55 protein-coding genes and 1 tRNA gene are annotated in these 56743 nt (G+C 72.8%); 45 read left to right on the plus strand and 11 right to left on the minus strand.

Annotated elements, in window-relative coordinates; translation table 11 throughout:
- The 3 genes from ACZ51D_RS09440 to ACZ51D_RS09450 all read left to right on the plus strand — a co-directional run.
- Positions 1-90, plus strand: a 90-nt coding sequence (locus tag ACZ51D_RS09440; RefSeq protein WP_144385854.1) for an acyl-CoA dehydrogenase family protein, incomplete at its 5' end; no start/stop codon positions are given.
- Between the two features lie 88 nt (positions 91-178).
- Positions 179-919, plus strand: coding sequence for a TetR family transcriptional regulator (locus tag ACZ51D_RS09445; RefSeq protein WP_360498194.1), 741 nt, complete (start codon positions 179-181; stop codon positions 917-919).
- A gap of 74 nt (positions 920-993) precedes the next feature.
- Positions 994-1308: a hypothetical protein gene (locus tag ACZ51D_RS09450; protein ID WP_465661768.1), complete on the plus strand. Its 315-nt coding sequence runs from the start codon at positions 994-996 to the stop codon at positions 1306-1308.
- Here the strand turns inward: ACZ51D_RS09450 and ACZ51D_RS09455 are convergent.
- On the minus strand, positions 1301-1549 hold the full coding sequence (locus ACZ51D_RS09455; protein WP_465661770.1) for a hypothetical protein: 249 nt from the start codon (positions 1547-1549) through the stop codon (positions 1301-1303). The genes ACZ51D_RS09450 and ACZ51D_RS09455 overlap by 8 nt on opposite strands.
- Positions 1550-1724: 175 nt before the next feature.
- Between ACZ51D_RS09455 and ACZ51D_RS09460 the strand changes: the two genes are divergently transcribed.
- On the plus strand, positions 1725-2441 hold the full coding sequence (locus tag ACZ51D_RS09460; RefSeq protein ID WP_465661772.1) for a DUF2278 family protein: 717 nt from the start codon (positions 1725-1727) through the stop codon (positions 2439-2441).
- 118 nt (positions 2442-2559) lie between these two features.
- Here the strand turns inward: ACZ51D_RS09460 and ACZ51D_RS09465 are convergent.
- A tRNA-Leu gene (locus ACZ51D_RS09465) sits at positions 2560-2647 on the minus strand.
- Positions 2648-2893: 246 nt separating this feature from the next.
- On the opposite strand from ACZ51D_RS09465, the gene ACZ51D_RS09470 reads away from it, so the two are divergent.
- From ACZ51D_RS09470 to ACZ51D_RS09480, 3 genes are all read left to right on the plus strand, one after another.
- Positions 2894-4270 carry a M20/M25/M40 family metallo-hydrolase gene (locus ACZ51D_RS09470; protein ID WP_465625588.1) on the plus strand — a complete coding sequence of 459 codons (1377 nt, stop codon included), beginning with the start codon at positions 2894-2896 and terminating at the stop codon, positions 4268-4270.
- A gap of 277 nt (positions 4271-4547) precedes the next feature.
- On the plus strand, positions 4548-4784 hold the full coding sequence (locus ACZ51D_RS09475; RefSeq protein WP_465625543.1) for a chaplin: 237 nt from the start codon (positions 4548-4550) through the stop codon (positions 4782-4784).
- 298 nt (positions 4785-5082) lie between these two features.
- Positions 5083-5928, plus strand: a complete 846-nt coding sequence (locus ACZ51D_RS09480) for a chaplin (protein ID WP_465625544.1) — start codon at positions 5083-5085, stop codon at positions 5926-5928.
- Positions 5929-6142: 214 nt separating this feature from the next.
- Here the strand turns inward: ACZ51D_RS09480 and ACZ51D_RS09485 are convergent, their stop codons facing one another.
- Entirely contained in the window at positions 6143-6349 is a 207-nt protein-coding gene (locus ACZ51D_RS09485; RefSeq protein WP_360498519.1) for a DUF5703 family protein, read from the minus strand.
- A 366-nt stretch (positions 6350-6715) separates the two neighbouring features.
- On the opposite strand from ACZ51D_RS09485, the gene ACZ51D_RS09490 reads away from it, so the two are divergent.
- A complete protein-coding gene (locus ACZ51D_RS09490) occupies positions 6716-7321 on the plus strand; it encodes a hypothetical protein (protein WP_465625545.1) in 606 nt (201 codons plus the stop codon).
- Positions 7322-7462: 141 nt separating this feature from the next.
- Here ACZ51D_RS09490 and ACZ51D_RS09495 read toward each other — a convergent pair whose 3' ends face one another.
- Both ACZ51D_RS09495 and ACZ51D_RS09500 read right to left on the minus strand, forming a co-directional pair.
- Entirely contained in the window at positions 7463-9574 is a 2112-nt protein-coding gene (locus ACZ51D_RS09495; RefSeq protein ID WP_465661773.1) for a helix-hairpin-helix domain-containing protein, read from the minus strand.
- 59 nt (positions 9575-9633) lie between these two features.
- Positions 9634-10614: an aldo/keto reductase gene (locus ACZ51D_RS09500; protein WP_465661775.1), complete on the minus strand. Its 981-nt coding sequence runs from the start codon at positions 10612-10614 to the stop codon at positions 9634-9636.
- A 252-nt stretch (positions 10615-10866) separates the two neighbouring features.
- Here ACZ51D_RS09500 and ACZ51D_RS09505 point away from each other — a divergent pair, with 252 nt between their 5' ends.
- Positions 10867-11913: an LLM class F420-dependent oxidoreductase gene (locus ACZ51D_RS09505; RefSeq protein ID WP_360498212.1), complete on the plus strand. Its 1047-nt coding sequence runs from the start codon at positions 10867-10869 to the stop codon at positions 11911-11913.
- Between the two features lie 23 nt (positions 11914-11936).
- Here ACZ51D_RS09505 and ACZ51D_RS09510 read toward each other — a convergent pair whose 3' ends face one another.
- A complete protein-coding gene (locus ACZ51D_RS09510; RefSeq protein WP_465625548.1) occupies positions 11937-12917 on the minus strand; it encodes a magnesium and cobalt transport protein CorA in 981 nt (326 codons plus the stop codon).
- Positions 12918-13109: 192 nt separating this feature from the next.
- On the opposite strand from ACZ51D_RS09510, the gene ACZ51D_RS09515 reads away from it, so the two are divergent.
- The 6 genes from ACZ51D_RS09515 (at position 13110) to mshC (ending at position 18474) form a co-directional block, all read left to right on the plus strand.
- Positions 13110-13802, plus strand: coding sequence for a histidine phosphatase family protein (locus ACZ51D_RS09515; protein ID WP_465625549.1), 693 nt, complete (start codon positions 13110-13112; stop codon positions 13800-13802).
- A 271-nt stretch (positions 13803-14073) separates the two neighbouring features.
- Positions 14074-14646 (plus strand): DUF3090 family protein, encoded by a 573-nt coding sequence (locus ACZ51D_RS09520; protein ID WP_360498218.1) that lies wholly within the window; start codon positions 14074-14076, stop codon positions 14644-14646.
- Between the two features lie 44 nt (positions 14647-14690).
- Positions 14691-15488 carry an SCO1664 family protein gene (locus ACZ51D_RS09525; protein WP_360498521.1) on the plus strand — a complete coding sequence of 266 codons (798 nt, stop codon included), beginning with the start codon at positions 14691-14693 and terminating at the stop codon, positions 15486-15488.
- Positions 15489-15605: 117 nt separating this feature from the next.
- Positions 15606-16091, plus strand: a complete 486-nt coding sequence (locus ACZ51D_RS09530; protein ID WP_465661777.1) for a helix-turn-helix transcriptional regulator — start codon at positions 15606-15608, stop codon at positions 16089-16091.
- 164 nt (positions 16092-16255) lie between these two features.
- Complete coding sequence (locus ACZ51D_RS09535) at positions 16256-17017, plus strand: dioxygenase family protein (RefSeq protein WP_465625551.1); 762 nt, start codon at positions 16256-16258, stop codon at positions 17015-17017.
- A gap of 227 nt (positions 17018-17244) precedes the next feature.
- The gene (gene mshC / locus ACZ51D_RS09540; protein WP_465625553.1) at positions 17245-18474 is read left to right on the plus strand and encodes a cysteine--1-D-myo-inosityl 2-amino-2-deoxy-alpha-D-glucopyranoside ligase; all 1230 of its coding nucleotides are present in this window, start codon (positions 17245-17247) and stop codon (positions 18472-18474) included.
- Positions 18475-18586: 112 nt separating this feature from the next.
- Here the strand turns inward: mshC and ACZ51D_RS09545 are convergent, their stop codons facing one another.
- Positions 18587-19540 carry a PAC2 family protein gene (locus ACZ51D_RS09545; RefSeq protein WP_360498226.1) on the minus strand — a complete coding sequence of 318 codons (954 nt, stop codon included), beginning with the start codon at positions 19538-19540 and terminating at the stop codon, positions 18587-18589.
- Positions 19541-19912: 372 nt separating this feature from the next.
- On the opposite strand from ACZ51D_RS09545, the gene ACZ51D_RS09550 reads away from it, so the two are divergent.
- Complete coding sequence (locus ACZ51D_RS09550; protein ID WP_465625554.1) at positions 19913-20434, plus strand: SRPBCC family protein; 522 nt, start codon at positions 19913-19915, stop codon at positions 20432-20434.
- Positions 20435-20444: 10 nt separating this feature from the next.
- Here the strand turns inward: ACZ51D_RS09550 and ACZ51D_RS09555 are convergent, their stop codons facing one another.
- A complete protein-coding gene (locus tag ACZ51D_RS09555) occupies positions 20445-21539 on the minus strand; it encodes a glycoside hydrolase family 18 protein (protein ID WP_465661778.1) in 1095 nt (364 codons plus the stop codon).
- 143 nt (positions 21540-21682) lie between these two features.
- On the opposite strand from ACZ51D_RS09555, the gene metH reads away from it, so the two are divergent.
- The 3 genes from metH to ACZ51D_RS09570 all read left to right on the plus strand — a co-directional run bounded on the left by metH (position 21683) and on the right by ACZ51D_RS09570 (position 27882).
- Positions 21683-25195: a methionine synthase gene (metH, locus tag ACZ51D_RS09560; protein WP_465625556.1), complete on the plus strand. Its 3513-nt coding sequence runs from the start codon at positions 21683-21685 to the stop codon at positions 25193-25195.
- A gap of 139 nt (positions 25196-25334) precedes the next feature.
- A complete protein-coding gene (locus ACZ51D_RS09565; RefSeq protein ID WP_465625557.1) occupies positions 25335-26039 on the plus strand; it encodes an HAD family hydrolase in 705 nt (234 codons plus the stop codon).
- A gap of 244 nt (positions 26040-26283) precedes the next feature.
- A complete protein-coding gene (locus ACZ51D_RS09570; RefSeq protein WP_360498236.1) occupies positions 26284-27882 on the plus strand; it encodes an ABC transporter substrate-binding protein in 1599 nt (532 codons plus the stop codon).
- Between the two features lie 114 nt (positions 27883-27996).
- On the opposite strand, the gene ACZ51D_RS09575 is transcribed toward ACZ51D_RS09570, so the two are convergent.
- Both ACZ51D_RS09575 and ACZ51D_RS09580 read right to left on the minus strand, forming a co-directional pair.
- Positions 27997-28668, minus strand: coding sequence for a response regulator (locus ACZ51D_RS09575; RefSeq protein ID WP_465625559.1), 672 nt, complete (start codon positions 28666-28668; stop codon positions 27997-27999).
- Positions 28668-29576: a RecB family exonuclease gene (locus tag ACZ51D_RS09580; protein WP_465661779.1), complete on the minus strand. Its 909-nt coding sequence runs from the start codon at positions 29574-29576 to the stop codon at positions 28668-28670. Before ACZ51D_RS09580 ends, ACZ51D_RS09575 begins: the two co-directional genes overlap by 1 nt.
- A 177-nt stretch (positions 29577-29753) precedes the next feature.
- On the opposite strand from ACZ51D_RS09580, the gene ACZ51D_RS09585 reads away from it, so the two are divergent.
- The 3 genes from ACZ51D_RS09585 to ACZ51D_RS09595 all read left to right on the plus strand — a co-directional run bounded on the left by ACZ51D_RS09585 (position 29754) and on the right by ACZ51D_RS09595 (position 32704).
- A complete protein-coding gene (locus tag ACZ51D_RS09585; protein WP_360498242.1) occupies positions 29754-30965 on the plus strand; it encodes a site-2 protease family protein in 1212 nt (403 codons plus the stop codon).
- 46 nt (positions 30966-31011) lie between these two features.
- Positions 31012-31968: a tRNA (adenine-N1)-methyltransferase gene (locus ACZ51D_RS09590; protein ID WP_360498244.1), complete on the plus strand. Its 957-nt coding sequence runs from the start codon at positions 31012-31014 to the stop codon at positions 31966-31968.
- Between the two features lie 76 nt (positions 31969-32044).
- Positions 32045-32704: a hypothetical protein gene (locus ACZ51D_RS09595; protein WP_360498246.1), complete on the plus strand. Its 660-nt coding sequence runs from the start codon at positions 32045-32047 to the stop codon at positions 32702-32704.
- 199 nt (positions 32705-32903) lie between these two features.
- Here the strand turns inward: ACZ51D_RS09595 and ACZ51D_RS09600 are convergent, their stop codons facing one another.
- On the minus strand, positions 32904-33209 hold the full coding sequence (locus ACZ51D_RS09600; protein ID WP_360498248.1) for a ferredoxin: 306 nt from the start codon (positions 33207-33209) through the stop codon (positions 32904-32906).
- A 284-nt stretch (positions 33210-33493) separates the two neighbouring features.
- On the opposite strand from ACZ51D_RS09600, the gene arc reads away from it, so the two are divergent.
- The 23 genes from arc (at position 33494) to ACZ51D_RS09715 (ending at position 56633) form a co-directional block, all read left to right on the plus strand.
- Positions 33494-35260 carry a proteasome ATPase gene (arc, locus tag ACZ51D_RS09605; protein WP_360498250.1) on the plus strand — a complete coding sequence of 589 codons (1767 nt, stop codon included), beginning with the start codon at positions 33494-33496 and terminating at the stop codon, positions 35258-35260.
- Positions 35261-35488: 228 nt separating this feature from the next.
- Positions 35489-37000, plus strand: coding sequence for a depupylase/deamidase Dop (gene dop, locus ACZ51D_RS09610; RefSeq protein WP_465661781.1), 1512 nt, complete (start codon positions 35489-35491; stop codon positions 36998-37000).
- Between the two features lie 184 nt (positions 37001-37184).
- Positions 37185-37403: a ubiquitin-like protein Pup gene (locus ACZ51D_RS09615; protein WP_280681804.1), complete on the plus strand. Its 219-nt coding sequence runs from the start codon at positions 37185-37187 to the stop codon at positions 37401-37403.
- A gap of 160 nt (positions 37404-37563) precedes the next feature.
- A complete protein-coding gene (gene prcB / locus ACZ51D_RS09620; RefSeq protein ID WP_465625562.1) occupies positions 37564-38406 on the plus strand; it encodes a proteasome subunit beta in 843 nt (280 codons plus the stop codon).
- A gap of 31 nt (positions 38407-38437) precedes the next feature.
- Positions 38438-39193 carry a proteasome subunit alpha gene (prcA, locus tag ACZ51D_RS09625; protein ID WP_360498256.1) on the plus strand — a complete coding sequence of 252 codons (756 nt, stop codon included), beginning with the start codon at positions 38438-38440 and terminating at the stop codon, positions 39191-39193.
- 120 nt (positions 39194-39313) lie between these two features.
- A complete protein-coding gene (gene pafA, locus ACZ51D_RS09630; protein WP_360498258.1) occupies positions 39314-40675 on the plus strand; it encodes a Pup--protein ligase in 1362 nt (453 codons plus the stop codon).
- A gap of 135 nt (positions 40676-40810) precedes the next feature.
- Positions 40811-41800 (plus strand): FKBP-type peptidyl-prolyl cis-trans isomerase, encoded by a 990-nt coding sequence (locus tag ACZ51D_RS09635; RefSeq protein ID WP_465625563.1) that lies wholly within the window; start codon positions 40811-40813, stop codon positions 41798-41800.
- 202 nt (positions 41801-42002) lie between these two features.
- Positions 42003-43316: an FKBP-type peptidyl-prolyl cis-trans isomerase gene (locus ACZ51D_RS09640; protein WP_360498262.1), complete on the plus strand. Its 1314-nt coding sequence runs from the start codon at positions 42003-42005 to the stop codon at positions 43314-43316.
- Positions 43317-43389: 73 nt separating this feature from the next.
- Complete coding sequence (locus tag ACZ51D_RS09645; RefSeq protein ID WP_360498264.1) at positions 43390-43773, plus strand: FKBP-type peptidyl-prolyl cis-trans isomerase; 384 nt, start codon at positions 43390-43392, stop codon at positions 43771-43773.
- Between the two features lie 199 nt (positions 43774-43972).
- Positions 43973-44944 carry a helix-turn-helix transcriptional regulator gene (locus ACZ51D_RS09650; protein WP_465625564.1) on the plus strand — a complete coding sequence of 324 codons (972 nt, stop codon included), beginning with the start codon at positions 43973-43975 and terminating at the stop codon, positions 44942-44944.
- On the plus strand, positions 44941-45897 hold the full coding sequence (locus tag ACZ51D_RS09655) for a helix-turn-helix transcriptional regulator (protein WP_465625565.1): 957 nt from the start codon (positions 44941-44943) through the stop codon (positions 45895-45897). Before ACZ51D_RS09650 ends, ACZ51D_RS09655 begins: the two co-directional genes overlap by 4 nt.
- Before the next feature lie 3 nt (positions 45898-45900).
- Positions 45901-46131, plus strand: coding sequence for a hypothetical protein (locus ACZ51D_RS09660; protein WP_360498270.1), 231 nt, complete (start codon positions 45901-45903; stop codon positions 46129-46131).
- A 21-nt stretch (positions 46132-46152) separates the two neighbouring features.
- On the plus strand, positions 46153-46332 hold the full coding sequence (locus ACZ51D_RS09665) for a hypothetical protein (RefSeq protein WP_360498272.1): 180 nt from the start codon (positions 46153-46155) through the stop codon (positions 46330-46332).
- Between the two features lie 208 nt (positions 46333-46540).
- Entirely contained in the window at positions 46541-46849 is a 309-nt protein-coding gene (gene tatA / locus ACZ51D_RS09670; protein WP_465625566.1) for a Sec-independent protein translocase subunit TatA, read from the plus strand.
- Between the two features lie 149 nt (positions 46850-46998).
- Positions 46999-47892: a twin-arginine translocase subunit TatC gene (tatC, locus tag ACZ51D_RS09675; protein WP_465625590.1), complete on the plus strand. Its 894-nt coding sequence runs from the start codon at positions 46999-47001 to the stop codon at positions 47890-47892.
- A gap of 166 nt (positions 47893-48058) precedes the next feature.
- Entirely contained in the window at positions 48059-49219 is a 1161-nt protein-coding gene (locus tag ACZ51D_RS09680; protein WP_465625568.1) for an NAD(P)/FAD-dependent oxidoreductase, read from the plus strand.
- Between the two features lie 97 nt (positions 49220-49316).
- Entirely contained in the window at positions 49317-49667 is a 351-nt protein-coding gene (locus ACZ51D_RS09685) for a (2Fe-2S)-binding protein (RefSeq protein ID WP_465625570.1), read from the plus strand.
- Positions 49648-51084, plus strand: a complete 1437-nt coding sequence (locus ACZ51D_RS09690; protein ID WP_465625571.1) for an FAD/NAD(P)-dependent oxidoreductase — start codon at positions 49648-49650, stop codon at positions 51082-51084. The genes ACZ51D_RS09685 and ACZ51D_RS09690 overlap by 20 nt, the downstream gene beginning before the upstream one ends.
- 62 nt (positions 51085-51146) lie before the next feature.
- On the plus strand, positions 51147-52082 hold the full coding sequence (locus tag ACZ51D_RS09695) for a dihydrodipicolinate synthase family protein (RefSeq protein ID WP_465625572.1): 936 nt from the start codon (positions 51147-51149) through the stop codon (positions 52080-52082).
- A gap of 132 nt (positions 52083-52214) precedes the next feature.
- The gene (locus tag ACZ51D_RS09700) at positions 52215-53219 is read left to right on the plus strand and encodes a proline racemase family protein (RefSeq protein WP_465625574.1); all 1005 of its coding nucleotides are present in this window, start codon (positions 52215-52217) and stop codon (positions 53217-53219) included.
- Positions 53220-53281: 62 nt separating this feature from the next.
- On the plus strand, positions 53282-54646 hold the full coding sequence (locus tag ACZ51D_RS09705; RefSeq protein ID WP_360498284.1) for an aldehyde dehydrogenase family protein: 1365 nt from the start codon (positions 53282-53284) through the stop codon (positions 54644-54646).
- Positions 54646-55689: a proline racemase family protein gene (locus tag ACZ51D_RS09710; RefSeq protein WP_465661782.1), complete on the plus strand. Its 1044-nt coding sequence runs from the start codon at positions 54646-54648 to the stop codon at positions 55687-55689. Before ACZ51D_RS09705 ends, ACZ51D_RS09710 begins: the two co-directional genes overlap by 1 nt.
- 29 nt (positions 55690-55718) lie before the next feature.
- Positions 55719-56633, plus strand: coding sequence for an ornithine cyclodeaminase family protein (locus tag ACZ51D_RS09715; protein WP_465625579.1), 915 nt, complete (start codon positions 55719-55721; stop codon positions 56631-56633).
- Positions 56634-56743: the final 110 nt, after the last annotated feature.

The raw sequence follows: 56743 nt of genomic DNA on the forward strand, positions 1-56743 counted from the left end.
GAGCGGATGATGCGGGACGCGAAGATCACGCAGATCTACGAGGGCACCAACCAGGTCCAGCGCATCGTCATGGCCCGCAACCTCCCGTAATCCGGGCCTGACCTGCACCGACGGCCGGACCGCAGCGCGGCCCGGCCGTCGGCGCCCACGGCGGTGCGCCGATGCTAGGTTCCGGAGAATGAGCGAGAAGGAAGAGCAGGACCTGCCCATGAACGACGGGCCCGCCAAGCCCGCGATGCGCGAGGCGCTGGTCGCCGCGGCCTTCGAGCTCTTCCTGGAGCGCGGCTTCGAGCAGACCACCGTCGACGACATCGTCTCGCTGGCCGGCGTCGGCCGGCGCTCCTTCTTCCGCTACTTCCCGGCGAAGGAGGACGTGGTCTTCCCCGACCACGAGCGCAGCCTCGCCGAGATGACCGAGTTCCTGGACTCCGGCAGCGGCGAGGAGGACCCGGTCAAGCACGCCTGCGACGCCGCCCGTCTGGTCCTGCGGATGTACGCCGAGCAGCCCTCCTTCTCCGTGCAGCGCTACCGGCTGACCCGCAAGGTGCCCGGCCTGCGGGCGTACGAGCTGTCCGTGGTCTGGCGCTACGAGCACACCCTCGCCGCCTACCTCCGCGACCGCTACGCCGACCGCCCGGACGGCCCACTGCGCGCGGACGTGATCGCCGCCGCGGTCGTCGCCGCGCACAACCACGCCCTGCGCACCTGGCTGCGGTCGGGCGGGGAGAGCGACTGGGTGGCAGAGGTGGACGCGGCGATGGCCTTCGTCACCGGCACCTGGAGCGACCGGCCGTCCGAGACCGCCGGCGAGGGCGAGTCCGACGAGGTCGTGGTCCTGGTCGCCAGTCGGCGGGCCCCGCTGTGGCGCATGGTCCAGGGCATCGAGAGCGCCCTCGGCGGCGACACCCGGCAGGCCTGACCGGCAGGCCTGACCGTCGAGGCCTGACCGACGTGGCCTTACCGGGCACGCCTGACCGGCGGGCTCGACGGGCCGTGCCTCGGCTCACCCGTACGCCGCAACTGCGCTCGGGCCGGGCCCGGTTGACGGCCCGCGCGCATCGCCTGCGCGCCGCTGCCCGGCTTCGGCACCGCACCCGCCCTCGCCGTCGGGCCGGCGGCCTCCGCCGCCGCCTGCCGGTCACCAGCGCCGTCCTCGCCACCGCCCTGTTCGGCGGCGAGGCGGCGAACGCGATGCCGCTGCTGATCGTCGCCACGGTGACGGCGTTCATCACCGGCGAGGCGCTCCGGAGCCGGCCGAGACGTGACACCGCCCCGGACGACCGTACGGCGGCGGCCGGGGTCAGCTGACCTCCGAGCCTTCGGGGGCCGACCCGAGGTGGCGCTCGATCTGCTGCTGGTTCTCCACCAACCGCAGGCAGAGGTGGCGCAGTTGGGCCAGCTCGTCCGGGTCGAAGCCACGGAAGACGGCGGCCATCGCACGCTCGGTCGGCACCCGGAAGGCATCCAGCCAGGCCAGGTCCTCAGGGGTGGCGCGGACCAGGACGGGCCGGGCCCTCCCGTTCCAGGGTGTCCACCAGGCCGGTGACATTGCGCGAACCACCCCGCCGGCCCGCGCCAACACGTTCGGTGCGCTGGAAACCCCTGCGGGGGACAGGAAGTGAACATCCGTCGATTCGTGGGTGGCCGCGCCGCCGCATGCGCCATAACGGAGGGGTCCCTGCCCCATCCCTGCCCCACCGGCTCCGACTCCGAGGACCCCACCCATGCCGATCAGCAACTACGGCGTGCTCGCCGCCACCGCCGTCGACCGGCGCCGCGAAGGCGGCACCGACACCCCGCACTACCAGATCCACCTGCGCGACGGGCAGGGCACCGACTACCGCGCGGCGGTCAACGTCCTCTCCCAGCAGGCCCCTTCGGACCTGCTCTACATCGTCGCCGAGAACTTCCGGCACCCCGTCACCGAACTCCTCCCGCCGGCCGGCAGCGGCTGGAACCCGCTGCCCTCCCGGCCCGGCACGGCGAGCCTGGACTTCGTCCGCGGGCACCTCTTCGACCCCGCCGCGATGCGCGTCCTGCCGCCCGACACCCCGGGCGCGGACAACGACCTCGCCGACCTGCTCGACCACCACGTCCAGCAGGCCACCGCCGACCCGGCCGCCACCCTCTACGTCTTCGGCCAGCGCTTCGGCCCCGAACCGGCCGTTCCCGACAAGGTGTTCGGCTTCCTCCCCGGCAACGGCGTCCACGACATCCACCTGAACCAGGGCAACAGCGGCCGCTTCACGAGCGACGACGGCGTCTACCAGGACGGCGGCCTGCTCATCCACCTGCCCGCCCTGGACCGCTGGACCGCGATCTTCCTCGCCTTCCAGTCCCAGTCCTGGCACACCGACGACCGCACCGGCCACACCATCCCCACCCGCACCCCCGTCCCGCACCCCACCCGGCACCACCAGCCCGCCGACCGGCAACACTGAGGCCGACCCCGCCGCCGCCCGGCCCGGTGATCGGGCCGGGCGGCGGCGGGGCGTTCCGGGATTCTTCGGGATTCCCCGGGAAACGCAAAAGAACCCCAGAAGATTCTGGGGTTCCTGCTGGTGTCCGAGGGGGGACTTGAACCCCCACGCCCGATAAAGGGCACTAGCACCTCAAGCTAGCGCGTCTGCCATTCCGCCACCCGGACTAGGTGTCGCCCTCGCGGCTTCCGATCTCTCGTCCGTCGCGCTGACAGATGTAACTGTAGCAAAGATCGGCTTGGGCTCCCAAAACGGTTCCGGACCGGGGTACGGGGCGGGTGGCGGGAACAAGGGGTCGCGTGTGGCGGGGGCGTGACCAGGGGGTTTCGAGGACGTACGGGGGGTGGATCCGGGTCGGGGGCTGGGGGAGGATGGACGGACGTGCTCGTACGGCCCGGGTGCAGGTCCTGGGGATGGCGCGCTGGTGCGTCGGTGCGGGCCAGAGACGAGGAGTGACCGTGAGCGAGCGGAGCGAGTCGGCGGCGCCGAAGGTGACGGCTGAGTCGGAAGTCGCCGGGATCTGTCGCGATCTGATCCGGATCGACACCAGCAACTACGGCGACGGCTCCGGCCCGGGCGAGCGCAAGGCGGCCGAGTACGTGGCCGAGCAGCTCGCCGAGTTCGGGATCGAGCCGAAGATCTTCGAGTCGGCCAAGGGCCGCGCCTCGACGGTGGTCCGGATCGAGGGCGAGGACCGTTCCCGCCCGGGCCTGCTGATCCACGGCCACACCGACGTGGTGCCGGCCAATGCGGCGGACTGGACGTACGACCCGTTCGGCGGCGAGATCGCCGACGGCTGCGTCTGGGGCCGCGGCGCGGTCGACATGAAGGACATGGACGCGATGACCCTGGCGGTCATCCGGGACCGGCTGCGCACCGGGCGCAAGCCCCCGCGTGACATCGTGCTGGCCTTCCTCGCCGACGAGGAGGCCGGCGGTACGTACGGGGCGCGCTACCTGGTGGACAAGCACCCGGGGCTGTTCGAGGGTGTGACCGAGGCGATCGGCGAGGTCGGCGGCTTCTCCTTCACGGTCAACGACCAGGTCCGCCTCTACCTGGTGGAGACGGCCGAGAAGGGCATGCACTGGATGCGCCTGACGGTCGAGGGCCGGGCCGGCCACGGCTCGATGGAGAACGACGACAACGCGATCACCGAGCTGTGCGAGGCGGTCGCCCGGCTCGGCCGGCACCAGTTCCCGTTGCGGATCACCAAGACCGTCCGGGCCTTCCTGGACGAGCTGTCGGACGCGCTCGGGGTCGAGCTGGACCCGGAGAACATGGACGAGACGCTGCGCGTCCTCGGCGGCATCGCCAAGATGATCGGCACCACGCTGCGCAACACCGCCCAGCCGACCATGCTCGGCGCCGGGTACAAGGTGAACGTGATCCCCGGTCAGGCCACCGCGCACGTGGACGGGCGCTTCCTGCCCGGCTACGAGGAGGAGTTCCTGGCCGAGCTGGACAGCGTGCTCGGCCCGCGGGTGAAGCGCGAGAGCCTGCACTCGGACAAGGCGATCGAGACCGGCTTCGACGGGGCGCTGGTCGAGGCGATGCAGACCGCGCTGCGGGCCGAGGACCCGATCGCCCGCGCGGTGCCGTACTGCCTGTCGGGCGGAACGGACGCCAAGTCCTTCCAGGACCTGGGGATCCGCTGCTTCGGCTTCGCGCCGCTGCAGCTGCCGCCGGAGCTGGACTTCGCGGGGATGTTCCACGGCGTGGACGAGCGGGTGCCGGTGGACGGCCTGAAGTTCGGTGTCCGGGTGCTCGACCGGTTCATCGACGCCTGCTGATCGCGCCCACCGCGTCGCGCCTGCTGATCAGACGACTGGGTCGGCCCGCTCCCGGGGTGCCGGGGGCGGGCCGACCGCATTGTCGGAGCTGATGATTGTGGGACGGGTTCGGGGAGATCGACAGAAACGATTCTGCCGAGAAATGCTTGCCGATCATGTGTGCGAGACCTCACCGTTGCGAGTGAATGGGAAATCTGTTCCGTACCCCGTTTGCCGCAGCGTCGTTCATCCCTGTGCAGCCCGCCGAACGGGTTGCGCTGTCCATACAGGAGGAATGATGAAGGTCAAGAAGATCGCCGCTGTCGCCGCCGCCACCGGTGGCCTGGTGCTCGCCGCCGCCGGTGTCGCATCCGCTCACGCGGGTGCCGAGGGTGTGGCCGCCGGTTCCCCGGGTGTCGCCTCGGGCAACCAGATCCAGGTTCCGGTGCACATCCCGGTGAACGTCTGTGGCAACACCGTCAGCGTGATCGGCGTGCTGAACCCGGCGTTCGGCAACCACTGCGCCAACATCTGAGCCGACGTCCGGGCCGCTGAGGCCTGTTGAGTGGACTCGACCCGGCCCCCGGGCGGCGGACGCGCCGCACCGGGGGCGTTCGCGTGCGCGGGGGCCGTGATACACGACCGACGACATGATCGCTCGATCGAGTGAAGCCACAGCGTTCGGCTCAACCTCGTCGTTCGCCTGTCGTTAACTCCTGTGCAGTCGAAGACCTTGCGTGATTTATGGATAGACCAAAATTCCGACTTTCATAAGGTTCACGTCAACGTCGACGCGTCGTCTCGAAAACGTCCCGAAAACGTCAGGGGAAAACATGAGGAATGTAGCCAAGAAGGGGATCCTCACGGCCGTGGCCACCGGCAGTGTGCTGGCCTCGACCGCCGGCTACGCCTACGCGGGCGCCGAGGCACAGGGGGGTGCCGTCGGGTCACCCGGCGTCGCCTCGGGCAACTCGGTGCAGGTGCCGGTCGAGGTGCCGATCAACGCCTGTGGCAACACGGTCGACGTGATCGGTGCGCTGAACCCGTCGTTCGGCAACCGCTGCGCCAATGCCGGCAGCGGCCGTCACGCGGCGCCCCAGGGCGGTCAGCCCGGTCAGTCCGGCGGCGGCACCGCGAGCTCCGGCACCGGCGGGAACCGGGGCACCACCGCCTCGGGCTCCTCCGCCTCCGGCACCGCCGCGGGATCGCCCGGCGTCGCCTCCGGCAACAGCATCCAGGCCCCCGTGCACGTCCCGGTCAACGCCTGCGGCAACTCCGTCAACGTGGCCGGCGTCGGCAACCCGGCCTTCGGCAACGACTGCGGCAACGTGGCGAAGCCCGCCCCGGCCCCCGCCCCGAAGCCGAGCGACGACTGCTCCGAGAGCAGCCACCCGGCCCCGCCGCAGCCCGGGGGCGAGACCCCCCCGGGCAACCCGCGCAACGGCGGCTCGTCCACCACGACCCCCGCCGCGCCCACCGCCAACGGCGGCCCGAGCGTCCAGGCCGTCCCGGCCGCCGCCCGTACGTCGGCCCCGGCCGCCACCGCGCCCGGCGCCCCCGTCGACAGCCAGCTGGCCTCCACCGGCGCCGGCGGCGTCGAGATGCTCGGCGCGGCCGGGCTGGCGCTGCTGCTCGGCGGTGGCGTGCTCTACCGCCGCGCCCGCGCCGGGGCCCGCTGAACCGGTAGTCCGCGGCCCCGGTAGGCCGTGGAGCCGGTAAGTCCTCGGGCCCGGTAGGCCGTGGACCCGGTGGATCGCGGACCCGGGCCTCCTCACGCGCGGCTGCGCGCACCCGCCGCGGAAACGACGCACCCGCGGTCGCCGGATGATCCGGCGACCGCGGGTGCGCGAAGGTTTCGTGCCGGCTCCCGCCCGGGGCAAGGCGACCCGCCCGTCACCAGTTCCGGACCTGGCGGATGATCCTCCGCTTGAGCCGGACCGTCCGGCTGCCGTCGGGGAACAGCCTCAGCCGGTCGAGCTCCCAGTGCCCGTACTCGGCATGCTCGGTGAGCAGTTGGCGTGCCGCGTTCCGCGTGGTGCCACGCGGCATGCGCAGCGACTGGTACTCGTACTCCGGCTGCCGGACCGGCTTGCTTGGGATCAAAACGCTCCTCCTGGGGATCACCTGCGGGCAAGCCTACGGCCTGCCCCGGACAGTCGGCCCGGGTATTTCCGGCCGTCCTCCGGTGCGAAAGCGGCGGCCCGAGGGCTCGCGGCCTGAACGGTCGACTGACAGTGCATCAGTTCTGTTGCACCTGTGGAGGGGATACCCCGATCCCGGCGCGGGAAGCGAGGCCAGGGCGGCCCCGCCCGACCCGCCGCGCGCCCTCTGCGCCCGTCCCACGCCGGTACCACGGGGGGACGTACCTGTGCAGATCGGACATCAGGGCGGAAGTTGCGGTGAAATCGCGGGTGTAGGTGACAACCGCTGTGCGTACCGACACCGCGGGGAGATAGCGTCTGCACCATGTCTGATGCCGCGCAGCCAACCATTGCCGAGGTACGCGCCGCCGCTGAGGCGGTCAAGGCCGCCATCGACCGTCATCTGGAAGCGGTGTCAAGCCCCAACGCAGCGGATGATCCCGCCGTGTCCGCCGCCTACGAGCAGCTCGCGACGGCGGCCATCGCCTACGACCAACTCCTGTACGAGGCCTACGACGAGGTCACGCCCTTCGAGATCCCCGGGGACGAGGGGCCCGGCGGGTACCACGGCCCCGAACAGCCCGAGGCGATCAGCGTGCTGATCCGCCGTGACTACCACGTCGTCGACCCGAAGCGGTTGCGCGCCCAGGCCGAGCGCCTGGACGAGTCGCTGACCCCGGGCGGTGCCGGTGCGGGCGGGGTGAACGCCGCGATCGGCGTGCTGTTCGGCGAGTACGAGCCGGACGAGATCGCCGCCCGCAGCGAGGAGTTCGGCCTGGAGGAGGGGGACTCGACGCTCTGGGTCGCGGCGGCCGAGCCGACCGAGCCGGGGGAGTGGCTGCCGGAGCCCTTCGAGCACGCCGACCCGCAGCTGCTGATCTGCCGGTTCGACGTGAGCGAGGTCTACGACGACGAGGACCCGGACGACTGACTCCGTCCGGGACGGACGACGGGCGGGCCCCCACCACCGGGGGCCCGCCCGTCGCGCTTCTGCGGCTGAGCCTGTCCGCGCCTAGGCGCACCGGGTTCCAGCGCACCGGGTTCCAGCGCACCGAGTCTCAGTGCATCGGCCTCAGGCCTCCGGGGCGGCGTTCTCGGCGAGGACCGCCCGCAGCCGGGTGGTACGCGGCTGCGCCGGGCGCTCGGCGACGGCCTGGGCGAGGGCCGGGCCCGCCGCGTGCACCACGGACAGGTGCCGCTCGGCCCGGCCGAAGGCGGTGTAGACCCACTGCCGGGTGAGCGCCGGAGCGGCGTCCTCCGGGAGCACGACCACCGCGCCCGGCCAGCGACGGCCGAGCGCCTGGTGGACCGTCAGCGCCCAGCCGTGCCGCAGCCGGGCGGCCTCGGCGGGCGGGACGGTCCGGCGCGAGCCGTCCGCGTACTCCAGGTGCAGGCCGGTCGCGTCGCCGTCCAGCACCCGGGCCGGGCGGGTGATACCGGGTGCGGGGGAGTCGACCACCCGGTCGCCCGGGTCGAAGCCGCCGAACCGGCCGGGGCCGGGGTTGAGCCGCGCCTTGGCGGCGGCGTTCAGCGCCCGGGTGCCGGCCGCACCGCCGTGGCCGGGGGTGAGCAGCACCACCTGCTCGGCGGGGATGCCGAGGGCGCGCGGGATGGAGTCGGTGAGCAGCTGGATGGCTCGGTGGACGGCCTCGCCGGCGTCCTTGGCGGTCAGGATGACCACCTCCTTGTCCGGCGCCTCGACCGGCTGGAGTTCGCCGATGCCGATGCCGGAGACCAGCTCGCCGATCGGGCCGAAGTCCGGGGTGCGGGAGGCGACCGCCGGGCAGACCTTGGCGGCCAGCAGGTCGGCGAAGAAGCGGCCGGGGCCGGCCGACCAGAGCTGGCCCGGGTCGCCGCTGAGCACCAGCCGGGTGCCGTCGGCGAGCGACTCCAGGACGGTCGCGGCCAGTTCGACGTCCAGCAGCGGGGCGTCCAGGACGACCAGCAGGTCCAGGGCGAGCGTGCCGTCCGGGGCGCGGCCGGGGCCGGCCGCGCCGGAGAGCAGGTCGGCGAGGGTGACCACGGGGAGTCCGGCCGCCCCGCTCCCCGCGAGCGCGAGGAAGGAGTCCCGGCCCTGGTCGGTCCAGGTGGCGGCCCAGGCCCGCAGCCCGAGACCCCGGGCGGCGGCGATCAGCGCCACCGGTTCGGCGCGGGCCGCCTCGCCGCCGGTGTGCAGCACCAGGGCGCTGTCGGCGACGGCGCGGATGAGGGCGGTCGCGGAAGAGGAGGGCGCGGCCTCGGCCGCCGCTTCCCAGGCGGCCGGGCCGGGGGCAGCTCCGGTCTCCGCGTCGGCCTCGGTCTCCGTGTCGGTCTCGGCCTCATCCTCCGTCTCGGCCTCGGCCTCGGCCTCCGCGTCGGGCTCGGCGGTGTCCTCGCCGGGCACGAAGGTGGCCATCAGCTGGAGCAGCTTCTCCGCGAGGCTGACCTCCGCCATCGCCGGCCCCTCCAGCGCGAGCAGCGTCCGGGTCGGCGGCTCGTCGTCCTCGCCGCCCGCCGCGTGCGCCTCGGCCCCGGTGAGCTCCTCCTGGGAGGGCAGCACCCGCCCGTCCTCGACGGCGGCCTGGACCGCGGCGACCGGGTCCGGCATCCGGAGCCGGTCGAGCCCGGCGGTCACCTCGGCCAGTTCCAGGGCCGAGTGCCCGCGCAGCGCCGCCTGCTCCAGCAGCCACTGCACCAGTGCCTGGGCGCGGCGAGGGTCGCCCGGCTCGGCGTCGGGGCCGAGCAGTCCGCGGGCGAAGCCGTCCGCCTGCTCGGGACGGACACCGGGCAGGCCCAGCACCGCCCACGGGTCCTCGCGCAGCCGCTCGGCGGCGTCGTCGCCGAGCTCGGCCACGGCGGCGGCCGCCAGTTCGGCCGGGGCGCCGCCGGCGGTCAGCACTGCGGCGGTGGCGCCGAGCGCGTCACCGGGATGAAGGCCGGGCACCACCGCGGCCACCGCAGCCGGGGCAGCCGGGGCAGCGGGAGCGGCCGGACCGCTCCCGCCCGCAGCGTCCGCAACGGGAGCCTTGGGCCCCGACGGCGGCTGCCGGACCGGTTCCTGCGGAGCCGAGGCTCGGGGCGCCGACCCCTGCGCGGCGATCTCCCGCATCCGCTGCGCCAGTTCCGCGACCTTCGCCGCCTTCTCCTCGGGGGTCAGCTGGGCCCCGGCCGTCGCCTCCGGAGCGCCGTTCCCCGTGTCACTCATCGTCGTCCGCTCCAAAGGTCACTCCACTACACGTTCCACTCGACGATCCGGCCCGGGCGTCACAGCTCGGTCCACCCCTGGTCCGGGTAGCGGTGCACGGGCGACGAGATGTCGTCCAGCGCGCTGCGGATCTCACCCGGAAGCGTAAGCGCCTCCACCGACAACGCCGCCTGCAGCTGTGCCACGGTCCGCGCCCCGACCAGCGCGCTCGCGACTCCGGGCCGGTCCCGGACCCAGGCGAGTGCGACCTCCAGCGGGCTGCTGGCGAGCCCGTCGGCGGCGGTGGCGAGGGCGTCCACGATCCGCCGCGAGCGCTCCCCGAGGTACGGCTGGACGAAGCCGGTCAGGTACGGCGAGGCGCCGCGCGAGTCCTGCGGGACGCCGTGCCGGTACTTGCCGGTGAGCACCCCGCGGCCGAGCGGCGAGCCGGCCAGCACGCCGATCCCGGAGTCCAGGGCGGCGGGCAGGGCCTCGCGTTCGATCCCGCGCTGCAGCAGCGAGTACTCCAGCTGTGCCCCGGCCAGCGCCCCCCGTCCGTGGTGGGCGTGCTGCCAGGTGGCGGCCTTGGCAAGCTGCCAGCCGCTGAAGTCGCAGACCCCGACGTAGCGGGCGCGCCCGGAGGAGACGGCGATGTCGAGGGCGCTGAGGGTCTCCTCGACCGGGGTCGTCGGGTCGAAGGAGTGCACCTGCCACAGGTCGACGTAGTCGGTGCCGAGGCGGTGCAGCGAGGCGTCCAGGGCGGCGAGCAGGTGGCCGCGCGAGCCGTCGAAGCGGCGGGCGCTCTCGGGGACGCTGCCGGCCTTGGTGGCGATGACGAGTTCGGAGCGGGGGATGAGGTTGTCGGTGAGCCGGGAGATCAGGTATTCGGCGCCGCCGTCGGCGTACACGTCGGCGGTGTCGACCAGGTTGCCGCCGGCGTCGACGAACTCCTTGAGCTGCTCGGCGGCCTCGTGCTCGTCGGTGTCGCGGCCCCAGGTCATGGTGCCGAGGCCGAGCCGGGAGACCTGTAGGCCGGTACGGCCCAGGTGACGCTGTTCCATCGGACGGGCCTTTCACTGGCCGGTGGCCCCGGGCGGTTCCGGTAGCCGTGTAAACGCGCAGGTGGGGCGTGCGCTCCCCACGTCGGCTGAGCGTAGCGGCCGGTGCCCGGGCGGGGGCGAAGACCCGCAGGACGTCGACGGCCGGTGCGGCCGGGGCGCGTGTGACCCAGACCACCACTACTCGTCAGTAGCATGTCCGGCGCGGGCGCGGTTACCCTCGGCCCGACCCCAACCCACTGGAAGGTGCGGCAGATGCGACTCGGTATCAACCTCGGCTACTGGGGACTCGGCATGGACGCCGACAACATCGCCGTGGCCCAGGAGGCGGACCGGCTCGGCTACGCGGTCTGCTGGGCGGCGGAGGCGTACGGCTCGGACGCCGCGACGGTGCTCAGCTACGTCGCCGCGAAGACCGAGCGGATCGACGTCGGTTCGGCCATCTTCCAGATCCCGGCCCGCACGCCGGCGATGACGGCGATGACCGCCGCGACCCTGGACACCCTCTCCGGCGGCCGGTTCCGCCTGGGCCTCGGCGTCTCCGGCCCGCAGGTCTCCGAGGGCTGGTACGGCGTGAAGTTCGACAAGCCGCTGGCCCGCACCCGCGAGTACGTGGAGATCATCCGCAAGGCGATGTCCCGCGAGCGCCTGGTCCACGAGGGCGCGAACTGGACGCTGCCGCTGCCCGGTGGCCCGGGCAAGCCGATCAAGCTCACCGTGCACCCGGTGCGCGAGCACATCCCGCTGTACATCGCCGCGATCGGCCCGAAGAACCTGGAGCTGACCGGCGAGATCGCCGACGGCTGGCTCGGCATCTTCTTCTCGCCCGAGCACGCCGCGATGTCCCTCGACCCGCTGACGGCCGGCCGCGCCAAGGCCGGGAAGACGCTGGACGGCTTCGACCTCTGCCCGACCGTGAACCTGGCGGTCGGCGAGGACATCAAGGCCGGGGTCGACGGCCTGCGCTCGTACGCCGCGCTCTACATCGGCGGCATGGGCAGCAAGGAGAAGAACTTCTACAACCAGCTGACCCGGCGGATGGGCTTCGAGCAGGCCGCCGACGAGATCCAGGAGAAGTACCTGGCCAGGGACTACGCGGGCGCCGCGGCCGCCGTCCCGCACGACCTGATCGACGCCACCTCGCTGATCGGCGACACCGCCCGGATCGCCGACCGGATGCAGGCCTACGCCGACGCGGGCGTCACCACGCTCACCCTGGCGCCCTCCGGCTTCACCCTGGACGAGCGGATCCGGGCGCTGCGCACGGGCGTCGAGGCACTGGAGCGCGCCGGCCTGGCTTAGGACGCGCCGGGGAACGGGCGGCACTACAGCCAGTCGTGCCGCTTGAACACCCGGTGCAGGGCCACGCAGACCACGGCCATCAGCGCCAGCACCGCCGGGTACCCCCAGGGCTGGTGCAGTTCCGGCATGTCGTCGAAGTTCATGCCGTAGATGCCCGCGATCATCGTCGGCACGGCGGCCAGCGCCGCCCAGGCCGAGATCTTCCGCATGTCGTTGTTCTGCTGCACGCTGACCTGCGCCAGGTTGGCGTTGAGGATGTCGGACAGCAGCCGGTCCATGCCGTCCACCTGGTCGTTGACCCGGGCCAGGTGGTCGGCGACGTCCCGCAGGTAGGGCGCCGTCTCGGGGCGGACGAAGCGGGCACCGCGCTCCAGCGTCAGCATCGGCTCCAGCAGCGGGCCGGTGGCGCGGCGCACGGACATCACCTGGCGCTTGTAGCCGTAGATCCGCCCGGCGGTGTCGCGGCCGACCCGGCCGGGGGTGAAGATGTCCGACTCCAGCTCGTCCAGGTCGGTCTGCAGCGCGGTGGCCACCTCCACGTAGCCGTCCACGATGGTGTCGGCGACCGAGTGCAGCACCGAACTGGGCCCGTAGCGGAGCAGTTCGGGCTCCTTCTCCAGCCGGGCTCGCAGGTCGCCGAGCGGGCTGTCCTCGCCGTGCCGGACGGTCATCACGAAGTCGCGGCCGAGGAAGACCATCACCTCGCCGATCGTGACGACGTGCGCGCCGGGGGCGTAGCCGAGGGTCTTCAGGGTGAGGAGAAGCGAGCCCTGGTAGGCCTCGGCCTTGGGGCGCTGGTGGGCGCTGACGGCGTCCTCGACGGCCAGTGGGTGCAGTGCGAACTGCCGGCCGACGTGGTCGAGTTCCTCGGCGGTCGGCTCGAAGAGGCCTATCCAGACGAAGCCGTCCGGACCGGCCGCGCGGGCGGCGGCGAGCGCGCCGGCCAGGTCGTCGGGGGCCTCGATCCGGTGGCCGTCGCAGTAGGCGGCGCAGTGGACGATCATGCGGGCCATTGTCACCCGATCGCGGCCGTCCGGCACGGATCCGGAGCGGATCCACCCCGGATCCACCCCTGATCCACCCCGGAGCCGGGGCGGAACGGCCCCACCGCCCGGCCCGCCGGACCCGCGACCGGGCAGATAACCGGACGGTAACCGGCCCCCACGGCCCTGCCCGGAGGCCGTAGGCTGAGCCCCATGCCCACCCTGCTGCTCGTCCGTCACGGCCGCTCCACCGCGAACACCGCCGGAATCCTGGCCGGTTGGACCCCCGGCGTGGATCTCGACGACACCGGGCGCGCGCAGGCCGCCGCGCTGGCCGACCGGCTGGCCGGCATCCCGCTGGCGCAGGCCGTCAGCAGCCCGCTGGAGCGCTGTCGGCAGACCCTGGAGCCGCTGCTGGCCGCCCGGCCCGAGCTGGCCGAGCCGACCGAGGACGAGCGGCTGGGGGAGTGCCACTACGGCGAGTGGACCGGTCGTCCGCTGGCCGAGCTGGCCAAGGAGCCGCTCTGGCGCACCGTCCAGGACCACGCGGCCGCCGCGGCCTTCCCCGGCGGAGAGTCGCTGCGCGAGCTGAGCCACCGCACGGTGAGCGCGGTGCGCGAGTGGAACGGGAAGGTCGCCGCCGAGCACGGCGAGGACGCGGTCTGGATCGCCTGCTCGCACGGCGACGTGATCAAGGCGGTGGTGGCCGACGCGCTCGGCCTGCACCTGGACCACTTCCAGCGCATCAGCGTCGAGCCCTGCTCGGTCACCGCGATCCGCTACACCCCGCACCGGCCCTTCGTGCTGAGGATGGGCGACACCGGCGACCTCGCCTCGCTGGCGCCGAGGACCGGCCCCGCCCCGGCCACCCCGGCCGGCGACGCGGTGGTCGGCGGCACCGCCTGAGCGGCGCCGCCGGTGGCACGAGCCCGCGGCGCCGCCGGTGGCACGAGCCCGCGGCGCCGCCCCCCAGTGCCGACTCACACTGCCCGACCCGTGGCGCAAGCCCGCGGCACCCGTCCGAGCGGCACCGCCCGGGCGCCCGTGTCACCCCGCCCGCGGCCGTCGGCTCGGCTCCCCGGCCGAAGCCCGAAGGTCGTAGGGTGACTAACGAGTCCGAACACCCGCGATCCCCCACGGCGGATTCGCGCCGACCGACACGATCCGGAGCGAGAGCGTGACCCGTCAGGTCTACTTCTACGACCAGCCCGAACGGTTCGTGGCCGGCACCGTCGGCCAGCCCGGCGCCAGGGCGTTCTACCTGCAGGCCAGCGCCCGGGGCCGGATCACCAGCGTGCTGCTGGAGAAGACCCAGGTCGCGGCGCTCGCCGAGCGCATCGAGGAGGTCCTGGACGAGGCGCTGCGGCGCAGCGGCGGCGACGCCTCCATCCCGGCCGCCGCCCCGAAGGACCTGCTCGACACCGCCCCGCTCGACCTGCCGCTGGAGCAGGAGTTCCGGGTCGGCACGATGGCCCTGGCCTGGGACAGCGTGGACGGCTGCCTGGTCGTCGAGGCGCAGGCGCTGGTCGAGGAGGAGGAAGAGGAGGAGGACGCCGCCGAGGCGGTCTTCACCGACGACGACACCGGCCCGGACATGCTGCGGGTGCGGCTGACCGGCGCGATGGCCCGGGTGTTCGCCAAACGCGCGCTGGACCTGGTCGCGGCCGGCCGCAAGCCCTGCCCGTTCTGCAACCTGCCGCTCGACCCGGAGGGCCACCTGTGCCCGCGCGCGAACGGCTACCGGCGCTGAACACCGAGACCCCGCCGCAGGCCGACCCGACGGCCGCCGCCGCGCTGGCCGCCGACGTGCCCACCGCCCTCGCGCTGCTGCGCCAGGGCGAGCTGACCGTGCACGGCCGGCTCACCGACGCCTCCAACGCCGCGCTGTACTGCACGGTCGCCCACGGCTCGCTCAGCGCGCAGGCCGTCTACAAGCCGGTGGCCGGCGAGCGCCCGCTCTGGGACTTCCCGGACGGCACGCTGGCCGGCCGCGAGGTCGCCGCGTACGAACTGTCCGCCGCGACCGGCTGGGCGCTGATCCCGCCCACCGTGCTGCGCGACGGCCCGCACGGGCCCGGCATGGTGCAGCTGTGGGTCGAGCCTGACCCGCAGGCCGAGCCGCTGCTCGCGCTGCAGGACCCGCGCGGCCCGGAGGAGGGCTGGCTGCCGATCGTCCGGGCCGAGGTGGAGGGCGGGCGCACCGCGCTGCTGGTGCACCACGACGACCGGCAGCTGCGCCGGCTTGCCGTACTGGACGCGGTGCTCAACAACGCCGACCGCAAGGGCGGCCACCTGATCCCGGCCGCCGACGGCCGGGTGTACGGCATCGACCACGGCGTCACCTTCAACACCGAGGGCAAGCTGCGCACCCTGCTCTGGGGTTGGGCGGGGGACCCGCTGCCCGTCGAGGCGCTGGAGGTGCTGGCCCGGCTCGCCGAGCAGCTGGACGGCGAGCTCGCCGAGCGCCTCGCCCCGCACCTGACGGGGGCGGAGCTGGACGCGACCCGGTCCCGGGTGGCCGAGCTGCGCGGCTCCGGCCGCCATCCGCTGCCCTCCGAGGACTGGCCCGCGATCCCCTGGCCGCCGGTGTAGGGACGGTCCGGAGCCTGCCGGTCGATGGTCTGGACCTGTCCCCGGAACAGGTCGCACACTGCTCCGCGGGCCGCGCGACGGACCACCCCCACCCCCCGCAGCTCGCCGGACCTGCCGTTGCACCGCCTGCAGGTCCCGCTGCCCCAGCTGCTCCCGTTCGCCATCGGCAGCTTCGACACGATCGGCCCGCTCTCCCGGGCGGGCTTCCCCCACCGGCACTCGTTCCACGAGATCGTCCACGTCACCGGCGGCCGCGGCGCCCACGTCCTGGACCTGGTCCACCGGCCGCTGGCGCCACCGCAGTTGTGCGTGATCGGCGTCTCCCCGGGTCACTTGCAGACCCTGGTCAAGCAGGCCACCGGCCGCACGCCGGGCGGGCTGATCCGTCGCCAGCAGACCCTGGAAGCCAAACGGCTGCTCGCCTGCACGGATTTGACGATCCGTCAGGTAGCCAAGGAGGCGGGCTTCGCGGACCCGGCGTACTTCTGCCGCTTCTTCCGCCGGGAGACCGGGATGACCCCGGGGGAGTTCCGGGCGCGGGTCGACGGAAATCACCACGATCCCCGGATCACGTCCATCGCGGTCGCGCCGGACGGCCCGTAACTTTACTGCTGGCCACCGGTGGCCGGCCCGGGGCCCTCGGATGGGCGACCGGTCAGGTCCTTGTCATGCCCCCACCATGGCAAGGGCCGCCCCCCTTACGAGCACCCCGTCTCACGAGAACCCCGGCCTCGCGAGACCCCCGCCTCACGAGAAGGAGACGGCGCATGCCCACGCCCGACGGCATGATCAGCCGCAAGACCGTCCTGAAGGCCGCCGCCGCGCTCGGGGCCGCCCCGCTGCTGGTCGGCGGCGGGGCCGCACTGGCCCGCGAGCAGACCGAAGGCCCCTACTTCAAGCCGAACTCCCCGCTGCGCAGCTCCATGGTCGACGACGGCCCCGGCACCCGGTTGGTCGTCAGCGGCTACGTCTTCGGCCGCGCCTGCCGGCCCGTCTCCGGCGTGCTGCTGGACTTCTGGCAGGCCGACGACAACGGCGCCTACGACAACGCCGGCTACACCTTCCGAGGCCACCAGTTCAGCGACGCGGGCGGCGCGTTCAAGCTGGACACCATCGTGCCCGGGCTCTACCCGGGCCGCACCCGGCACATCCACGTCAAGCTCCAGGCCCCCGGCCGCCCGGTCGTCACCACCCAGCTGTACTTCCCGGGTGAGCCGCGCAACAGCACCGACACCATCTACGACGCCCGGCTGCTGATGAACGTCCGGCAGAACGGCAACGTCCGCGAGGGCAGCTACGACTTCGTGCTGGACGTGCCGCAGACCCCCGGCACGCCGAGCCCGACGTCCACGCCCACTCCCACCGGGACGCCCACCACGCCGCCGAGCGGCAGCTGGGCCCCGGGCACCTCCTACCGCGCGGGCGACCGCGTCACCTACTCCGGCGTCTCCTACGTCTGCCTCCAGGCACACACCGCCATGGTCGGCTGGGAACCGCCGAACGTGCCGGCCCTCTGGCAGCGGTCGTAGCGGCTCCGGCCGCGTCCCCCGGGGAGCCGGGCGCCCGGTCGGCGGCAGGGCCGGCCGGGCGCTCAACCCTGCCCGGACCCGGGCAGGCTCCCTGGCGGGCGTCCTGGCGGGGTCGAAAATCCGTGCAATACCAGTCGGGAAGCGGTCAAGCAACGGCAGGAAGCGAATCCAGTCGATCTTGCGCACTGGTTAGGCTTTCAAATGTTCGCAAGGTTAAAGTTGTTTCCATGCATGCCTGGCCCGCCTCCGAGGTTCCCGCCCTGCCTGGTCAGGGTCTCCCCCTCCGTATCCACGACACCGCAGCGGGTACGGTCCGGGAGGTCGTGCCGCAGGACGGCACCGCCCGGATCTACGTCTGCGGTATCACCCCCTACGACGCGACCCACATGGGCCACGCCGCCACCTACAACGCGTTCGACCTGGTCCAGCGCGTCTGGAAGGACGCCGGCCACGACGTCCTGTACATCCAGAACGTGACCGACGTGGACGACCCGCTGCTGCAGCGCGCGGTCGAGACCGGCCAGGACTGGACCGCCCTGGCCGAGCGCGAGACGGCCCTGTTCCGCGAGGACATGACCGCACTGCGCATGCTCCCGCCGGCCCACTACGTCGGCGCCGTCGAGTCGATCCCGTGGATCGTCCCGATCGTCCAGAAGCTGCTGGCCGCCGGCGCGGCCTACAAGGTCGACGGCGACATCTACTTCTCGGTCGACGCCGACCCGCACTTCGGCGAGGTCTCCGGCCTCACCCGCGAGGCCATGCGCCCGGTCTTCGCCGAGCGCGGCGGCGACCCGGACCGCCCCGGCAAGCGCAACCCGCTGGACGCCCTGCTCTGGCTGGCCGCCCGCCCCGGCGAGCCCGCCTGGGACACCGAGCTCGGCCACGGCCGCCCCGGCTGGCACATCGAGTGCGTCGCCATCGCGCTGCAGTACCTCGGCATGTCCTTCGACATCCAGGGCGGCGGCAGCGACCTCTCCTTCCCGCACCACGAGATGGGCGCCGCGCACGCCCAGGTCGCCACCGGCACCCACCCGTACGCCCAGGCGTACGTGCACGCCGGCATGGTCGCCCTGGACGGCCAGAAGATGTCCAAGTCCCGCGGCAACCTGGTCTTCGTGTCGGCGGTGCGCCGCGATGGCGTCGACCCGGCGGCGATCCGCCTGGCGCTGCTCGCGCACCACTACCGCGCGGACTGGGAGTGGACCAAGGACGTCCTGGACGAGGCCGTCGAGCGCCTCGCCCGCTGGCGCGCCGCGGTCTCCCGGCCGGACGGCCCGTCGGCCGAGCAGCTGCTCGCCGAGGTCCGCACGGCGCTCGCGAACGACCTGGACGCGCCCGCCGCGCTGGCCGCCGTCGACCGCTGGGCCGAGCGGCAGGAGACCGAGGGCGGCACCGACATCGGCGCACCCGGGCTGGTGTCCCGCACCGTGGACGCCCTGCTCGGCGTCGCACTGTAGGCCCGCCGTAGTCCCGCTGTAGGCCCGCTGCCGTCACGCACCGCAACGCCGAAGGGGCGTCAGGACCAAGTGTCCTGACGCCCCTTCGGCGGTTCCGGGCGACGCCCGGTGACTACTCCTCCTCGGCGCCGTCCTGGCCCTCCCGGGCCGTTCCAGGCGCCTCCGGCTCGGCCGGCCGCTCCGCCGTGGCGTGCCCGGACACCGGCTTCTCGCCGGTCGGCCCGACGTTCTCCCGGCGGCGCAGGTAGCGCTCGAACTCGCGGGCGATGGCGTCCCCGGAGGCCTCCGGCAGCTCCGCGGTGTCCTGCGCCTCCTCCAGCTGCTGGACGTACTCGGCGACCTCGCTGTCCTCGGCGGCCAGCTGGTCCACGCCGAGCTGCCAGGCCCGGGCGTCCTCGCCGAGTTCGCCCGGCGGGATGCGCAGGTCCAGCAGGTCCTCCAGCTTGTTGAGCAGGGCCAGCGTCGCCTTGGGGTTCGGCGGCTGCGAGACGTAGTGCGGCACCGCCGCCCAGAGCGTCACGGCCGGGACCCCGGCGTGCGTGCAGGCCTCCTGGAGCACGCCGACGATGCCGGTCGGGCCCTCGTACCGGCTCTCCTCCAGGTCCAGCCGGCGGGCCAGCTCCGGGTCGGAGGTGACCCCGCTGACCGGCACCGGGCGGCTGTGCGGGGTGTCGCCGAGCAGTGCGCCCAGGATCACCACCAGCTCGATGCCCAGCTCGTGCGCGAAGCCCAGCAGCTCGTTGCAGAACGAGCGCCAGCGCATGCTCGGCTCGATGCCGCGGACCAGCACGACGTCCCGGGGCGTCGGCTCGGTCACCCGGATCACCGAGAGCCGGGTGGTCGGCCAGGTGATCCGGCGGATGCCGCCGTCCAGCCAGATCGTGGGCCGGTTGACCTGGAAGTCGTAGTAGTCCTCCGCGTCCAGGGCGGCGATCACCTTGCCGCCCCAGGTCTCGTCCAGATGCGCCAGGGCCGCGGAGGCGGCGTCGCCCGCGTCGTTCCAGCCCTCGAAGGCGCAGACCATCACCGGGTCGATCAACTCGGGAACATCTTCCAGCTCGATCACCCAGCGTCTCCCTCCGGTCGGCGGCCTGGCCGGCACCGCCCCGGCTGGTTTGCCGGGGCGCCGACGGGCCGGCTGCCGACTGTCGAACCTCTCGTCTCCCATGGAACGCCTCGCCCCATGGTCCCTACCTGCCCAGCCTACGGGCTTTGATGCGCACCGCGGCCGGGCACCGGGACAGTCTGGGGGAGCCGGCCGCCCCGATCCAGCGGATATCGGGACCCCGCCGACTGGCGGGCCGTCAGTCGACGGGCGGGCGCGGACCGCGTCCGCCCGGTGGCGCGGTGCGACGGGCGTGCCGCGACGGCCCGGCGGCGCGATGATGAACAGGCGCGATGACGAACGGACGGGGGCCGGGCGGAAGGGGCCGGACCGATGAACCGATGGCTGTGGACCGGCGCGGGCGCGGCCGCGCTGACCGGTGCCGCGCTGATGGTGGCGGCAGTGGACCGGGCCGGGCGCCGGCTGCCGGTGGAGCACGTCACCGAGGGCGGACTGGAGCTCCACCAGCCGCCCGGCGCGGTCTGGGACGTGCTGACCGACATCGACCTCTACCCGGCCTGGCGCCCGGGCCTCACCCACGTCGAGCGGCTGCCCGCCGCGGCCGGCGGCCGGGTGCGCTGGCGCGAGTACGACCGGCACGGGCACACCACGTACGAGGTGGTGGCGAGCGAGGCCCCGCACCGCCTGGTCACCGGCATCGCCGACCAGGACCTGCCGTACGGCGGCACCTGGACGTACGTGCTCACCCCGGCCGGGCCGGGCTGCTCGCTGACCGTCACCGAGCGGGGCGAGGTCCGCCGGCCGATCCACCGGGCCGTCTCGCACTACCTGACCGGCGAGGACGCGACCGTCCACCGCTACCTGGGCGCCCTGGCCCACCGGCTGGCCGGCTGACGGGCGGCGGCTACCGGACGTCCACCCAGCCGCGCCGGTACGCCGCCCAGTTCTCGGGCGTCGAGGCGAAGTCCACGTACAGCGCGACGCCGAAGTTCGGCCGCCGCAGGTCCTCCCGGCCCAGGCCCAGCCGGACGCCGCGGACGGCCGCGTCGACGGTCTCGGCGTCGCCCCAGTGGCCCCACTTGTCGTCCCAATAGAACGGCAGGCCGATCAGCAGGTCCACCTCGGCCGGGGTGGCCCGCAGGGCGAGTTCGGTCTGCCGGGCGACGTAGCCGCCGTACAGCGGTTCGGTCGGCATCGAGGTGTCGTAGGTCATCACGGCGATCTGGTCGACCCGGCGGGCGGTCGCGGCGAAGTACGCCGCGTCCCACCACTTGCCGTGGTCGGTGAGCAGGATCCCGGCCGTGTGCAGGCCCGGCACCGGGTCGATCTGCGGAGCCGCGACCGACAGCTTGGCGCCGCGTGCCGCGGTGACCGGGCGGACCTGGTCGAGCAGGGCCAGCCAGCCCGCCGAACCGGGGCGGATCGGCTCCATGTCGAAGTGCACGCCGTCGAAGCCGAGGTCCAGCACCTGGCGGGCGGAGCCGGTGACCCGGTCCCGGGTGGCGGCGTCCTCGAGGTCCAGGGCGTCCTTCTCCGGCTTGACCTCGTCGCCCAGCCAGCTCTGCAGCCGTACGTCGGGCAGTGCCCGGTGCACGGTGTCGGTGAACCAGCGGGCCCGTGGGTGGACGGCGGGCGGCAGCGAGCCGTCGTGCTCCAGCGGGCCGGTGTGCACGTACAGGTCGCGGATGCCGGTGCCGGCCAGCTGCCGCACCAGCGCCGTGACGTCCGCCTCGGTCTTGCGGCCGTCCACCCAGGCGTGGCCGAGCCAGACCGCGTCCCGGCCCCGGGTGCGGGCCTCGGCGGCCGGTTCACCCACATAGTGCAGCCGGATCGCGACGAACAGCGAGCCGAGCGCGGCGACCGGCACCGCCGCCGCCAGCGCCAGGACCAGCAGGGTCCGGCGCCACCGGGACCACCCCCGCCATCGGCCGCGCAGCGCCCGGAACGGGGCCGCCAGGGCCCCGCCGATCCGCCGCGCGCAGGTCCGGAATCGGGCCATGCGCTTGCTCCCCCCTTGCGGTCGAGCGCTCAGGATACGGAACGGGCCCCCGGACCGACCCGTCGGCCGGATACCCTGACCACGTGCCTCCCCGACCAAGCGGGGGTGCAAAGCCGACAGCCGTCGCACCAGGGAGAAGCCCCATGGCCACTGCAGCCAATCCGTCCATCACTGCGCAGAGCCGCGCGAACGCGCTGCGTGAAGCGCTCGCCACGAGGGTGGTGGTCGCCGACGGTGCGATGGGCACCATGCTCCAGGCGCAGGACCCGACGCTGGAGGACTTCCAGAACCTCGAAGGGTGCAACGAGGTCCTCAACATCACCCGGCCCGACATCGTCCGCTCCGTCCACGAGGCCTACTTCGGCGTGGGCGTGGACTGCGTGGAGACCAACACCTTCGGCGCGAACTTCTCCGCGCTCGGCGAGTACGAGATCCCCGACCGGATCTTCGAGCTGTCCGAGGCCGGCGCCCGGATCGCCCGGGAGAGCGCCGACGCGCACAGCGCCGCGGACGGCCGCACCCGCTGGGTGCTCGGCTCGATCGGCCCCGGCACCAAGCTGCCGACCCTCGGCCACGCCCCGTACGAGACGCTGCGCGACGGCTTCCAGCAGAACGCGGCCGGCCTGATCGCCGGTGGCGCCGACGCCCTGCTGGTCGAGACCAGCCAGGACCTGCTGCAGACCAAGGCCGCCATCCTGGGCTCCAAGCGCGCCCTGGCCGAGGCCGGGCTGGACCTGCCGGTGCTGGTGCAGGTGACGGTGGAGACCACCGGCACCATGCTGCTCGGCTCCGAGATCGGCGCCGCGCTCACCGCGCTGGAGCCGCTCGGCGTGGACTACATCGGCCTCAACTGCGCCACCGGCCCGGCCGAGATGAGCGAGCACCTGCGCTACCTGGCCAAGAACGCCCGGATCGGCCTGTCCTGCATGCCGAACGCGGGCCTGCCGGTGCTCGGCAAGGACGGCGCCCACTACCCGCTCAGCCCGGTCGAGCTGGCCGACGCGCACGACGTGTTCACCCGCGAGTACGGCCTCTCGCTGGTCGGCGGCTGCTGCGGCACCACGCCCGAGCACCTGCGCGCCGTGGTCGAGCGGGTCCAGGGCCGCGAGATCGCCGTGCGCGATCCGCAGCCCGAGCCCTCGGCGGCCTCGCTGTACCAGGCGGTGCCGTTCCGCCAGGACACCTCGTACCTGGCGATCGGCGAGCGCACCAACGCCAACGGCTCGAAGAAGTTCCGCGAGTCGATGCTGGCCGGCGACTGGCAGGCCTGCGTGGAGATCGCCCGTGACCAGATCCGGGACGGCTCCCACCTGCTGGACCTCTGCGTGGACTACGTCGGCCGCGACGGCGTCGCCGACATGAAGGAGATCGCCGGCCGCCTGGCCACCGCCTCCACCCTGCCGATCGTGCTGGATTCCACCGAGCCGCCGGTGCTGCGGGCCGGCCTGGAGGCCCTCGGCGGCCGCGCGGTGCTCAACTCGGTCAACTACGAGGACGGCAACGCCCCCGACTCGCGCTTCGGCCGGATCGCCTCGCTGGCGCGCGAGCACGGTGCCGGCCTGATCGCGCTGACCATCGACGAGCAGGGCCAGGCCCGCACCGCCGACGCCAAGGTGGAGATCGCCGAGCGGCTGATCGCCGAGCTCACCGCCGACTACGGCATCGACGAGGGCTCGATCCTGGTCGACTGCCTCACCTTCACCCTGGCCACCGGCCAGGAGGAGTCCCGCCGGGACGGCATCGAGACCATCGAGGCGATCCGCGAGCTCAAGCGCCGCCACCCGAAGGTGCAGACCACGCTCGGCCTGTCCAACATCTCGTTCGGCCTCAACCCGGCCGCCCGCGTGGTGCTCAACTCGGTCTTCCTGCACGAGTGCGTGGAGGCCGGCCTGGACTCGGCGATCGTGCACGCCTCCAAGATCCTGCCGATCTCCCGGATCCCCGAGGACCAGCGCGAGACCGCCCTCGACCTGGTCTACGACCGCCGCCGGGACGGCTACGACCCGCTGCAGCGCCTGCTGGAGCTGTTCGAGGGCGTCTCCTCGGCCTCGGTCAAGGCCTCCAAGGCCGAGGAGCTGGCCGCGCTCCCGCTGGAGGAGCGGCTGCAGCGCCGGATCATCGACGGCGAGCGGAACGGCCTGGAGGCCGACCTGGACGAGGCGCTGGCCGGCCGCCCGGCACTGGAGATCATCAACGACACCCTGCTGGCCGGCATGAAGGTGGTCGGCGAGCTCTTCGGCTCCGGCCAGATGCAGCTGCCCTTCGTGCTCCAGTCCGCCGAGGTGATGAAGACCGCGGTGGCCCACCTGGAGCCGCACATGGAGAAGTCCGACAACGAGGGCAAGGGCACCATCGTGCTGGCCACCGTCAAGGGCGACGTCCACGACATCGGCAAGAACCTGGTCGACATCATCCTGTCCAACAACGGCTACAACGTGGTCAACCTGGGCATCAAGCAGCCGGTCTCGGCGATCCTGGACGCCGCGCAGGAGCACAAGGCGGACGTGATCGGGATGTCCGGCCTGCTGGTGAAGTCGACCGTGATCATGAAGGAGAACCTGGAGGAGCTCAACCAGCGCAAGCTGGCCGCGAGCTACCCGGTGATCCTCGGCGGCGCCGCGCTCACCCGGGCCTACGTCGAGCAGGACCTGCACGAGATCTACGAGGGCGAGGTCCGCTACGCCCGGGACGCCTTCGAGGGCCTGCGGCTGATGGACGCGCTGATCGCGGTCAAGCGCGGCGTGCCCGGCGCGACCCTGCCCGAGCTCAAGCAGCGCCGACACGCCCGGGTCGAGGTGGAGGAACCGGAGCCCGAGGTCAACCTCGGCCAGATCCGCTCCGACGTCACCGTCGACAACACCGTGCCCACCCCGCCGTTCTGGGGCGACCGGATCGTCAAGGGCATCCCGTTCGCCGACTACGCCTCCTGGCTGGACGAGGACGCGCTGTTCAAGGGGCAGTGGGGCCTGAAGGCCGCGCGCGCCGGAGACGGGCCGTCGTACGAGGAGCTGGTGGAGACCGAGGGCCGGCCGCGGCTGCGGGCCTGGCTGGACCGGCTGCAGACCGAGGGCTGGCTGGAGGCGGCCGTGGTCTACGGCTACTACCCGGCCAACTCCAAGGGCGACGACCTGATCGTCTTCCACGAGGACGGCACCGAGCGCACCCGCTTCACCTTCCCGCGCCAGCGGCGCGGCCGTCGGCTCTGCCTGGCCGACTTCTTCCGCCCGGAGGAGTCCGGCGTGCGGGACGTGGTCGGCCTGCAGGTGGTCACCATGGGCAACCGGATCTCGGAGGCGGCCAACGAGCTGTTCGCCGGGAACTCCTACCGCGACTACCTGGAGCTGCACGGCCTGTCGGTGCAGCTGGCCGAGGCGCTGGCCGAGTTCTGGCACGCCCGGGTCCGCTACGAGCTGGGCTTCTCCGGCGAGGACCCGCAGGACGTCAAGGACATGTTCGCGCTCAAGTACCGGGGCGCCCGCTTCTCCCTCGGCTACGGGGCCTGCCCGGAGCTGGAGGACCGCGCCAAGATCGCCGAGCTGCTGAAGCCCGAGCGGATCGGCGTGGTGCTCTCCGAGGAGTTCCAACTGCACCCGGAGCAGTCCACCGACGCGATCGTGATCCACCACCCGGAGGCGAAGTACTTCAACGCCCGGTAATCCCTCCGTCCCGCTCCGTTCGCTCTTTCCGGACGAAGCGGGCGTATCCTGGATGATCCTGAACGGGCCGGTCCGCTCACCAGCGGGCCGGCCTGTGCCATCCCCGGGTGCGCCCGGGGCCTGCCGGAAGGATCCCACCATGACCACCAGCTCCACCGCCACCCGTGTCCTGGACCACGGGGACGACCGCGGTCTGCAGGCGGTGCTGCTGGACATGGACGGGACGCTGGTGGACACCGAGGACTTCTGGTGGCAGGCCGAGGTCTCGCTCTTCGCCGAGCTGGGCCACGAGCTGGACGAGGCGGACCGCGCCCATGTGGTCGGCGGCCCGATGACCCGGGTGATGGACTACCTGGTCGCCCGGACCGGGGTGGACATCGCCCCGGCCGACCTGGGCGTGCTGGTCAACCAGCGCTTCGTGGACCTGCTGGCCGGCGGCGTACCGCTCATGCCGGGCGCCGAGCGGCTGCTCAACACCCTTGCCGCGCACGGGATCCCGGCCGCCATGGTGTCCGCCTCGCACCGGCACGTGATCGACATCGTGCTCCGTTCGCTGGGCGCCCACCACTTCGCCTTCACCATCGGCGGGGACGAGGTGCCGCGCACCAAGCCGTTCCCGGACCCGTACCTGGAGGCGGCCCGCCGGCTGGGTGCGGAGCCGGCTCGATGCGTGGTCGTCGAGGACACCCCGACCGGGGTGCGCGCGGGCGAGGCGGCCGGCTGCCCGGTGATCGCGGTGCCCTCGGTGGCGGCGATCGAGCCGGCCCCCGGGCGGCTGGTGCTGCCCTCGCTGGAGCAGGTCGACCTCGACCTGTTGCGCTCGCTGGTCGCCTCGCGGGTCTGACGGACCGCCAGTTTGAGTGTGATTGTCATCTCATTGCGGCCTGCCCCTACCGGCCGGTAAGCGGCTCGACGGCGCTCCGACTCGGGGGGATCGGGGGAGAAAAAGGGCATTGCCTGACATCTCGTCGAGCGCGCCGGGATGCCCTGAACCGCCGTGTCCCAAACGTCATCTGCGCGGGTATCGGTCGTGCGTGTTCGATATGGCACGCTACTCGGGTTTCGTGCCACCGATAAGGACGCGCCCCGTGAAGACTTCAGCTGAACGCCTCGCAGTACTCGGCTGTGCCGGTCTGGTCGCCGTGACGGTGGCCGGCTGCGGATCGGTGACCGACGCCGTCAAGGGGGACAGCGGCAAGTCGATCACCATGGGCACCGCCCAGCTGACCGGCGTGCTGGACCCCGCGGTCTCCTACGACTCCGGCTCCTGGCTGGTCATGCGCAACGCCTTCCAGTCGCTGCTGACCTTCCCGGCCGCGGCCAGCACGCCCACCCCGGACGCCGCGCAGTCCTGCGAGTTCACCGGCGGCGATGCCACCGAGTACCACTGCACCCTGCGGCCCGGGCTGAAGTTCTCGAACGGTCACCCGCTGACCGCCGAGGACGTGGTCTTCTCGATCGAGCGCACCAAGAAGATCAACGACGACGGCGGCCCGGTCTCCCTGCTCTCCTCGATCAAGTCCGTCGAGGCCAAGGGCGACACCGAGGTGCTGTTCCACCTCGCCACGCCCGACGCCACCCTGCCGGCCAAGCTGGCCAGCCCGGCCGGCGCCATCGTGGACCACCAGGTCTTCCCGGCCGACAAGGCCCTGTCCAACGACAAGGTGGTCGGCTCCGGCCCGTACCGCATCGACTCGGTCGAGATGGCGGGCAAGCAGCTGGGCAAGGTCGTGCTGACGCCCAACGACAAGTACGGCGGCGACGCCAAGCTGCGCAACACCAAGTTCACCGTGCGGTACTTCGACAAGGCCGAGGACCTGAAGGCCGCGCTGGACAAGGGCGACGTCGACCTCACCGACAACAGCCTGGAGCCGAACACCGCCGCCCAGATCCGCTCCGACCAGCAGGGCGGCAAGACCGACCTCCAGGTCACCGAGGGCGACAGCAACGACACCCGCTCGCTGGTCTTCAACACCAAGGACCCGGTCGGCGGCAACGTCGCGGTCCGCCAGGCCGCCGCGCAGCTGATGGACCGCAAGGCGCTCGCCCGCGACGTCTTCGCCCGGACCGTCCAGCCGCTGTACGCGATGGTCCCGGCCGGCGTCACCGGCCACACCACCGCGTTCTTCGACCGCTACGGCGACCAGGACGTGAACAAGGCCAGGAAGTACCTCACCGACGCCAAGGTCCAGACCCCGGTCAAGCTCACCCTCACCTGGTCCCGCTCGCGGGCCGGCAGCAACGAGGCCGACACGCTGAAGAAGCAGTTGGAGACCGGCGGCCTCTTCCAGGTCACCGTCCAGCAGGAGCCGGACTGGGAGGCCTTCAAGAAGGGCTGGGTCGACAGCAAGTACCAGGCGTACGTCATCGGCTGGTTCGCCGACTACCCGGACCCGGACAACTACATCGCCCCGCTGCTGGTCAACGGCGGTGCCTACCACCACGGTTGGGACGACCCGCAGATCAGCGGGAAGCTGGTGCCGGAGGGCCTCAAGCAGGCCGACCGCAGCGCCGCCGCGCCCGGCTACGCGCAGATCCAGCAGATCGAGGCCGTCAGCGTGCCGCTGATCCCGCTGTACCAGAACAAGGCCTTCTACGCGGCGCGTTCGTACGTCACCGGCGTCGAGGCCACCGTCGACACCACCGGCTTCTTCCGCTTCTGGGAGATCGGCCGGACCGGCAAGTAGCACACGGACGACGGCGGCCCGTCCGCTCCCCACATCACCACGGGGAGCGGACGGGCCGCCGTCACGTTTCTGCGGGCCACCGCGCGGTGCGGGAGGGGCCGCAGGAGGGGACCGCTACAGCGCGCCCGGGCGCACCAGCCCGCTCTCGTAGGCGTACACCGCCGCCTGCACCCGGTCGCGCAGCTGGAGCTTGGTCAGCACATGGCCGACGTGGGTCTTCACCGTGGTCTCGCTGACGAACAGCTCCGCCGCGATCTCCGCGTTCGACAGCCCGCGCGCCACCAGCTTCAGCACCTCCAGCTCGCGGTCGGTCAGCGCGCCCAGCGCCTGCGGCGGCGTCTCGTCGCCCGACGGCAGCTTGGTGGCGTACATGTCCAGCAGCCGGCGGGTGATGCTCGGCGCCAGCATCGCCGCGCCGTCCGCGACCACCCGGATCGCCTGCACCAGCTCCTCGGCCGGGACGTCCTTCAGCAGGAAGCCGCTGGCGCCCGCGCGCAGGGCCTCCACCACGTACTCGTCCAGGTCGAAGGTGGTCAGCACCAGCACCTTGGCCGGGCCGTCCCGCCCCGGGCCGGCGATCCGCCGGGTCGCCTCGACACCGTCCATCCTCGGCATCCGGATGTCCATCAGCACCACGTCGGGCTGCAGCGCCCGCACCTGGTCCAGCGCCTGCTGACCGTCGCCGGCCTCACCGACCACCACCAGGTCGGACTCGGCCTCCAGGATCATCCGGAAACCGGTGCGCAGCAGCGGCTGGTCGTCGACCAGCAGCACTCGGATCGTCACTAGGACTCCTTGCTCCTCGGATCCCCCGTGGGATCGTCCTCATCAGACGTACGGGCCAGCGGCAAGGGGTACGGCGGCGGAGTACCGCCGAACTCCGGGCAGCTGGCCTGGTGGTCGCACCAGTCGCAGAGGCGGTTGCGGGTGGCCGGGAAGTCCCCGGTGGCCACCGCGTGGCCGATCCGCTCCCACAACGCCCGCAGCTTGCGCTCCACCGCGAGCAGATCGGCCTGGTCCGGGTCGTAGCTGACCACGTCCCCGCCCCCGCCGAGGTAGACCAGCTGGAGGCGCTTGGGGATCACGCCCTTCCAGCGCCACACCACCAGTGCGTAGAACTTCATCTGGAACATCGCCTTGCCCTCGAAGTCCCGCGAGGGCGCCCGGCCGGTCTTGTAGTCCACCAGCCGGACCTCGCCGGTCGGGGCGACGTCCACCCGGTCGATGTAGCCGCGCAGCAGCAGCCCCGAGTCCAGGGCCGTCTCCACGTACAGCTCCCGCTCCACCGGATGCAGCCGGGTCGGGTCCTCCAGCCGGAACCACTGGCCGACCAGCTTCTCGGCGTCCGCCAGCCAGCGGGTGAGCGCCGCGCCGTCCGGGTCGTCCGGGAACAACGAGCCCAGCTCCGGCCGTTCACCCAGCAGCCGCTCCCACTGCGGGCGCAGCAGGCCCAGTGCCCGTTCCGGCGTGCGCTCGGCCGCCGGGCTGTCGAACAGCCGCTCCAGCACGGCGTGCACCAGGGTGCCCCTGGTGGCCGCCGAGCTCGGCGGCTCGGGCAGCCGGTCGATCACCCGCAGCCGGTACAGCAGGGGACAGGTGAGGAAGTCCCCCGCCCGGGACGGGGACAGGCCGGTCGGCGCCGCCGCCGGGCGCACCGGGGCCCCGGTGACGCTGGTGGTGTCGGTCTGCTGCATGACTACGACCCTATTGCCCTTTGCTGTCATCCCGCTGCCACCGTGCTGCCACCGAGGCGCGCGCAGGCCGCGCAGTGGGTATGAAGGCAGCAGGAGGGGCGCGCGGCCCCGGAGTGCCACGATCACGTAGCGTGGGCGCACCGGGGCACGACGGGGGCGACGACCGAAGGGATCACGGTGAGCGACAGCAGGGGGCAGCAGACCTCCGACCAGCCACCGCAGGACGACCGCGGGCGCCCGGCCGGGAAGCCACCGGAGCGCCGCGGCGGCCTCCTGATGGGCCGGCCCTTCGGCGTGCCGATCTACGTCACCCCCTCCTGGTTCGTCATCGCCGCGCTGATCACCTGGGTGTTCGGCGGACAGCTGGGCGACGTGCTGCCCGACCTCGGCGGCGCCCGCTACCTGGTCGCCTTCTCCTTCGCGGTCGCCTTCTACGCCTCCGTCCTGGTGCACGAACTCGCCCACACCCTGGTCGCGCTGCGCTACAAGCTCGGGGTGCGGCGGATCCAGCTGCAGTTCTTCGGCGGCGTCTCCGAGATCGAGAACGAGGCCACCACGCCCTGGCGCGAGTTCTGGCTGGCCTTCGTCGGCCCGCTGCTCTCGCTGGCGCTCGGCGGCCTGTTCTACCTCGGGGTGCGGGCCGTGGAGCTGTCCACCGTCCCCGGGGTGCTGCTCACCGGTCTGATGGTGTCCAACCTGGTGGTCGCCGCCTTCAACCTGCTGCCCGGCCTGCCGCTGGACGGCGGACGGATGCTGCGCGCCCTCGTCTGGGCGATCACCGGCAAGCCGATGACCGGCACGGTGGCCGCCGCCTGGGTCGGCCGGGTGCTGGCGGTCGCCGTGTTGTTCGGCCTGCCGCTGGTCAGTGCCGCCCGCGGGGTCGAGCGCACCACCACCGACACCCTGGTGGACGCGGTGCTGGCCGCCGTGCTCGCCGCGATCATCTGGAACGGCGCCACCGGCAGCGTGCGCAACGCCCGGCTCAAGGAGGCGCTGCCCGGCCTGCGGCTGCGCGACTTCGCCCGCCGGGCCGTCGAGGTCACCGCCGACACCCCGCTCGGCGAGGCGATGCGCCGCGCCCGCGAGGCCGAGGCCGGCGCGGTGGTCGTGGTGGACGGCCGGGGCGAGCCGATCGCGATCGTGCGCGAGTCCGCGGTCCGGGCCGTACCCGAGCACCGCCGCCCCTGGGTGGCCGTCGGCCCGCTCGCCCGCGACCTCGAGCCCGGGCTGCGGCTGGACGCCGACCTGCACGGCGAGGACCTGCTGCGGGCCGTCCAGACCACCCCGGCGGGGGAGTACCTGGTGGTCGAGGCGGACGGCCGGGTGTACGGCGTCGCCGCGCTCAGCGACATCGAGCGGCGGCTGACCGCCGCCGTCGCCGGGAAATGATCACCGTGGTCGGGCGGGAGGCTCCGCTTCCCTTAGGATTGTCCGTATGTCCGAACCGACCGGTGCCGCCCGCCGACGCGGGCCCTTCCAGGTCGGGGACCAGGTCCAGCTGACCGACCCCAAGGGTCGCCACTACACGTTCACGCTCCAGGCCGGGAACCAGTTCCACACCCACAAGGGTGCGTTCCCGCATGACGAGCTGATCGGCGCTCCCGAAGGCACGGTCGTGCGCACCACGGGTAACGTCCCGTACCTCGCGCTGCGCCCCCTGCTCCCCGACTACGTCCTGTCCATGCCCCGCGGCGCCGCCGTGATCTACCCCAAGGACGCGGGGCAGATCCTGGCGATGGCCGACATCTTCGCGGGTGCCCGCGTGGTCGAGGCCGGCGTCGGCTCGGGCGCGCTCAGCATGTACCTGCTGCGCGCCGTCGGCGAGCACGGCATGCTGGCCTCCTACGAGCGCCGGCAGGACTTCGCCGACATCGCCCAGGGCAACGTCGAGCGCTACTTCGGCGGGCCGCACCCGGCGTGGAAGCTCACCGTCGGCGACCTCCAGGACAACCTGGTCGAGTCCGACGTCGACCGCGTCCTCCTCGACATGCTGGCCCCCTGGGAGTGCCTGGACGTCGCCTCCAAGGCGCTCGTCCCCGGCGGCCTCATCTGCTGCTACGTGGCCACCACCACGCAGATGTCCAAGACCGTCGAGGCGCTGCGCGACCACGGCACCTTCACCGAGCCGCAGGCCTGGGAGACCATGGTCCGCACCTGGCACCTGGAGGGCCTCGCCGTCCGCCCGGACCACCGGATGATCGGCCACACCGGCTTCCTGCTCACCGCCCGCCGCCTGGCCGACGGCGTCGAGCCGCCGCTGCGCCGCCGCCGCCCCGCCAAGGGCGCGTACGGCGAGGACTACGACAGCGGGGCGCCCGAGCCGAGCCTGCAGGAGCGCGCCGCCGCCCGCAAGGCCGCGCGCGGCGAGGACGACCAGCCCGACCTGGGCTGAGCCCGCACACCACGCAGGGGTGGCACGAGCAATCTCGTGCCACCCCTTGGCATTTCCGTCGACCGGGTGTGGGACGATGCTCGCTCACGCAGACCAGCTCCTGGAGCTCTGGAGGGGACGCCTGGTGGAGACCGCGGTCGGGACGACGGCGACGGCTGGACAGCAGACACCGCGGGGCCGCACCCGGCCCGCGCACGTGCGCACCGCCCCCTGGCACTGGGCCCTCGCCCTGGCCGGCTGCGGCGCGGTCGTGGGCGCCGCCCTCGCCGCGTCCCCGGCGACGGGCACCCCGGTGCCCGCCCACGGCACCCCCAAGGCCCTCGCCGCGAGCGCGGCCCCCGACCCGGCCAAGGCCCAACTCCCGATCGACTGCGGCCCGTTCCCGGTCACGACGGCGCTCAGCGTGCCCGCCGAGCTGGGCGACGGACGCCCCGGCACGGTGGTCGCCGCGCACTGCGCCGCCGAGACCGGCACCCCGCCGGACGCCGTCTTCCTGCTCGGCTACGGCCCCGGCGACCGCCCGACGGTGCTGGCCACCCTGCTCACCGAGCGCGAGAACCTCACCGTGAGCCGGCTCGCGGTGCGCTCCGACGGCGCCATCACCGGCCGCGCGCAGGGGTATTCGAGCGAGGACGTGCCGCGCTTCCGGCCCGACATCTCACTCGAACTCACCTGGACGCACCGGGGCGGCGGCTGGGAACGCTCCCAGGCCACCGCCCCGCTCAGCCAGACCTGAGGCTGCTATTCGCCCGCTCGCCTCCGGGGCGCTTGGACCCGGTGCCGACGGTCGGCGCTCCCTCGCTCGTGCCTCGCTCCCTCGCTTCTCCCTTTCGGCACCGGCGCGCCCCTTCGGCTCGGGGCGGGAGTTCGCCCGCTCGCCCGTGACGCCGCTCGGGGCGGGTCGCCCGCTCGCCTCCGAGCCGGAGGGCGGTTACTCACTCCGCGTCAGGTCCGTACACCTCGACCCGGTCCGCGGCCCGGCGCACGTGGATGCAGTCGCCGGGGCAGTCCTTCACCGAGTCCACCACGTCCTGAAGGAGCGTCAGCGGCACCGGGACGGTCTCCCCGGGTTGCTGGCGCAGCTCGTCGTCCGACCCCTTCACGTAGGCGAGGCCGTCGATGTCGAGCTCGAAGACCTCCGGTGCGTACTGGACGCAGATGCCGTCGCCGGTGCACAGATCCTGGTCGATCCACACCTCCAGCTCCTCGGTCGTCGCCGCCGTCTGCTCGGTCACCGACATGGTCCCCTGCCGTTTCTGTCCCGGGTCGCCCATTTCTGGGAGCAATCCCGCCATTCGTACAACGATCGGACCTCGAGTCGTGGTCGCGATCGGATATCACTTCGCTCGACGATACATCTGGCCCGCTTTGGGCGGTGCGCGGTGGGTATCCCCTTAGCAGAGGGGAAGCACGCTGGGGCGAAGATCGGACACGCCCGTTCCATCTTTCTTGATCTAGGGGTTTACGGACCCCTGGTCCCAGGTAGGGTCTGGAAGCGTCCAGCTCCCCGGAGGAGGTGAGGACCGTGGCAGCCCACGATGACGACTACAACCGCAGCACCGGCAGGCCCGCTCGTGGTTCCGACGAGGCCGCTCAGGTCTCGTACCTTGAGCAGGAAATCGCCGTGCTGCGCCGCAAGCTCGCCGACTCGCCGCGCAATTCGAGAATCCTCGAAGAGCGGATCGTCGAGCTCCAGACCAACCTGGCCGGCGTGACCGCCCAGAACGAACGGCTCGCCTCCACCCTGCGTGAGGCCCGCGACCAGATCGTGGCCCTCAAGGAGGAAGTGGACCGGCTGGCACAGCCCCCGGCCGGCTTCGGCACCTTCCTCGAAGCGAACGAGGACGGGACCGCGGACATCTTCACCGGCGGGCGCAAGCTCCGCGTGAACGTCAGCCCCAACGTCGCACTCGACGAACTGCGGCGCGGCCAGGAAGTGATGCTCAACGAGGCCCTCAACATCGTGGACGCGATGGCCTTCGAGCGCATCGGCGAGATCGTCACCCTCAAGGAGGTCCTGGAGGACGGCGAGCGCGCCCTGGTTCTCGGCCACACCGACGAGGAGCGCGTGGTGCGCCTCGCCGAACCGCTGCGCGACCTCACGATCCGGGCGGGGGACGCCCTGTTGCTGGAGCCCCGCTCCGGCTACGTGTACGAGGTCGTGCCGAAGGCCGAGGTCGAGGAGCTGGTCCTCGAAGAGGTCCCGGACATCGACTACCGCCAGATCGGCGGCCTGAGCAACCAGATCGAGCTGATCCGCGACGCGGTCGAGCTGCCGTACCTGCACGCCGACCTCTTCAAGGAGTACGAGCTGCGCCCGCCCAAGGGCGTCCTGCTCTACGGCCCGCCCGGCTGCGGCAAGACGCTGATCGCCAAGGCGGTGGCCAACTCGCTGGCCAAGAAGGTCGCCGAGGTCACCGGCCAGCCCCAGGGGAAGAGCTACTTCCTCAACATCAAGGGCCCCGAGCTCCTCAACAAGTACGTCGGCGAGACCGAGCGGCAGATCCGCCTGGTCTTCCAGCGGGCCCGGGAGAAGGCGAGCGAGGGCACGCCCGTCATCGTCTTCTTCGACGAGATGGAGTCGCTGTTCCGCACCCGCGGTTCCGGCGTCAGCTCGGACGTGGAGAACACCATCGTCCCGCAGCTGCTCGCCGAGATCGACGGCGTGGAGGGCCTGGAGAACGTCATCGTCATCGGCGCCTCCAACCGCGAGGACATGATCGACCCGGCGATCCTGCGGCCCGGCCGCCTGGACGTCAAGATCAAGATCGAGCGCCCGGACGCCGAGGCCGCGAAGGACATCTTCTCCAAGTACCTCAAGGACTCGCTGCCGTTCCACCCGGACGACCTCAAGGAGCACGACAGCTCCGTCGGGGCCACGGTGGCCGCGATGATCCAGTCGGTGGTGGAGCGGATGTACTCCGAGACCGAGGAGAACCGCTTCCTGGAGGTCACCTACGCCAACGGTGACAAGGAGGTCCTGTACTTCAAGGACTTCAACTCCGGCGCGATGATCCAGAACATCGTCGACCGCGCGAAGAAGATGGCCATCAAGGACTTCCTCGACCACGGTCAGCGCGGTCTGCGCGTCTCCCACCTGCTCGCCGCCTGCGTGGACGAGTTCAAGGAGAACGAGGACCTCCCGAACACCACCAACCCGGACGACTGGGCCCGCATCTCCGGCAAGAAGGGCGAGCGGATCGTCTTCATCCGCACGCTGGTCACCGGCAAGCAGGGCGCCGAGTCCGGCCGCTCGATCGACACTGTCGCCAACACGGGGCAGTACCTGTAAGCACGCGGTTACCCGGGCCGACAGCGGTCCCCGGAGCTGTACGCACACCGTCCGGCTGTGGCGCCTCGCGGCCCCGCAGCCGGACGGCGCGTCTCGGGGCCCGCCGATCGGGGCCGGGTTCTAGGCTCGACCCACCGTCCGCGGTCAGATGGCCGGCGCCGGTGTTGTCCAGCGGTACGTCAGCGTGTTCCGCCCGCCGGGGGCGGCGCACCGGGCAAGGAGGGCCGCATGACCGTACGGCGCGTGATGGGCATCGAGACCGAGTACGGGATCTCCGTGCCCGGGCACCCCAACGCCAACGCCATGCTCACCTCGTCCCAGATCGTCAACGCCTACGCGGCGGCGATGCACCGGGCACGGCGGGCCCGCTGGGACTTCGAGGAGGAGAATCCGCTGCGCGACGCGCGGGGCTTCGACCTGGCGCGCGAGGTGGCGGACGCCAGCCAGCTGACCGACGAGGACATCGGCCTGGCCAACGTCATCCTCACGAACGGGGCCCGGTTCTACGTGGACCACGCGCATCCCGAGTACAGCTCGCCCGAGGTGACCAACCCGCGCGACGCCGTGCTGTGGGACAAGGCCGGCGAACGGATCATGGCGGCCGCCGCGCAGCGCGCGCTCGAGCTGCCCAACGGGCAGAAGATCCACCTGTACAAGAACAACACCGACAACAAGGGCGCCTCCTACGGCACCCACGAGAACTACCTGATGAAGCGGGCGACGCCGTTCGCCGACATCGTCCGCCACCTGACCCCGTTCTTCGTCTCCCGCCCGGTGGTCGCCGGGGCCGGCCGGGTCGGCATCGGCCAGGACGGCTCGGCGCACGGCTTCCAGCTCAGCCAGCGGGCGGACTACTTCGAGGTCGAGGTCGGCCTGGAGACCACCCTCAAGCGCCCGATCATCAACACCCGGGACGAGCCGCACGCCGACGCCGAGAAGTACCGCCGACTGCACGTGATCATCGGGGACGCCAACCTCTCCGAGATCTCCACCTACCTCAAGCTGGGCACCACCTCGCTGGTCCTGTCGATGATCGAGGACTCCTTCATCGCCTCCGACCTCGCCGTCGACCAGCCGGTGCGCACCCTGCACCGGGTCTCCCACGACCCGACGCTCAAGTACCTGATCACCCTGCGCAACGGGCGCAAGCTCACCGCCGTCCAGCTCCAGCTCGAGTACTTCGAACTGGCCCGCAAGTACGTCGAGGACCGCTTCGGCACCGACGCGGACGAGCAGACGGTGGACGTGCTGACACGCTGGGAGGACGTCCTGGGCCGGCTGGAGCGCGACCCGATGTCGCTCTCGAAGCAGCTGGACTGGGTCGCCAAGCGGGAGATCCTGGAGGGCTACCGCAGCCGGGACGCCCTGGAGTGGGACAACCCGAGGCTGCACCTGGTCGACCTCCAGTACAGCGACGTGCGGCCCGAGAAGGGCCTCTACAACCGCCTGGTGGCCCGCGGGCGCTTCGAGCGGCTGCTGACCGAGGACGAGGTCGAGCGGGCCGTCTCCAAGCCCCCGGAGGACACCAGGGCGTACTTCCGCGGGCGCTGCCTGGAGCAGTACGCCGAGCACGTCGCGGCGGCCTCCTGGGACTCGGTGATCTTCGACCTGCCCGGCCGGGACTCGCTGCAGCGGGTGCCCACGCTGGAGCCGCTGCGCGGCACCCGCAACCACGTCAAGGAGCTGCTGGACCGCTGCCGCACGGCGGAGGACCTGCTCCGGGTGCTGTCCGGCGGGTAACTTTTCGATCACCACGGGTGAACGTCCGCCGAATGGGAATCATCCGGGGTGGCAGCGGGTGTTGGACAGGAAGCGCCACCGGCAAACCGGGAGCGGCAGTCGCACCTTGTGTATAGGGTCGGTGTCAACCGGCAACGACCCTACCGACCAAACCGTGCCAGACGAATCGAGCGGGGTGAGGGAAATGGCGAGCAAGGACACCGGCGGCGGCCAGCAGCGGGCAAACCGTTCCTCCGAGGAGGTCGAGGAGCAGGCCGCGGAAACGCAGAATTCCGACGACCTCAAGGAACGCCAGGAAAAGCTGGGCGACGACGTCGACGCGGTGCTGGACGAAATCGATGAGGTCCTGGAATCGAACGCGGAAGATTTCGTGCGCGGCTTCGTGCAGAAGGGCGGGCAATAGTCCGGTCCCGGTATTCGGGAATTCACGTCGTGACCGTCGAGGGCGGTCGGGCGGCACTCGCCGCCCGGCCGTCCGGCACCTCACCTCCACGCCCGGGCAGTGATCGTCGGGCGGGTAGGGTGCGGGCAGCGCGCGCTTCAAGCTACCTGGAAGGAATCGTGTGGAAGCCAACACTCTCGGCACCGGGCGTCTACCGGCTGCCTTCCTGACCCCGGGGTCGTCCTCGTTCCTCGACTTCCTCGCCGAGCACAGGCCGGAGCTGATCCCCGGCCACCGCGGGCTCCCCGAGGGCTCCGTGGTCGAGGCCCCGCACGGCACCACGATCGTGGCCGCGATCTTCGACGGCGGCGTGGTGATCGCCGGTGACCGCCGGGCGACGATGGGCAACGTCATCGCCCAGCGCGACATCGAGAAGGTCTTCCCGGCCGACGAGTACAGCGCGGTCGGCATCGCCGGCACCGCCGGCCTCGCGGTCGAGATGGTCCGGCTCTTCCAACTGGAGCTGGAGCACTACGAGAAGATCGAGGGCACCACGCTCTCCCTGGAGGGCAAGGCGAACCGCCTCACCAGCATGATCCGGGGCAACCTGGGCATGGCGATGCAGGGGCTCGCGGTCGTGCCGATGTTCGCCGGCTACGACCTGGACCTCGGCCGCGGCCGGATCTTCAACTACGACGTCACCGGCGGGCGTTCCGAGGAGCGCGGCTTCGCCGCCACCGGCTCGGGCTCGGTCTTCGCCCGCGGCTCGATGAAGAAGCTCTACCGCGACGGCCTGACGGCCGACCAGGCCGTCACCCTGGTCGTCCAGGCGCTCTACGACGCGGCGGACGACGACTCCGCCACCGGCGGTCCGGACCTCTCCCGCAAGATCTTCCCGATCGTCTCGCTGATCACCGAGGACGGCTTCCGCCGGCTCACCGAGGCGGAGGTCGCGGAGGTCGCCGTCGCCATCACCGACGAGCGCCTGATCCACCCCAATGGCCCGCAGGCCCCGCTGATCTAGCCATCACCTCACAGGAAGGGGACGACCGCCGGTGTCGACACCGTTCTACGTCTCACCCCAGCAGGCCATGGCGGACCGCGCGGAGTACGCCCGCAAGGGCATCGCGCGCGGCCGCAGCGTGGTCGTGCTCACCTACGCCGACGGCATCGTCTTCGTCGCGGAGAACACCTCCAGAGCGCTCCACAAGGTCTCCGAGATCTACGACAAGATCGCCTTCGCGGCGGTCGGGCGCTACAACGAGTTCGAGAACCTGCGCATCGGCGGCGTCCGCTACGCCGACCTGCGCGGCTACTCCTACGACCGGGCCGACGTCACGGCCCGGGGCCTGGCCAACGTGTACGCCCAGACCCTGGGCACCATCTTCTCCTCGGTCGGGGACAAGCCGTACGAGGTCGAGCTGATCGTGGCCGAGGTCGGCCGCGGCGCCGACAACGACCAGATCTACCGGCTGACGCCGGACGGCTCGGTCGTCGACGAGAAGAACTACGTGGTGGTCGGCGGCAACGCCGACTCGATCGGCAACTACCTCGGCCAGCGCCACCGCGTCGGCCTGAGCCTCACCGAGGCGGTCAAGGTCGCGGTCGACTCGCTCGCCCGCGACCCCAACGGCGGCAGCCCGCGCAGCCTCACCCCGGAGCAGCTGGAGGTAGCGGTCCTCGACCGCCAGCGGTTCCAGCAGCGCAAGTTCAAGCGGATCCTCGGCAACCAGCTCAGCCGACTGCTCGACGGAGACCAGTCCGCCGAGTCGGACGACGAGGACACCCCGGCGGGTACCACGCCGGAGTAGCAGTGCCTGCGGAGTCCCGTACGGCGGCCGGACCGCCGTCGTACGGGACTCCGGTGCCCCTGCGACGGCCCGGCCGTCGTGGAGGCGGTTTCGGACAGCTCCGACAAGAATGGAGTGCTCATGGACCGCCGGATCTTCGGGCTGGAGAACGAGTACGGCGTGACCTGCACGTTCCGCGGGCAGCGGCGGCTGTCGCCGGACGAGGTCGCGCGGTACCTGTTCCGCCGGGTCGTCTCCTGGGGCCGCAGCAGCAACGTGTTCCTGCGCAACGGCGCCCGGCTCTACCTCGACGTCGGCTCCCACCCCGAGTACGCCACCCCCGAGTGCGACGACGTGGTCGAGCTGGTGACGCACGACAAGGCGGGCGAGCGCATCCTCGAAGGGCTCCTGGTGGACGCCGAGCGGCGGCTGCACGAGGAGGGCATCGCGGGGGACGTCTACCTCTTCAAGAACAACACCGACTCCGCCGGGAACTCCTACGGCTGCCACGAGAACTACCTGGTGGCCCGGCACGGCGAGTTCTCCCGGCTGGCCGACGTGCTGATCCCCTTCCTGGTCACCCGCCAGCTGATCTGCGGCGCCGGCAAGGTGCTGCAGACCCCGCGCGGCGCGGTGTTCTGCGTCAGCCAGCGCGCCGAGCACATCTGGGAGGGCGTCAGCTCCGCCACCACCCGCTCGCGGCCGATCATCAACACCCGGGACGAGCCGCACGCGGACGCCGAGCGCTACCGCCGGCTGCACGTGATCGTCGGCGACTCCAACATGTCCGAGACCACGACGCTGCTCAAGGTCGGCGCCACCGACCTGGTGCTGCGGCTGATCGAGGCCGGCGTGGTGCTGCGCGACCTCACCCTGGAGAACCCGATCCGGGCGATCCGCGAGGTCAGCCACGACCTCACCGGCACCCACCAGGTGCGGCTCGCCAACGGCCGCGAGGCCAGCGCGCTGGACATCCAGGAGGAGTACTACAGCAAGGCCCTGGAGTTCGCCGACCGCAAGGGCATCAACACCGGCACGATCGCCCGGGTCCTCGACCTGTGGGGCCGCACCCTGGAGGCCGTCCGCAGCGAGCGGCTGGACGGGGTCGCCACCGAGATCGACTGGATCATGAAGTACAAGCTCATCGAGCGCTACCGCGAGAAGCACCAGATGAGCATGTCCAACCCGCGGGTGGCCCAGATCGACCTCGCCTACCACGACATCCACCGCCGTCGCGGTCTGTTCTACCTGCTCCAGGGCAAGGGCCAGGCGCAGCGGATGACCACCGACCTCAAGACCTTCGAGGCCAAGTCGATCCCGCCGCAGACCACCCGGGCCCGGCTGCGCGGGGACTTCATCCGCCGGGCGCAGGAGCAGCGCCGGGACTTCACGGTGGACTGGGTGCACCTGAAGCTGAACGACCAGGCGCAGCGCACGGTGCTGTGCAAGGACCCGTTCCGTTCGGTGGACGAGAGGGTGGAGAAGCTCATCGCGGGGATGTGATGCCCCGATCGTGATCAAGGCGTCGTGATCACGGTGCGGCCGGCCCCGGTGGTGTCTACCGGGGCCGGACGCATGCCGGGCATACGCTGTCCGTCGAGTCAGGAGAGCCGACTTCGACCGACAGTTAGGACCACCGTGCGCCGCAACGCCGGTTTGCTACTCACCCTGCCGTTGCTGCTGGCGGTCGCCTGCAGCAGTACCCCCAAGGCGGCCGGTCCGGCGACGCCGTCCGCGGCGAGCGCCGCCCCGACGGTGCCGGCGCCGGTCGGCGAGGCGTCGCCGATGCCCACCCTTTCGGGGGGCGGATTCGGCAGCAAGGCCACCATCACCATCCCCGAGGGGCAGCAGCCCAGCGGCCAGTTCGTGGTGAACACGGTCAGCGAGGGCGAGCGCTCGACCGTCAACAAGGGCGACTGGGTGACGGTCAACTACACCGCGAAGGACTGGACCACCGGCAAGGACCTGCCCAGTTCGTACGACCCGGGCGGGAAGCCGCAGCTCTACCAGGCGGGCAGCGGGCAACTGGTGCCGGCGTTCGACCAGAGCGTGATCGGCAAGAAGGTGGGCACCCGGCTGCTGGTGGTGGCCCCGCCGGCGGCGGCCTTCGGCGATCAGGGCTCCGGCCAGCTGGGCGTCAACAAGAACGACACCGTGGTGTTCGTGCTGGACATCATGGAGAGCCTGCCGCAGGACTCCACGCTCACCGGGAACATGACCCAGCCGGCCGCGACGCTGCCGCAGGTCAAGGACAACGGCAAGGCGCCGGTGACGATCACGATCCCGGCCGGTCAGGCCGCGCCCACCGACCTGCAGCAGGCGGTGCTGATCAAGGGCGAGGGCAAGCAGGTCAAGAGCGGGCAGACCCTGGTGGTGCAGTACACCGGGGTGCTGTGGAGCAATGGCCAGCAGTTCGACTCCTCCTGGACGCACGGCGGCGCGCAGGCGGTGCAGATCGGCACCGGCAGTGTGATCGAGGGCTGGGACAAGGGCCTGGTCGGGCAGAACGTGGGCAGCCGGGTCCTGCTCGTGGTGCCGCCCGCGCTCGGGTACCAGGACAAGCCGCAGGGCGCGGTCCCGGCGAACTCCACGCTGGTCTTCGTGATCGACATTCTGGAAGCGGTCTAGGAAGTCACCCGGAAGATTCCGTACGCTTGGGCGGACGCTCGTACAACGAAGCGTCCGCCCTCATCCTGAGCTGTCATACTGCCCTCGCGCTGTGGCAGGCGCCGCCCGGCGCCAGGTCGGGGGCGGGCCGTGCGGCGGCAGGCCGGCGCTCAGCACGCCGGGCGCAGACCTGAAAGACCTGTGGCGAGATGGATGGGGAGTCATGACTGAGAAGACGCCGAGCCCGGGCGGGGCCGGCACCGCGGCGAACGACAGCTCTGCGGGTGACCCGGCCGCCTCTCGCCCCGGCGGCCCGCTTCCGGGGGACGGCGAGTCGATCGTCGTCCCGCCGTCGATCCTGAAGCAGCAGGCCGGCTGGGCGCAGCCCGGCGAGGCGCCGCGTGCCGCGGGCGGGACCAAGACCGACGACACCCCGCAGATCTTCGCCTCCAACGTGCGCAAGGCCGACACCTCCGAGGCCGGGTACGACGAGAACCCGCCCGGCGTCGGCCGGCTCGGTGTGATCCTCGGCACGGTGCTGGCCGTTCTGCTGGCCGGCAGCGCCGTGACGCTGTACATGGTCAACAAGGACGGCAGCAAGGACACCAACGCCGCCCAGCCGGACGCCGCCAAGACCGCGCCGCCCACGCCGAGCGCCGAGCCGGTGCCGCCGATCAAGGACAGCGCCAAGGTGCTGCCGACCGTCACCGGCGACTTCGGTAAGAAGGCCGACATCCAGGTGCCGGGCGAGGCGTCGGACGGCACCTTCGTGGTCAAGGTGCTCTCCGAGGGCACCGGCGCCAAGGTGGACAAGAACTCCTGGACCTCGGTGGACTACACCGCCAAGGACTGGAACACCGGCAAGGACATCCCGAGCTCGTACGACGCGGACGCCAAGCCGCAGATCTTCCAGGCGGGCACCGACTCGCTGATCCCGGCGCTGGACCAGGCCGTGATGGGGAAGAAGGCCGGCAGCCGGCTGCTGGTGGTGGCCCCGCCGGCCGCCGCGTTCGGCTCCCACGGCAAGGCCGACATGTCGATCGGGCCCAAGGACAACCTGATCTTCGTGATCGACATCCGCAACGCCAACGCGCCCGACTCGACGGTCAGCGGCACGGTCACCCCGCCGCCGGCGGACTTCCCGCAGGTCAAGGACAACGGCAAGAAGCCGGCCGACATCACGCCGGTGGCCGGTGCCAAGGACCCGACCGAGCTGAAGAGCCACGTCCTGATCAAGGGCACCGGGCCGAAGGTGGAGAAGGGCGAGAAGATCGTCGTCCAGTACACCGGCGCGCTGTTCAAGGACGGCAAAATGTTCGACTCCTCGCTCGGCAAGGGCCAGGCGTACGCCTTCCCGCTCGGCGGCGGCCAGGTCATCCCGGGCTGGGACCAGGGCCTGGAGGGCCAGACCGTGGGCAGCCGCGTCGAGCTGGTGGTCCCGGCGGCGCTGGGCTACGGCGACAAGGGCCAGGGCGACATCCCGCCCGGCGCGACGCTGGTCTTCGTGGTGGACATCCTGGACGCCGGTCAGGGCTGATCCACTTTCGGGTGACAATGGTGGAGTGTGACCTTCGGGTCGGAATGCAACGCGAAACGTGAGAAGAGGGACTGTGAGCGTCAACCTCAACGAGAAGCCCGAGATCGACTTCCCGATCGGCGACGCCCCGACGGAGCTGCAGATCCGCGACATCGTCGTCGGTGACGGCGCGGAGGCCAAGAAGGGTCAGAACGTCAGCGTCCGCTACGTCGGCGTGACCTTCGAGACGGGCGAGGAGTTCGACGCCAGCTGGAACCGGAGCCCGAACGAGTTCCGCTTCCCGCTGGGTGCCGGCCGCGTCATCAAGGGCTGGGACCAGGGCGTCGTCGGCATGAAGGTCGGCGGTCGCCGCGAGCTGACCATCCCGTCGCACCTGGCCTACGGCGACCAGTCGCCGACCCCGCTCATCCCGAAGGGCTCGACCCTGATCTTCGTGGTCGACCTGCTGGCTGTCTGAGCCTGCTCGCGCCGTGGGCCGGACCCCTCCGGGGGCCCGGCCCACGGGCATGTCCGGGCCCGGCGGGCACGGCTCCGGGACCGGGTGTGGGACGCCGCTTTTGCACTGCGTACCGCTACCGGTACGGTCGGTCCCGCCGGGTGGTGATCGCCCGGTTGGCGCACCCCGCGCGCGGCGCGGCACACCGGAAGGGTCAGCGATGGCGATCGCCAAGGCAGAGCGGCTGATGAATCTCGCCCTGTGCCTGATGAACACCAGACGTCCGCTCTCCAAGAAGGAGCTGCGGGAATCCATCGAGGCGTACCGCGAGGCCTGGCAGGGCAGCAGCGAGGACGCCTTCAACCGGATGTTCGAGCGGGACAAGGACGACCTGCGCGAGCTCGGCCTGGTGATCGACGTCGACGAGAGCGCCCTGGACGGCGAGCTGGGCTACCTGGCCCGCGCCGACCGCAACCGGCTGCCCGAGATCGCGCTGGACGCCGAGGAGGCGGCCGCGCTGACCCTGGCCGCCCGGGTCTGGCAGCAGGCCAAGATGTCCGGCGCGGCCAGCGGCGCGCTGCAGAAGCTGCGCGCGGCCGGGGTGCCGTTCGCCGAGCCCGAGGGCCGTACCGCCCTGGAGCCGCGCATCCCCGCCCGGGAGGCCGCGTTCGAGCCGCTGCTCACCGCCGCCCGGGACCGCCGTCCGGTCACCTTCGAGTACCGCAAGGCCGGCGCCGCCGCCGTCGAGCAGCGCAGCGTCGAGCCGTGGGCGCTGGAGTGCTGGCGCGGGCACTGGTACCTGGCCGGGTACGACCGCGACCGCGGCGACGCCCGGGTGTTCCGGCTCAGCCGGATCACCGGCAAGGTGCGGGCCAAGAACGGGGCCTTCCTCGGCACCGTGCCCGAGCACGTGGACGTCCGGGCCACCGTGGCGAAGTTCGCGGGGGAGGGCGCCACCGCCACCGCGACCGTCCGGGTCCGCCGGGGCGCCGGCTTCCCGCTGCGCACCAAGGCGCTGAACAGCACCCGGGTGGACGAGGTCTGGGACGAGCTGGAGATCCCGTACGGCAACGGGCTGGGCGCCGACCTGGCGGAGTTCGGGCCGGACGTGCTGGTGCTCGGGCCGGAGGAGCTCCGGGCGGATGTGGTCGACCGGCTGCGGGCGGTCGCGGGTATCGAGGTGGACGCATGAGCAACGCCATTGACCAGACGCGACGGATGCTGTCACTGGTCACCTATCTGCGTGAGCGGCCGGGGGCCGAGGTCGCCGAGGTGGCCCGGGCCTTCGGGATCAGCGAGCGCGAGCTGATCGGGGACCTCAACGTGCTGCCGATGTGCGGCACCAGCTTCCGCGGCGGCGACCTGCTCGACATCGACACCGACGGCGAGCGGATCTGGTGGCACAACGTCGACGACGTGGCCCAGCCGCTGCGGCTGGCCGCCGACGAGGCGACCGCGCTGCTGGTGGCCGCCCGCGCGGTGGCCGGGCTGCCCGGGCTGCGGGCCGGGGACCGGGAGGCGCTCACCCGGGCCGTCGCCAAGATCGAGAACGCGGCGGGGGAGAGCGCCGAGGGCAGCGCCCGGGTCGGCGTGACCTTCGAGGCGGAGAGCCACGTCTTCGCCGACATCGACCGCGCGCTCAGCGAGGGCCGCCGGCTCTGGCTGCGCTACTACTCGCACGGGCGCGGCGGGATGACCGAGCGCGAGGTCGACCCGATCCGGCTGCTCACCGAGGGCCACACCTACCTCGAGGCCTGGTGCCGCACCTCCGAGGACCACCGGATGTTCCGGCTGGACCGGGTTGCCGAGATCCGCGTCCTGGACGTCCCGGCCGACCCGCCCCGGCGCGAGCCGCGCGACCTGAGCGGCGGGCTGGTCAACCCGGCGGCGGACGACCCCGAGGTGGTCGTCGAGGTCTCCTCCGGTGGCCGCTGGGTGGCCGAGTACTACACCCACGACCGGGCCGAGGAACTGCCCGACGGTGGGCTGCGGATCACCCTGCGCAGCGCCGACCCCTCCCAGCTGCGCCCGCTGGCGCTGCGGCTGGGCCGGGACGGCCGGATCGTCTCGCCGCCCGAACTGGCCGAGCAGGCGCGCTGGGCTGCGCGGGAGGCGCTGGCCGCCTACGGGGAGGGGCAGGTCTGAGCGGTGGAACCCGGGACCAGATTCAAGGTGTACTGCTCGGAGTGCCGGGAGAAGGTGGAGCTCCCGGCCGAGGAGTTCCGGCTCACCCTCGGTCGCACCCCCGCCCAGGCGCACTACAGCTTCGGCTGCCCGCTGTGCGGGGCGGCGGTGCGCAAGCCGGCCGGGGAGAAGATCGTCGAGGCGCTGGTCGGGGCCGGGGTCCGCACCATGCGGCTCGTCCCGGCCGAGGGGTAGGGCCCGTATAGGGTGGGGCGCATGTCCTGGATGCTCGTCGCCGCCGTCCTGCTCGCCACCGCGGGCCTGCTGGTCCTGGGGATCCTCGCGATCCGGCTGTGGCTGGACGTGCGGGCGCTCGCCAAGGGCGTGGACACCGCCTCGCGGGCGCTGGCCACGGCGGCGGAAGAGCTGGCGGACGCGGTGCCGAGCCGGTCGTAGCGCCTCCGCGGTCCGGCCCGGCCGGGGCGTCGGCGGTACGGGGGCTGCTGCGCGCGGGCAGGGGCGGGTTACGCTCTCAGATGGCTCCTGAAACCGTGTACCGGGGGTCGCTGTCCTGTTCGGGCGGCCGTCGTCGTGGCGTCATCCGCAGCGGTTACCATCCGCAGCGGACGGCCCGTCGGGCCGCCATGACTGAAGGTGGTCGCGCATGCGTATCTCGATGACCGGGATCGTGGTGATCGTGGTCCTCGCCATCGTGCTGTTCGGAGCCAAGCGGCTGCCGGAGCTGGCGCGGTCGCTGGGACAGTCGCTGCGGATCCTGAAGAGCGAGGCCAAGGCGATGCGCACGGACGGCGAGTCCGAGGGGAGCGCCCCGGCGGCGCCGGCTGCTCCCGGGCAGGTGGACGGCGGCGCGGTCAGGACCGTCCAGGCCGCTCCGGGCGCGTCGGCCACGGCCCGTCCGGTGGCGGAGCCCGGCGCCGGGCCGTCGGCGTCCGACGGCGACCGCCCGCACTGAACGCGGCGCACACGGCGCACGTGACGCACGCGACTATCCATGGAGGCCCGTCGACCGGCGGGCCTCGACGCACGATGTGAGGACCGGGGTTGAGCAAGCTCTCCAAGGCGCCGACGGCGTCCAAGGCGTCGAAGGACCCTGAGGGGCGGATGGCCCTCGCCGACCATCTGCGGGAACTGCGCAACCGCGTGGTCAAGTCGGTCCTGGCCATCCTGGTGATCACGATCGTCGCGGCGGTCTACCACAAGCAGCTCGAGGAATTCCTGCTGAAGCCGCTGCCGCGCTGCACGAAGGACACCGCCGACCAGTTCCACGGCAAGTGCGCCCTCGTTTCCAACATCGGTCTGACCGCCGGTTTCACCTGGATGCTGAAGGTCTCGCTGACCGCCGGCGTGGTCGGGGCCGTGCCGGTCTGGCTCTACCAGGTCTGGGCCTTCGTGGCGCCCGGCCTGCACCGGCACGAGAAGAAGTACGCGGCCGTCTTCATCGCCTGCGGGGCCCCGCTCTTCCTGGCCGGCGTGGGCGCCGCGATCATGGTGCTGCCGGTCACGGTCGACGTGCTGCTCTCGTTCACGCCGAACAACACCACGCCGATCCTGCCGCCCGAGGACTACCTCGACATCGCCACCCGGATGGTGCTGGTCTTCGGCCTGGCCTTCGAGTTCCCGCTGCTGCTGGTGATGCTGAACCAGGTCGGCATCGTGACGGGCAAGCGGCTGCTCAGCTGGTGGCGCGGGATGGTCATGGGCATCACCGTGTTCGCCGCGTTCGCCACGCCGGGTGCCGACCCGTTCAGCATGCTGCTGCTGGCCGCGCCGATCTGGGCGCTGTACTTCCTCGCGGTCACCATCTCGCTGCTCAACGACCGGCGGAAGGCGCGCCGCAACCCGGACGCCGGGCTGGACGACGAGGAGGCCTCGCACCTGGACCTCACCGTCCAGCCGGTGGCCGGTGCGGAGACCGTCGAGGCCTCGGCGGCTCCGGCGGCCACCGCCGCCCCGGTGCCGGCCGCGCGCCACGAGCAGATGGACGACATCACCTGAGCCGACCTGTCCTGAGGGAGCCCCGGCCCGTCGCTCGCGAGCGGCGCGCCGGGGCTTTCCGCTGGTCGGGGCCCTTTCCGGGGCCTTCCGGGTGCCGGCCGGGCGCTAGCGGGGGTTTCGGCCGCGCGGTCTTGGCAGGGTGGATGGCATGTGACATATTACTGACGTGCTGAAGACCGAGAGACCTCCCCTGGATGTCGTCGTGGTCGGCGCCGGTGTGGTCGGCGCCGCCTGCGCCTACTACGCCGCCCGCGCCGGGCTCGCCGTCGCCGTCGTGGACCGCGGGCCGGTGGCCGGCGGCACCACCGGCGCGGGCGAGGGCAACCTGCTGGTCTCCGACAAGGAGCCCGGGCCCGAACTCGACCTCGCCCTGCTCAGCACCCGGCTCTGGGGCGAGCTCGCCGAGGACCTCGGCGCGGCCGTCGAGTACGAGCCCAAGGGCGGCGTGGTGGTCGCCTCCACCGCCGCCGGACAGGACGCGCTGCGGGCCTTCGCCGCCGGGCAGCGCGCCGTCGGAGTGGTCGCCGAGGAGGTGCCCGGCGAGCGGCTGCGAGAACTGGAACCGCACCTCGCCCCCGGCCTGGCCGGCGGCTTCCACTACCCGCAGGACGCCCAGGTCCAGCCCGCCCTGGCCGCCGCCCACCTGCTGCGCGAGGCCCGCCGGGCCGGCGCCGAGCTGATCACCGGGGAGACCGTGACCGCCGTCGACCGGGGGCCGGACGGCGCCGTGCGCGGCGTACGGACCGACCGCCGCCGACTGGCCGCGCCCGCCGTGGTGAACGCGGCCGGCACCTGGGGCGGCGAACTGGCCGCGCTGGCCGGAGTGCACCTGCCGGTGATGCCCCGGCGCGGCTTCGTCCTGGTCACCGAGCCGCTGCCGCGGGTCGTCCGGCACAAGGTCTACGCCGCTGACTACGTGGCCAACGTGGCCAGCGGATCGGCCGGGCTGGAGACCTCCGCCGTGATCGAGGGCACCCCGGGCGGACCGGTGCTGATCGGCGCCAGCCGGGAGCGGGTCGGCTTCGACCGCACGCTCTCCCAGGAAGTGCTGCGCCGCCTGGCCGGCCAGGCGGCGGAACTCTTCCCGCTGCTCGCCGACGTCGCCGTGCTACGCGCCTACCGGGGCTTCCGCCCGTACCTGCCGGACCACCTGCCGGCCATCGGCGCGGACCCCCGGGTGCCCGGGCTCTACCACGCCTGCGGGCACGAGGGGGCCGGCATCGGGCTGGCCCCGGCGACCGGGCTGCTGATCAGCGAACAGCTCACCGGCAAGCAGCCGGAGCTGGACCTCGCGCCGTTCCGCGCGGACCGGTTCCCGGCGGTCTGAGACCGACCCCGCGTGAGCTCGGGCCCCCGCGTGAGCTCGGGGCCCGGCATAGCTCGGGGCTCCGCATAGCTCGGGCCCGTAGGAGATTCCGTCCCGCATGAGATTCCGTCCTGGATTGGAGAAGCCGCCGATGCGCCGCCGCACCCCCGCCGGGCTGGTCGAGGCCGAGCCCGGGCCCGCCCACCACATCGAGTTCGACGGGCGGCCCGTCCCCGCGCTGCCCGGGCAGTCGATCGCCGCCGCGCTCTGGGCCGACGGCGTGCTCGCCTGGCGCACCACCCGGGTCGGCGGGAAGCCGCGCGGGGCGTTCTGCGGGATCGGCAGCTGCTTCGACTGCCTGGCCACCGTGGACGGCCGACCCAACCAGCGCACCTGCCTGCTCCCCGCCGAGCCCGGCACCACCGTCACCACCCAGGAGGGCCACGGCCGTGCCGACCTCGCCGTCTGACTCCTCGTCGTTCGACCCCTCGCCGTTCGACCCCCTGCCGTTCGACCTCGCGGTGGTCGGGGCCGGCCCGGCCGGGCTCGCCGCCGCCGTCACCGCCGCCGACCTCGGGCTGCGCTGCGTCCTGCTGGACGGCGGGCAGCACACCGGCGGGCAGTACTACCGCCACCCGGCGCCCGGCCTCGGCGCGGCCCGGCCGGACCGGCTGCACCACCACTGGTCCGCCTACACCGGCCTGGCCGACCGGCTCGCCGCCCACGAACGGGCCGGGCGGGCCGCCTTCCGGGCCGGGCACCAGGTCTGGGCGCTGGAGCGCTCCGGGGACGGCTTCGCGGCGCACGTCACCCGCGGGCCCGAGAGCAACGACCGGGCCACCGTCCGGTCCCGGTCGGTGCTGCTCGCCACCGGCGCGTACGAGCGGCAGCTGCCGTTCCCCGGCTGGACCCTGCCCGGGGTGGTCACCGCGGGCGGCGCGCAGGCGATGCTCAAGGCCGGGCTGGTGCTGCCCGGGCGACGGATCGTGGTCGCCGGGAGCGGGCCGCTGCTGCTCGCGGCGGCGTCCTCGCTGGTCACCGCCGGGGCCGAGGTGCCCGCGGTGGTCGAGGCCACCGCCTACCTCGGGTACGCGCGGCGGCCGGGCGTGCTGGCGGGCGTCCCCGGCAAGCTGGTCGAGGGCGCCGGGCACGGCGGCGCGCTGCTGCGGCACGGTGTCCGGCTGCGCCCGCGCAGCGCGGTGGTCGAGGCTCACGGGACGGACCGGGTCACCGGCGTCACGGTGGCCCGGCTGGACGCCGAGTGGCGGCCGGTGCCCGGCACCGAGCGGCGGATCGACTGCGACGCCCTAGCCGTCGGCCACGGCCTGCTGCCGCAGATCGACCTGGCCACCGAACTGGGCGCACGGACCCGTACCGGGCCGGACGGCGCGGTCGCACTGGCGGTCGACGCCCGGCTGCGTACCAGCGTGCCCGGCCTCTGGTCGGCGGGGGAGACCAACGGCGTCGGCGGCGCCGACCTCGCGCTCGCCGAGGGCGAGCTGGCCGCGTACGCGGTGGCCGGGGCGCTGCCGACGGCCGCGCTGCTGCGCCGCCGCTCGCGGCTGCGGGCCTTCGCCGAGCTGATGGCCGCCGCCCACCGGCCGGGCCCCGGCTGGACCGGGTGGCTGCGCCCGGACACCGACGTCTGCCGGTGCGAGGAGGTGCCGGTCGCGGCGATCCGGGAGGCCGTGGACGAGCTGGGCGCGGGCGATCCGCGCACCGTCAAGCTGCTCACCCGGGCCGGGATGGGCTGGTGCCAGGGGCGGATGTGCGGTCCGGCCGTGGCCTGCCTGGCCGGCTCGGGTGAGCCCGGACCGGACCGACGGCCGCTGGGCTGCCCGGTGCCGCTCTCGCAGTTGGCGGCGGGGCCCTCCCCGGAGTCGTAACGGGCCCGTTGTCGAACGTGACGGGCCGGGGACCTTGTCTCCGGCCTGTCCGCTCTTATAAAATGTCACACCTCACCAAGGAGTTCACCGTGTCCATCACCCCGCACGACACCACCCGTCCCTGGCGCGGCATCATGGTCGCCACCACGATCCCGCTGCGCCCGGACCACTCCGTCGACTACGACGCGTACGCCGAGCACGTCCGCTGGCTGATCGACTCCGGTTGCCAGGGCGTCGTCCCCAACGGCTCGCTGGGCGAGTACCAGACGCTCACCGCCGAGGAGCGCGCCCGGGTCGTCGAGGTGGCCGTCGAGGCGGCCGGCGACGGCTCGCGGGTCATGCCCGGTGTGGCCGCGTACGGCAGCGCCGAGTCCCGCCGCTGGGCCGAACAGGCCGCCGAGGCCGGCGCCGGCTCCGTCCTGCTGCTGCCGCCGAACGCCTACCGGGCCGACCACGCCTCGGTGCGCGCGCACTACGCCGAGGTCGCCAAGGCAGGCCTGCCGATCGTCGCGTACAACAACCCGATCGACACCAAGGTGGACCTCGTCCCCGCGCTGCTCGCCCAGCTGCACGGCGAGGGCTCGATCGTCGCGGTCAAGGAGTTCAGCGGGGACGTCCGCCGGGCGTACGAGATCGCCGAGCTGGCCCCCGGGCTGGACCTGCTGATCGGCGCCGACGACGTGCTGCTGGAGCTGGCGCTGGCCGGCGCGGTCGGCTGGATCGCCGGCTACCCGAACGCGCTGCCGGAGGCCTCCGTGGCGCTCTACGACGCCGCCGTCAAGCACGACCTGGAGACCGCGCTGCCGCTGTACAAGTCGCTGCACTCGCTGCTGCGCTGGGACTCCAAGACCGAGTTCGTCCAGGCGATCAAGCTCTCGATGGACCTCGCCGGGCGCCCCGGCGGTCCGGTCCGGGCCCCGCGCCAGCCGCTCACCCCGGAGGTCGAGGCGGCCGTGCGCGCGGCCACCGAGAAGGCGCTCGCCGAGGGCCTCGCCTGAGGCTGCCCTCGGTCCGGTGGCCTCGGACTGAGGTTGCCGCTCGGTCCGGTGACCCCGGACTTCCCGGCCGGCTGCGGGGGCAGCCGGCCAGGCCCCCATCAACCACCAGAACCTGTACGGGAGTTGTGACCCATGCGCAGCCGTCACGTGTTCCACGCCGTCGACTCGCACACCGAGGGCATGCCGACCCGGGTGATCACCGGCGGCTTCGGCGTCATCCCGGGCGCCACCATGGCCGAGCGCCGGGTGCACTTCCAGCAGCACCTGGACCGCTTCCGCACCCTGCTGATGTACGAGCCGCGCGGCCACGCGGCGATGAGCGGCGCCATCCTCCAGCCGCCCACCCGGCCGGACGCCGACTTCGGCGTGCTCTACATCGAGGTCTCCGGGCTGCTGCCGATGTGCGGGCACGGCACCATCGGGGTCGCCACCGTGCTGGTCGAGACCGGGATGGTGCCGGTCGTCGAGCCGGTCACCACCGTACGGCTGGACACCCCGGCCGGGCTGGTGATCGCCGAGGTGCACGTCGAGGACGGCGCCGCCAAGGCGGTGACCATCCGCAACGTGCCCTCCTACTCGGTCGCGCTGGACCGCAAGATCGAGGTGCCCGGCTACGGCACCGTGACCTACGACCTCGCGTACGGCGGCAACTTCTACGCCATCCTGCCGCTCGCCGAGTTCGGGCTGCCCTTCGAGCGCGAGCGCAAGCAGGAGATCCTGGACGCGGGCCTCGCGATGATGGACGCGATCAACGCCGGCCCCGACCGGCCGGTCCACCCGGAGGACCCGTCCATCCACAGCTGCCACCACGTCCAGCTGCTCGCCCCCGGCTCCACCGCCGAGCACTCCCGGCACGCCATGGCCATCCACCCCGGCTGGTTCGACCGCTCGCCCTGCGGCACCGGCACCTCGGCGCGGATGGCCCAGCTGCACGCGCGCGGGGAACTGCCGCTCGGGCAGGACTTCCGCAACGACTCCTTCATCGGCACGACCTTCGTCGGGCGGCTGGTCGAGGGCACCGAGGTGGCCGGGCGGCCCGCCGTGGTGCCCACCGTCACCGGGCGGGCCTGGGTCACCGGCACCGCCCAGTACTTCCTCGACCCGAGCGACCCTTTCCCGGCGGGGTTCCTGCTGTAAGCCCCGCCTGCTCCGACCCGGCGGGCTTCCCGCTCTGACCCCCCCCTGAAGGGCTGCTAGTCGTGACCATCACCTCGTACAACCCCGCCGACCCGGACGACCTCGTGGTCGCCGTCGAGGAACCCGGCGCCGAGGCCGTACGGGCCGCCGTCGGGCGGGCCCGGACGGCGCAGGCCGGCTGGCTCGCGGCCGGCGCGGGCGCCCGGTCGGCGGCACTCGGCCGGATCGCCGACGCGGTCGAGGCGCACGCGGAGGAACTCACCGCGCTGATCGTGCGCGAGGTCGGCAAGCCGCTCGCCGAGGCGCGCGGCGAGGTCGCCCGGACCGCCGCGATCTGGCGCTACTACGCGCAGGCGCCGTACGCGCCCTCCGGGGCGGTGCACGAGACCGCCGCCGGGCCCGGCCTGCTGCTCACCCGGCGCCGCCCGTACGGGGTGGCCGGGCTGATCGCGCCGTGGAACTTCCCGCTGGCGATCCCGAGTTGGAAGGCCGCTCCGGCGCTGGCGGTGGGCAATACGGTGGTCCTCAAGCCGGCCCCCGAGGCGACGGCGTGCGCGCTGCGGCTCGCCGAGCTGGCTCTCGCCGCCGGGCTGCCCGCCGAGGTGTTCACGGTGGTGCCCGGCGGGGCGGAGGAGGGCACGGCGCTGGTCGACGCGGCGGACGTGGTCTCCTTCACCGGCTCGACCGGGGTCGGCCGCGCCGTGGTGCGCGCCGCGACCGAGCGCGGGGTGCCGGTGCAGGCCGAACTCGGCGGACTGAACGCCGCGTTGGTGCTTCCCGACGCCGACATCGCCCAGGCCGCCGGCCACATCGCGGCTGCCATCGCCGGGTACGCCGGGCAGAAGTGCACCGCCACCAGCCGGGTGATCGCGGTCGGCGCCGCGTACGAGCCGCTGCGCGAGGCCCTCGTCAAGGCGCTGGCGGCGGTCGACGACTCGGTGTGCGGGCCGGTGGTCAACTCCGGCGCCCGGGACCGGCTCACCCGCGCCGTCGGCTCGGCCGTCGAAGCCGGGGCGAACGTGCTCACCGGCGGCGGGGTGCCCGAGCGGGCCGGCTGGTACGTCGAGCCCACCCTGCTCGCCGACGTGCCGGCCGAACACCCGCTGGCCCGCGAGGAGTTCTTCGGCCCGATCGCCGTGCTGCACGCCGCCGCCGACCTGGACGCGGCGATCGCGCTCGCCAACGACACCCCGCACAGCCTCTCCACCTCGGTGCACACCGGCAGCCTGGACGTGGCGCTGGCCGCCGCCGACCGGCTGGACGCGGGGATGATCCGGGTCAACGCCCCCTCCAGCGGCGTCGACTTCCACCTGCCCTTCGGCGGGGCCAAGGGCGCGAGCCACGGCGAACGCGAACAGGGCCAGGCCGCACTGGACTTCTACACCGTCAGCCGGACCGTCAGCGTGCTGCCCGGCGGAGGCGCCTGATGTACGTCCGCACCGTCGACTACCACACCGCCGGCGAGCCGTTCCGGATCGTGCTGGACGGCGCGCCCGTGATCCCCGGCGACACCGTCGCCGAACGGCGGGCCATCGCGCTCGGCGCCGGCGGCAGCGCCACCGCGCCCCGCCCCAGCGCGCTGGACGAGGTCCGGCAGCTGCTCACCCGCGAGCCGCGCGGCCACGCCGGGATGTACGGCGGATTCCTGGTGCCGCCGGACGACGACGAGGCGCACCTGGGCGTGCTGTTCTGGCACAAGGACGGCTACTCGACGGCCTGCGGGCACGGCACCATCGCGCTCGGCGCCTGGGCGGTCGACTCCGGACTGGTGGCCGCCCCCGAGGACGGCGTGGCGCGGGTGCGGATCGACGTGCCCTCCGGCCGGGTCACCGCGCTGGTGCACCGGGCCGGCGGGCGGACCACCGGCGTCACCTTCCGCAACGTGCCCACCCGGGTGAGCGCGCTGAAACTGCCGGTGGAGACCTCGCGCGGAACGGTGGAGGTCGCGGTCGCGCACTCCGGCGCCTGCTACGCCTCGGTGCCGGCCGCTTCGCTGGGGCTGGCCGTGGAACCCGCTCAGCTACCCGAACTCACCGCCTTGGGGTGGGAGATCAGGGCGGCGCTGGCCGGCGCGGAGGCCGTGGCGCACCCCACCGACCCCCGGCTGTCGGGGGTGTACGGGGTGATCCTGTACGACGAACTCCCGCCGGGCGAACTCCCCTCGCTGGAAGGGGTGTTGAACCAGCGGAACGTCACCGTCTTCGCGGACGGGCAGATCGACCGCTCGCCCTGCGGCTCCGGCACCTCCGCCCGGCTCGCGGTGCTCGCCGCCGAGGGACGGCTGGCGCCGGGGGAGCCGCTGCGGCACGAGTCCGTCATCGGCACGGTGTTCACCGGCCGGGTGCTCCCGGGCGGTGACCCGCTGGGCGAGGGCGTCGTCACCGAGGTCGGCGGGACGGCCTGCCGCACCGGCGAGCACGGCTTCGTCCTGGAGCCGGGCGACGAACTGGGGACGGGGTTCCTCCTGTGAGTCCAACTGCAAGTCCCGGTAGGGCGGTTGTGCCGCTCCAGTACGCCGTACCGGGCACCGGCGGAGTCGGGCCCGCCGGGGCGGTGGGGGCGATCGAGCGGGTGCTGCTGGACGGGTTCGACCCGGAGGCCGCACCCGCCCGGTCCGCCGTACCGGTGCCGGCCGGCGAGTTGCTGCTGATGCCGGCCGCCGCCGGACCGTACGCGGGCGTGAAGATCGCCGGGGTCGCCCCCGCCAACCCGGAACGGGGGCTGCCCCGCATCACCGGCAGCTACCTGCTGCTGGACGGGCCCACCCTGCAACCGCTCGCGCTGCTGGACGGCGCCGCGCTCACCGCACTGCGCACGCCGGCCGTCACCGCCGCCGCGCTGCGACGGCTGGCGGTGCCGGAGGCCGAACACCTCGTGCTGTTCGGCTCCGGGCCGCAGGCGTACGGGCATCTGGACGCGCTGCTGGCCGTCCGGCCGCTGACCCGGCTCACGGTGGTCGCACGCCGGGCCGAGGGGGCCGCGGCGCTGGTCGCGTACGGGCAGCGGCTCGGGCTGACGGCCGCCGTCGGCGGGCCGGAGGCGGTCGCGGAGGCGGACCTGGTGGTCTGCTGCACCACCGCGCGCACGCCGCTGTTCGACGGCGCGCTGGTGCCCGCGCACGCGGCGGTGGCGGCCGTCGGCTCGCACGAGCCGGACGCGCGGGAGGTCGACGAGGCGCTCGTCGGACGCGCCGAGCTGTACGTGGAAGCCCGGTCGGTCGCGGCCCGGGAAGCCGGGGACCTGCTGATGGCGGGCGTGGCCGGGCGGCAGGTGTGGAACCTCGCCGAACTGGTGCGCGGCGACGCGCTGGTGCCGACCGGGCGGCCGCGGTTCTTCAAGAGCGTCGGGATGGCGTGGGAGGACCTCGCGGTCGCGGCGGAGGTGTACCGGGCGGGTGGCGGCCAGGCGTCGTAGCGGGTCGGTCGAGGCGGCCCGGCCGCAGCTGGTCGGCCGCTGCGGCCCGGTCGTGGCGGTCCGGTTGTTCGGACGGCCGTCGTACGGCGCTGCCTCGATCGGCAAGTCCG

The organism is Kitasatospora sp. NPDC033851, from assembly GCF_055576085.1.

Bases quoted from the DNA above. Each gene is read 5' to 3' on its own strand.
- ACZ51D_RS09445 (WP_360498194.1), top strand. From the start codon at position 179: ATGAGCGAGAAGGAAGAGCAGGACCTGCCCATGAACGACGGGCCCGCC.
- ACZ51D_RS09455 (WP_465661770.1), bottom strand. From the start codon at position 1,549: ATGTCACCGGCCTGGTGGACACCCTGGAACGGGAGGGCCCGGCCCGTC.
- ACZ51D_RS09460 (WP_465661772.1), top strand. From the start codon at position 1,725: ATGCCGATCAGCAACTACGGCGTGCTCGCCGCCACCGCCGTCGACCGG.
- ACZ51D_RS09470 (WP_465625588.1), top strand. From the start codon at position 2,894: ATGGCGCGCTGGTGCGTCGGTGCGGGCCAGAGACGAGGAGTGACCGTG.
- ACZ51D_RS09475 (WP_465625543.1), top strand. From the start codon at position 4,548: ATGAAGGTCAAGAAGATCGCCGCTGTCGCCGCCGCCACCGGTGGCCTG.
- ACZ51D_RS09480 (WP_465625544.1), top strand. From the start codon at position 5,083: ATGAGGAATGTAGCCAAGAAGGGGATCCTCACGGCCGTGGCCACCGGC.
- ACZ51D_RS09490 (WP_465625545.1), top strand. From the start codon at position 6,716: ATGTCTGATGCCGCGCAGCCAACCATTGCCGAGGTACGCGCCGCCGCT.
- ACZ51D_RS09495 (WP_465661773.1), bottom strand. From the start codon at position 9,574: ATGAGTGACACGGGGAACGGCGCTCCGGAGGCGACGGCCGGGGCCCAG.
- ACZ51D_RS09500 (WP_465661775.1), bottom strand. From the start codon at position 10,614: ATGGAACAGCGTCACCTGGGCCGTACCGGCCTACAGGTCTCCCGGCTC.
- ACZ51D_RS09505 (WP_360498212.1), top strand. From the start codon at position 10,867: ATGCGACTCGGTATCAACCTCGGCTACTGGGGACTCGGCATGGACGCC.
- ACZ51D_RS09510 (WP_465625548.1), bottom strand. From the start codon at position 12,917: ATGATCGTCCACTGCGCCGCCTACTGCGACGGCCACCGGATCGAGGCC.
- ACZ51D_RS09515 (WP_465625549.1), top strand. From the start codon at position 13,110: ATGCCCACCCTGCTGCTCGTCCGTCACGGCCGCTCCACCGCGAACACC.
- ACZ51D_RS09535 (WP_465625551.1), top strand. From the start codon at position 16,256: ATGCCCACGCCCGACGGCATGATCAGCCGCAAGACCGTCCTGAAGGCC.
- mshC (WP_465625553.1), top strand. From the start codon at position 17,245: ATGCATGCCTGGCCCGCCTCCGAGGTTCCCGCCCTGCCTGGTCAGGGT.
- ACZ51D_RS09550 (WP_465625554.1), top strand. From the start codon at position 19,913: ATGAACCGATGGCTGTGGACCGGCGCGGGCGCGGCCGCGCTGACCGGT.
- ACZ51D_RS09555 (WP_465661778.1), bottom strand. From the start codon at position 21,539: ATGGCCCGATTCCGGACCTGCGCGCGGCGGATCGGCGGGGCCCTGGCG.
- metH (WP_465625556.1), top strand. From the start codon at position 21,683: ATGGCCACTGCAGCCAATCCGTCCATCACTGCGCAGAGCCGCGCGAAC.
- ACZ51D_RS09565 (WP_465625557.1), top strand. From the start codon at position 25,335: ATGACCACCAGCTCCACCGCCACCCGTGTCCTGGACCACGGGGACGAC.
- ACZ51D_RS09580 (WP_465661779.1), bottom strand. From the start codon at position 29,576: ATGCAGCAGACCGACACCACCAGCGTCACCGGGGCCCCGGTGCGCCCG.
- ACZ51D_RS09590 (WP_360498244.1), top strand. From the start codon at position 31,012: ATGTCCGAACCGACCGGTGCCGCCCGCCGACGCGGGCCCTTCCAGGTC.
- ACZ51D_RS09595 (WP_360498246.1), top strand. From the start codon at position 32,045: ATGCTCGCTCACGCAGACCAGCTCCTGGAGCTCTGGAGGGGACGCCTG.
- ACZ51D_RS09600 (WP_360498248.1), bottom strand. From the start codon at position 33,209: ATGTCGGTGACCGAGCAGACGGCGGCGACGACCGAGGAGCTGGAGGTG.
- dop (WP_465661781.1), top strand. From the start codon at position 35,489: ATGACCGTACGGCGCGTGATGGGCATCGAGACCGAGTACGGGATCTCC.
- ACZ51D_RS09615 (WP_280681804.1), top strand. From the start codon at position 37,185: ATGGCGAGCAAGGACACCGGCGGCGGCCAGCAGCGGGCAAACCGTTCC.
- pafA (WP_360498258.1), top strand. From the start codon at position 39,314: ATGGACCGCCGGATCTTCGGGCTGGAGAACGAGTACGGCGTGACCTGC.
- ACZ51D_RS09640 (WP_360498262.1), top strand. From the start codon at position 42,003: ATGACTGAGAAGACGCCGAGCCCGGGCGGGGCCGGCACCGCGGCGAAC.
- ACZ51D_RS09650 (WP_465625564.1), top strand. From the start codon at position 43,973: ATGGCGATCGCCAAGGCAGAGCGGCTGATGAATCTCGCCCTGTGCCTG.
- ACZ51D_RS09655 (WP_465625565.1), top strand. From the start codon at position 44,941: ATGAGCAACGCCATTGACCAGACGCGACGGATGCTGTCACTGGTCACC.
- ACZ51D_RS09665 (WP_360498272.1), top strand. From the start codon at position 46,153: ATGTCCTGGATGCTCGTCGCCGCCGTCCTGCTCGCCACCGCGGGCCTG.
- tatA (WP_465625566.1), top strand. From the start codon at position 46,541: ATGCGTATCTCGATGACCGGGATCGTGGTGATCGTGGTCCTCGCCATC.
- tatC (WP_465625590.1), top strand. From the start codon at position 46,999: ATGGCCCTCGCCGACCATCTGCGGGAACTGCGCAACCGCGTGGTCAAG.
- ACZ51D_RS09685 (WP_465625570.1), top strand. From the start codon at position 49,317: ATGAGATTCCGTCCTGGATTGGAGAAGCCGCCGATGCGCCGCCGCACC.
- ACZ51D_RS09695 (WP_465625572.1), top strand. From the start codon at position 51,147: ATGTCACACCTCACCAAGGAGTTCACCGTGTCCATCACCCCGCACGAC.
- ACZ51D_RS09700 (WP_465625574.1), top strand. From the start codon at position 52,215: ATGCGCAGCCGTCACGTGTTCCACGCCGTCGACTCGCACACCGAGGGC.
- ACZ51D_RS09710 (WP_465661782.1), top strand. From the start codon at position 54,646: ATGTACGTCCGCACCGTCGACTACCACACCGCCGGCGAGCCGTTCCGG.